44 protein-coding genes and 1 other RNA gene are annotated in these 47,074 nt (G+C 34.2%); 37 read left to right on the top strand and 8 right to left on the bottom strand.

Annotation, left to right across the window (positions count from 1 at the left end; all coding sequences use genetic code 11):
- The first annotated feature begins 425 nt into the window (after positions 1-425).
- The 14 genes from HMPREF2597_RS12045 (at position 426) to clpP (ending at position 16,595) form a co-directional block, all read left to right on the top strand.
- Positions 426-1,397, top strand: coding sequence for a COG3942 and LysM peptidoglycan-binding domain-containing protein (locus HMPREF2597_RS12045; RefSeq protein ID WP_002479338.1), 972 nt, complete (start codon positions 426-428; stop codon positions 1,395-1,397).
- A gap of 159 nt (positions 1,398-1,556) precedes the next feature.
- Positions 1,557-2,198, top strand: coding sequence for a YfbR-like 5'-deoxynucleotidase (locus HMPREF2597_RS12040; protein WP_002479337.1), 642 nt, complete (start codon positions 1,557-1,559; stop codon positions 2,196-2,198).
- A gap of 5 nt (positions 2,199-2,203) precedes the next feature.
- Positions 2,204-2,437 (top strand): CsbA family protein, encoded by a 234-nt coding sequence (locus tag HMPREF2597_RS12035; RefSeq protein WP_002459710.1) that lies wholly within the window; start codon positions 2,204-2,206, stop codon positions 2,435-2,437.
- Positions 2,438-2,675: 238 nt separating this feature from the next.
- Positions 2,676-4,661 carry an excinuclease ABC subunit UvrB gene (uvrB, locus tag HMPREF2597_RS12030; protein ID WP_002459709.1) on the top strand — a complete coding sequence of 662 codons (1,986 nt, stop codon included), beginning with the start codon at positions 2,676-2,678 and terminating at the stop codon, positions 4,659-4,661.
- Between the two features lie 7 nt (positions 4,662-4,668).
- The gene (uvrA, locus tag HMPREF2597_RS12025; RefSeq protein WP_002479335.1) at positions 4,669-7,503 is read left to right on the top strand and encodes an excinuclease ABC subunit UvrA; all 2,835 of its coding nucleotides are present in this window, start codon (positions 4,669-4,671) and stop codon (positions 7,501-7,503) included.
- Between the two features lie 367 nt (positions 7,504-7,870).
- Positions 7,871-8,806, top strand: a complete 936-nt coding sequence (gene hprK / locus HMPREF2597_RS12020) for an HPr(Ser) kinase/phosphatase (protein WP_002459707.1) — start codon at positions 7,871-7,873, stop codon at positions 8,804-8,806.
- Positions 8,807-8,809: 3 nt separating this feature from the next.
- Positions 8,810-9,658 carry a prolipoprotein diacylglyceryl transferase gene (gene lgt / locus HMPREF2597_RS12015; RefSeq protein ID WP_002479334.1) on the top strand — a complete coding sequence of 283 codons (849 nt, stop codon included), beginning with the start codon at positions 8,810-8,812 and terminating at the stop codon, positions 9,656-9,658.
- Positions 9,655-10,134 (top strand): acyltransferase, encoded by a 480-nt coding sequence (locus tag HMPREF2597_RS12010; protein ID WP_002479333.1) that lies wholly within the window; start codon positions 9,655-9,657, stop codon positions 10,132-10,134. Before lgt ends, HMPREF2597_RS12010 begins: the two co-directional genes overlap by 4 nt.
- 11 nt (positions 10,135-10,145) lie before the next feature.
- Positions 10,146-11,585, top strand: coding sequence for a tetratricopeptide repeat protein (locus HMPREF2597_RS12005; RefSeq protein ID WP_002479332.1), 1,440 nt, complete (start codon positions 10,146-10,148; stop codon positions 11,583-11,585).
- 64 nt (positions 11,586-11,649) lie between these two features.
- Positions 11,650-12,588, top strand: coding sequence for a thioredoxin-disulfide reductase (gene trxB / locus HMPREF2597_RS12000; RefSeq protein WP_070817315.1), 939 nt, complete (start codon positions 11,650-11,652; stop codon positions 12,586-12,588).
- Between the two features lie 155 nt (positions 12,589-12,743).
- Positions 12,744-13,655 (top strand): RNase adapter RapZ, encoded by a 912-nt coding sequence (gene rapZ / locus HMPREF2597_RS11995; protein WP_002459702.1) that lies wholly within the window; start codon positions 12,744-12,746, stop codon positions 13,653-13,655.
- Positions 13,652-14,659 (top strand): gluconeogenesis factor YvcK family protein, encoded by a 1,008-nt coding sequence (gene yvcK / locus HMPREF2597_RS11990; RefSeq protein ID WP_002459701.1) that lies wholly within the window; start codon positions 13,652-13,654, stop codon positions 14,657-14,659. Before rapZ ends, yvcK begins: the two co-directional genes overlap by 4 nt.
- A gap of 45 nt (positions 14,660-14,704) precedes the next feature.
- Positions 14,705-15,649, top strand: coding sequence for a DNA-binding protein WhiA (whiA, locus tag HMPREF2597_RS11985; protein WP_002479330.1), 945 nt, complete (start codon positions 14,705-14,707; stop codon positions 15,647-15,649).
- Between the two features lie 358 nt (positions 15,650-16,007).
- A complete protein-coding gene (gene clpP / locus HMPREF2597_RS11975; protein WP_002459699.1) occupies positions 16,008-16,595 on the top strand; it encodes an ATP-dependent Clp endopeptidase proteolytic subunit ClpP in 588 nt (195 codons plus the stop codon).
- Positions 16,596-16,898: 303 nt separating this feature from the next.
- On the opposite strand, the gene HMPREF2597_RS11970 is transcribed toward clpP, so the two are convergent.
- Entirely contained in the window at positions 16,899-17,798 is a 900-nt protein-coding gene (locus tag HMPREF2597_RS11970; protein ID WP_002479329.1) for a TIGR01777 family oxidoreductase, read from the bottom strand.
- Positions 17,799-18,396: 598 nt separating this feature from the next.
- Here HMPREF2597_RS11970 and HMPREF2597_RS11965 point away from each other — a divergent pair.
- The 13 genes from HMPREF2597_RS11965 (at position 18,397) to ssrA (ending at position 31,908) form a co-directional block, all read left to right on the top strand.
- Positions 18,397-19,026, top strand: coding sequence for a DUF4887 domain-containing protein (locus HMPREF2597_RS11965; RefSeq protein WP_002479328.1), 630 nt, complete (start codon positions 18,397-18,399; stop codon positions 19,024-19,026).
- A 352-nt stretch (positions 19,027-19,378) separates the two neighbouring features.
- Positions 19,379-20,398: a sugar-binding transcriptional regulator gene (locus HMPREF2597_RS11960; RefSeq protein ID WP_070817314.1), complete on the top strand. Its 1,020-nt coding sequence runs from the start codon at positions 19,379-19,381 to the stop codon at positions 20,396-20,398.
- 47 nt (positions 20,399-20,445) lie between these two features.
- Positions 20,446-21,456, top strand: coding sequence for a type I glyceraldehyde-3-phosphate dehydrogenase (gap, locus tag HMPREF2597_RS11955; protein WP_002459695.1), 1,011 nt, complete (start codon positions 20,446-20,448; stop codon positions 21,454-21,456).
- A 132-nt stretch (positions 21,457-21,588) separates the two neighbouring features.
- Positions 21,589-22,779: a phosphoglycerate kinase gene (gene pgk / locus HMPREF2597_RS11950; RefSeq protein ID WP_002459694.1), complete on the top strand. Its 1,191-nt coding sequence runs from the start codon at positions 21,589-21,591 to the stop codon at positions 22,777-22,779.
- A gap of 125 nt (positions 22,780-22,904) precedes the next feature.
- On the top strand, positions 22,905-23,666 hold the full coding sequence (gene tpiA / locus HMPREF2597_RS11945; RefSeq protein ID WP_002459693.1) for a triose-phosphate isomerase: 762 nt from the start codon (positions 22,905-22,907) through the stop codon (positions 23,664-23,666).
- Between the two features lie 2 nt (positions 23,667-23,668).
- Complete coding sequence (gene gpmI, locus HMPREF2597_RS11940; protein ID WP_002479326.1) at positions 23,669-25,189, top strand: 2,3-bisphosphoglycerate-independent phosphoglycerate mutase; 1,521 nt, start codon at positions 23,669-23,671, stop codon at positions 25,187-25,189.
- Between the two features lie 135 nt (positions 25,190-25,324).
- A complete protein-coding gene (gene eno / locus HMPREF2597_RS11935) occupies positions 25,325-26,638 on the top strand; it encodes a surface-displayed alpha-enolase (protein ID WP_070817313.1) in 1,314 nt (437 codons plus the stop codon).
- Positions 26,639-26,927: 289 nt separating this feature from the next.
- Entirely contained in the window at positions 26,928-27,389 is a 462-nt protein-coding gene (locus HMPREF2597_RS11930) for a hypothetical protein (RefSeq protein WP_002479325.1), read from the top strand.
- A gap of 69 nt (positions 27,390-27,458) precedes the next feature.
- A complete protein-coding gene (gene secG / locus HMPREF2597_RS11925; RefSeq protein WP_002459689.1) occupies positions 27,459-27,692 on the top strand; it encodes a preprotein translocase subunit SecG in 234 nt (77 codons plus the stop codon).
- Between the two features lie 146 nt (positions 27,693-27,838).
- Entirely contained in the window at positions 27,839-28,579 is a 741-nt protein-coding gene (locus HMPREF2597_RS11920; RefSeq protein WP_002479324.1) for an alpha/beta hydrolase, read from the top strand.
- Between the two features lie 40 nt (positions 28,580-28,619).
- Positions 28,620-30,995, top strand: coding sequence for a ribonuclease R (gene rnr, locus HMPREF2597_RS11915; RefSeq protein WP_070817312.1), 2,376 nt, complete (start codon positions 28,620-28,622; stop codon positions 30,993-30,995).
- Between the two features lie 21 nt (positions 30,996-31,016).
- Positions 31,017-31,481, top strand: coding sequence for an SsrA-binding protein SmpB (smpB, locus tag HMPREF2597_RS11910; RefSeq protein ID WP_002479322.1), 465 nt, complete (start codon positions 31,017-31,019; stop codon positions 31,479-31,481).
- A gap of 65 nt (positions 31,482-31,546) precedes the next feature.
- Positions 31,547-31,908: a transfer-messenger RNA gene (ssrA, locus tag HMPREF2597_RS11905) on the top strand.
- Between the two features lie 389 nt (positions 31,909-32,297).
- Here ssrA and HMPREF2597_RS11900 read toward each other — a convergent pair.
- Positions 32,298-32,807: a YagU family protein gene (locus tag HMPREF2597_RS11900; protein ID WP_002479321.1), complete on the bottom strand. Its 510-nt coding sequence runs from the start codon at positions 32,805-32,807 to the stop codon at positions 32,298-32,300.
- A 607-nt stretch (positions 32,808-33,414) separates the two neighbouring features.
- Between HMPREF2597_RS11900 and HMPREF2597_RS11895 the strand changes: the two genes are divergently transcribed.
- Both HMPREF2597_RS11895 and HMPREF2597_RS11890 read left to right on the top strand, forming a co-directional pair.
- The gene (locus HMPREF2597_RS11895) at positions 33,415-33,933 is read left to right on the top strand and encodes a MarR family winged helix-turn-helix transcriptional regulator (RefSeq protein ID WP_002479320.1); all 519 of its coding nucleotides are present in this window, start codon (positions 33,415-33,417) and stop codon (positions 33,931-33,933) included.
- On the top strand, positions 33,926-34,285 hold the full coding sequence (locus tag HMPREF2597_RS11890; protein ID WP_002479319.1) for a rhodanese-like domain-containing protein: 360 nt from the start codon (positions 33,926-33,928) through the stop codon (positions 34,283-34,285). The genes HMPREF2597_RS11895 and HMPREF2597_RS11890 overlap by 8 nt, the downstream gene beginning before the upstream one ends.
- 749 nt (positions 34,286-35,034) lie before the next feature.
- On the opposite strand, the gene HMPREF2597_RS11885 is transcribed toward HMPREF2597_RS11890, so the two are convergent.
- Positions 35,035-36,264, bottom strand: coding sequence for an MFS transporter (locus HMPREF2597_RS11885; protein WP_002479318.1), 1,230 nt, complete (start codon positions 36,262-36,264; stop codon positions 35,035-35,037).
- A gap of 769 nt (positions 36,265-37,033) precedes the next feature.
- Between HMPREF2597_RS11885 and HMPREF2597_RS11880 the strand changes: the two genes are divergently transcribed.
- From HMPREF2597_RS11880 to HMPREF2597_RS11860, 5 genes are all read left to right on the top strand, one after another.
- Positions 37,034-37,987 (top strand): cation diffusion facilitator family transporter, encoded by a 954-nt coding sequence (locus HMPREF2597_RS11880; protein WP_002459680.1) that lies wholly within the window; start codon positions 37,034-37,036, stop codon positions 37,985-37,987.
- A gap of 234 nt (positions 37,988-38,221) precedes the next feature.
- The gene (locus HMPREF2597_RS11875; RefSeq protein WP_002459679.1) at positions 38,222-38,407 is read left to right on the top strand and encodes a VraH family peptide resistance protein; all 186 of its coding nucleotides are present in this window, start codon (positions 38,222-38,224) and stop codon (positions 38,405-38,407) included.
- Between the two features lie 204 nt (positions 38,408-38,611).
- Positions 38,612-39,391 carry a tandem-type lipoprotein gene (locus HMPREF2597_RS11870; protein ID WP_080513647.1) on the top strand — a complete coding sequence of 260 codons (780 nt, stop codon included), beginning with the start codon at positions 38,612-38,614 and terminating at the stop codon, positions 39,389-39,391.
- Between the two features lie 398 nt (positions 39,392-39,789).
- The gene (locus HMPREF2597_RS11865; protein ID WP_002479316.1) at positions 39,790-41,592 is read left to right on the top strand and encodes a purple acid phosphatase family protein; all 1,803 of its coding nucleotides are present in this window, start codon (positions 39,790-39,792) and stop codon (positions 41,590-41,592) included.
- 94 nt (positions 41,593-41,686) lie between these two features.
- Positions 41,687-42,340 carry a hypothetical protein gene (locus tag HMPREF2597_RS11860; protein ID WP_002479315.1) on the top strand — a complete coding sequence of 218 codons (654 nt, stop codon included), beginning with the start codon at positions 41,687-41,689 and terminating at the stop codon, positions 42,338-42,340.
- Between the two features lie 146 nt (positions 42,341-42,486).
- Here the strand turns inward: HMPREF2597_RS11860 and HMPREF2597_RS11855 are convergent, their stop codons facing one another.
- Positions 42,487-43,050, bottom strand: a complete 564-nt coding sequence (locus HMPREF2597_RS11855) for an LOG family protein (RefSeq protein ID WP_002479314.1) — start codon at positions 43,048-43,050, stop codon at positions 42,487-42,489.
- A 271-nt stretch (positions 43,051-43,321) separates the two neighbouring features.
- Here HMPREF2597_RS11855 and HMPREF2597_RS11850 point away from each other — a divergent pair, with 271 nt between their 5' ends.
- A complete protein-coding gene (locus HMPREF2597_RS11850) occupies positions 43,322-43,729 on the top strand; it encodes a YjdF family protein (protein WP_002479313.1) in 408 nt (135 codons plus the stop codon).
- Between the two features lie 427 nt (positions 43,730-44,156).
- Positions 44,157-44,576, top strand: a complete 420-nt coding sequence (fosB, locus tag HMPREF2597_RS11845; RefSeq protein WP_002479312.1) for a FosB/FosD family fosfomycin resistance bacillithiol transferase — start codon at positions 44,157-44,159, stop codon at positions 44,574-44,576.
- 98 nt (positions 44,577-44,674) lie between these two features.
- Here fosB and HMPREF2597_RS11840 read toward each other — a convergent pair whose 3' ends face one another.
- The 4 genes from HMPREF2597_RS11840 to HMPREF2597_RS11825 all read right to left on the bottom strand — a co-directional run bounded on the left by HMPREF2597_RS11840 (position 44,675) and on the right by HMPREF2597_RS11825 (position 46,500).
- Positions 44,675-45,031: a DoxX family protein gene (locus HMPREF2597_RS11840; RefSeq protein ID WP_070817311.1), complete on the bottom strand. Its 357-nt coding sequence runs from the start codon at positions 45,029-45,031 to the stop codon at positions 44,675-44,677.
- A gap of 98 nt (positions 45,032-45,129) precedes the next feature.
- Positions 45,130-45,348, bottom strand: coding sequence for a hypothetical protein (locus HMPREF2597_RS11835; protein WP_002459672.1), 219 nt, complete (start codon positions 45,346-45,348; stop codon positions 45,130-45,132).
- A 36-nt stretch (positions 45,349-45,384) separates the two neighbouring features.
- The gene (locus HMPREF2597_RS11830) at positions 45,385-45,669 is read right to left on the bottom strand and encodes a hypothetical protein (protein WP_002479310.1); all 285 of its coding nucleotides are present in this window, start codon (positions 45,667-45,669) and stop codon (positions 45,385-45,387) included.
- A gap of 90 nt (positions 45,670-45,759) precedes the next feature.
- Positions 45,760-46,500: a poly-gamma-glutamate hydrolase family protein gene (locus HMPREF2597_RS11825; protein WP_002459670.1), complete on the bottom strand. Its 741-nt coding sequence runs from the start codon at positions 46,498-46,500 to the stop codon at positions 45,760-45,762.
- 206 nt (positions 46,501-46,706) lie between these two features.
- On the opposite strand from HMPREF2597_RS11825, the gene HMPREF2597_RS12990 reads away from it, so the two are divergent.
- The gene (locus HMPREF2597_RS12990) at positions 46,707-46,940 is read left to right on the top strand and encodes a hypothetical protein (RefSeq protein ID WP_002459669.1); all 234 of its coding nucleotides are present in this window, start codon (positions 46,707-46,709) and stop codon (positions 46,938-46,940) included.
- Positions 46,941-47,074 lie beyond the last annotated feature (134 nt).

The following is a 47,074-nucleotide window of genomic DNA, read 5'->3' as shown; positions in this document are numbered from 1 at the left end:
GACTGGATTGAAAATACGCTGATACCAAGTTTATTTCAATCCTAGTCAACCTTGCCAGAGCGGGACAGAATTCATTATGAATTCTGTCCCGCTCTCGTTTTAAATATAGGTAACGCAACATTATATTAAGATAGCGTAATGCTTTTTATTAGACACCTTGTATAGAAATAGTAAGGTTGGAACTTATTGTAAAAAATTTATTGCTTTTAGAATTGCTAAAACTCTAAGATTTGATTGTTTGTTTACGCATTACTAAACAAAATGGATGTAAAATGCAGTTATTTATATTACTTAACCCTAGTAAATGCATCAAAATATAGGGAAAATATAAACTTTATGTTACATAGTGATAACAATAGCCAATTCGCAACGACTTTATGCTAGTCTAAGATTAAATCAGACTACAAATGAAAAGGAATGACATCATGAAGAAAACAATAACAGCAACAGTTTCATCAGTAGCCGCATTTTTAGCTGTAAATGGTATTGCGGATGCTTCTCCGGCTAAACCAGTTAAAGCGCAAACAACGATTAATACTTTATATACATCACATACAGAAGCTGTAACAGCAAATAATTATTCTGAAAATGATATCGTGGTAGTGAAATCAGGCGATTCATTAAATTCAATTGCTTCTGCCCATCATATTACAGTGACAGATATTTATAACTTTAACCCAGGAGTTACTGAATTAATTCATCCGGGGGACTTAATCGCAGTTTCTAGCAAAGGTGCTGCATTACTTGGTACTAATATTAATGGTGCAACTTATACCGAAGTATCTTCGTCAAATCAACCACAAGATATTGCGCATTTAGTTACATCGACAACATCATATGATAAACAACATGATTTAACTTTTGATGAGTTAACACATGCAAATGCAACAACAAGCTCACAATCACATGTGACTTCTGGCACTGCAGGATCTCAAAGCTATCATAATAATACGCAAGCATCATCATACAACGGCCAACAAACATCAGCGCCAGCACATCATAATGCAGTAACACATCATCGCTACCATTATGGTTCATCACCAGCGCCTAACAAATATAAATCTGTAGCTAATCAAGGCAACCTATATGCATATGGCAACTGCACATACTATGTCTTTAATCGTCGTAGTGAATTAGGACGTTCAATTGGCAGTACTTGGGGCAATGCAAATAACTGGGCTTATTCAGCAAAAAGAGCTGGATTTACTGTTAATAATACTCCAGCAGTAGGTGCGATTTTCCAAACAGGTGCAGGCTATTACGGACACGTTGGCGTAGTTGAACGTGTGAACAGCAATGGTTCTATTTATGTATCTGAAATGAATTATAATGGACATTTCAATAATGTCACACATCGTTCAATTTATAATGTGAGCAGTTATAAATATATTCATTAATAACAACAGCTTAATTAAGGTGAGGCTTTGAATGCAAATGCATTGAGGAAGTCTCACCTTTATTTATTTTTTATGATAGAGTTACTTTCTTTAACATAGTTGCTTGGTATAATAAAGCTAAGTATCATCAGCGATAAAATAATAGAAAGGATGACAAGTATGGCAATTCACCAGTATTTTAAAAGATTATCAGACTTAGAAAAGTTAATAAGATTGCCGGGTAAATTTAAATATTTTGAACATAATGTTGCTGCGCATTCTTTTAAAGTCACTAAAATAGCACAATATTTAGCAACCGTTGAGGCACATCATGGTAACGAAGTTGATTGGAAAAGTTTGTATGAAAAGGCACTTAATCATGATTTTGCTGAAGTGTTTACTGGTGATATAAAAACGCCAGTGAAGTATGCAAGTAGAGAACTTAAAATGTTATTTTCCCAAGTAGAAGAAGAAATGGTAAATACATTTGTCAATGAAGAGATTCCTGAACCTTATCAAGATATTTATCGCCAGAGATTACAAGAGGGAAAAGATGATTCTTTAGAAGGGCAAATACTAGCAGTAGCTGATAAAATAGACTTACTATATGAAACGTTTGGAGAAATTCAAAAACGTAATCCTGAACCCTTATTTTTCGAAATATATGAAAATAGCCTAGAAACAATAATTCAATTTGATCATTTAGTTTCGGTGCAAGACTTTATTGAGAATGTAATTCCAGAAATGTTAACCGAAAACTTTATTCCTAGAACAGAATTACGCGAGACAACGATGTCAATCTTAAAACAAAGAAATGGGTGAACATCATGATTTGGTATGTCTGTGCTGCGTTATTTCCATGTTTATTAGTCGTCTTGTTTAGTGTTGTAACAAGAAATAAATGGATTGGAACGCTGGTCGCATTGATTTTAATTGCAACGTCCATATATAAAGGTTTTTTTCACAATGAATGGATCATATTTTTAGATGTCGTTTCATTATTAGCTGGTTATGTTATCATTGATAATCTTAAATTACATCAATCACATGATAATGACTAACGAACGTCGAATATGATGTTTAAAATTAAAAATATGATAAACGCTAGCAGTTCAAACTGACCATGAAGAAGGACAAACATAGTAGCAACACTGTGTTTGTTTTTTGTTTAAAAGAATAAAAGATTTAACGGGATGTTTAGCGAACAAACGTTTGTATTTTTGTTGAATTATCTGTTAGAATAGAAAATAAATCGAGCAAAGTATATGATGAGACAAACGATAGGAGGCGTATCTTAATATGGTTGAGCACGTACCATTTAAACTAAAATCTGAATTTGAGCCACAAGGTGACCAACCTCAAGCAATTCAAAAGATTGTTAAGGGCATTAATGAAGGTAAGCGACATCAAACATTATTGGGAGCAACTGGTACAGGTAAGACATTTACAATGAGTAATGTAATTAAAGAGGTTGGCAAACCTACTTTGATTATCGCCCATAACAAAACCTTGGCAGGTCAACTCTATAGTGAATTCAAAGAGTTTTTCCCAGAAAATAGAGTCGAATATTTTGTTAGTTATTATGATTACTATCAACCAGAAGCTTATGTGCCTTCCACAGATACATTTATCGAAAAGGATGCTTCAATTAATGATGAAATCGACCAGTTACGCCATTCAGCTACAAGTGCTTTATTTGAACGCGATGATGTTATTATTATCGCAAGTGTGAGTTGCATATACGGTTTAGGTAATCCTGAAGAATACAAGGATTTAGTTGTTAGTGTGCGCGTCGGTATGGAAATGGAGCGGACAGAACTTTTAAGAAAATTAGTCGATGTTCAGTATTCTAGAAATGATATAGATTTTCAACGCGGAACTTTTAGAGTGCGTGGCGATGTCGTAGAAATTTTCCCAGCTTCAAGAGAAGAAATGTGCATCAGGGTGGAATTTTTTGGCGATGAAATTGATCGTATTAGAGAAGTAAATTATTTAACGGGTGAAGTGTTGAGAGAAAGAGAACACTTCGCTATTTTCCCAGCCTCTCACTTTGTCACTCGAGATGAGAAGATGCAATTAGCGATTCAACGAATTGAAAAGGAACTTGAAGAACGACTTAAGGAATTACGAGCTGAAAATAAATTATTAGAAGCACAACGTTTAGAGCAACGGACAAATTATGATTTGGAAATGATGCGAGAAATGGGTTTTTGTTCGGGGATTGAAAACTATTCAGTACACCTAACATTAAGACCTTTGGGATCAACTCCTTATACATTATTAGATTATTTTGGTGATGATTGGCTAGTTATGATAGATGAGTCACACGTAACTTTACCGCAAATAAGAGGCATGTATAACGGTGATAGAGCACGTAAACAAGTGCTTGTGGATCATGGATTTAGATTGCCGAGTGCACTAGATAACCGACCGTTAATGTTTGAAGAGTTTGAGGATAAGACAAAGCAACTCGTATATGTATCAGCTACACCGGGACCTTATGAACTAGAACATACGGATGAAATGGTAGAACAAATTATTCGACCTACAGGCCTATTAGATCCTAAAATTGACGTCAGACCAACCGAAAATCAAATTGATGATTTATTAGGCGAAATACAAGAACGTGTTGAACGTAATGAACGCGTATTAGTGACAACATTAACGAAAAAAATGAGTGAAGATCTAACAACGTACATGAAAGAAGCGGGAATTAAAGTAAATTATCTTCATTCGGAAATTAAAACATTAGAACGTATTGAAATCATTAGGGATTTACGTATGGGTACGTATGATGTCATTGTTGGCATTAACTTATTACGAGAGGGTATTGATATACCAGAAGTATCGTTAGTCGTCATTTTAGATGCGGATAAAGAAGGTTTCCTACGTTCAAATCGGTCATTAATTCAAACGATTGGACGTGCGGCGCGTAATGATCGAGGTGAAGTCATCATGTATGCAGATAAGATGACCGATTCTATGAAGTACGCCATAGACGAAACTCAACGTCGTCGTGAAATACAAACCGCACACAATGAAAAATATGGTATTACACCGCAAACGATTCATAAACGGATACACGATGTTATCAGTGCTACTGTTGAGAATGATGAAACAAATGCACAAGAACAAACTACAGTTCCTAAGAAAATGACGAAAAAAGAACGACAAAAAACAATTGAAAATATCGAAAAAGAAATGAAAAAAGCAGCAAAAGAATTGGACTTCGAGAAAGCAACAGAGTTAAGAGATATGTTGTTTGAACTAAAATCAGAAGGGTGACAGTTACATGAAAGGACCAAGTATAGTAGTTAAAGGGGCGCGTGCGCATAATTTAAAGGATATCGATATTGAGTTGCCTAAAAATAAATTAATCGTTATGACTGGATTGTCGGGATCTGGAAAATCTTCATTAGCCTTCGATACCATTTATGCTGAAGGGCAACGTCGCTATGTTGAGTCATTAAGTGCATATGCTCGGCAATTTTTAGGACAGATGGATAAGCCTGATGTTGATACGATTGAAGGCTTATCTCCTGCAATATCTATCGATCAAAAGACGACAAGTAAAAATCCACGTTCCACAGTGGCTACAGTAACGGAAATATATGATTATATTCGTTTACTCTATGCTAGGGTAGGTAAAGCCTATTGTCCCAATCATGGTATAGAGATTGAGTCCCAAACTGTTCAGCAAATGGTTGATCGTATATTAGAACTTGAAGAACGTACTAAAATTCAAATTTTGGCACCTGTGATTTCTCATAGAAAAGGGAGCCATGAAAAGTTAATAGAAAGCATTGGTAAGAAAGGATATGTACGCTTAAGAGTGGATGGTGATATCGTCGATGTTAATGAAGTCCCACCACTAGATAAGAATAAAAATCATACGCTTGAAGTGGTTGTCGATCGTTTAGTTGTGAAGCCAGGTATTGAAACACGATTAGCTGATTCAATTGAAACGGGTTTAGAATTAGCAGAAGGAAACATTACAGTCAATGTTATTGATGGTGAAGATCTTAAATTTTCTGAGAATCATGCATGTCCTATTTGTGGCTTTTCAATCGGTGAATTGGAACCAAGAATGTTTAGTTTCAATAGTCCATTTGGTGCTTGTCCTACATGTGACGGTCTAGGTCAAAGGTTGACGGTTGACTTAGATTTAGTTATTCCAGATAAGAATAAGACGTTAAATGAAGGAGCCATTGAACCATGGGAACCTACGAGTTCAGATTTTTACCAAACATTACTTGCCCGAGTATGTGAGGTATACAAAATCAATATGGATAAACCATTTAAAAAGTTAACGGATAGACAGCAAAATATTTTATTAAATGGTTCTGGAGACAAAGAAATTGAGTTTTCTTTTTCTAGTAGAAATGGTGGCACACGTCATAGAAAAATGACTTTTGAGGGTGTCTTACCTAATATTAGTCGACGTTTTCATGAATCACCTTCTGAATATACACGTGAAATGATGAGTAAATATATGACTGAATTGCCATGTGAAACATGCCATGGTAAACGACTAAGTCAAGAAGCGCTATCTGTTTATGTGGGTCAATACAATATCGGTGAAGTTGTCGAATATTCGATTGGTAAAGCTTTAGATTACTTTAAGAATTTAGTGCTGTCTGAACAAGATAGAGCAATTGCTAATCAAATTTTAAAAGAAATTATTGCACGATTATCATTTTTAAATAATGTTGGTCTAGAATATTTAACATTAAACCGAGCATCAGGTTCTCTGTCAGGTGGAGAAGCACAGCGTATTCGTTTAGCAACGCAAATAGGTTCACGATTAACAGGTGTATTGTATGTTCTTGATGAACCATCTATTGGTTTACATCAGCGCGACAATGATCGTTTAATTCATACATTGAAAGAAATGAGAGACCTTGGCAATACACTTATTGTTGTCGAACATGATGACGACACGATGCGTGCTGCGGATTATCTTGTTGATGTTGGTCCTGGTGCAGGAAATCATGGTGGAGAAATTGTTTCGAGTGGTACCCCAGACAAGGTTATGAAAGATAAGAAATCACTTACTGGTCAATACTTAAGTGGTCAAAAACGCATTGACGTACCTGAACATCGAAGAGCGATTACTGAACGTAAATTAAGTATTAAAGGTGCTAGAAGCAACAATTTGAAAAATGTGGATGTAGACATTCCATTGTCAGTAATGAATGTTGTCACTGGCGTTTCGGGTTCCGGAAAAAGTTCATTAGTGAATGAAGTATTATACAAAGCGTTAGCTCAAGCGATAAACAATTCAAAAGTTAAGCCAGGTGACTATGACAAGATTACCGGTATGGAACAGTTAGATAAAATTATCGATATTGATCAATCGCCAATTGGTCGTACACCACGATCAAATCCTGCGACTTATACGGGTGTATTTGATGATATACGCAATGTCTTTGCACAAACGAATGAAGCTAAAATAAGAGGTTATCAAAAAGGACGCTTTAGCTTTAACGTTAAAGGCGGTCGTTGCGAAGCATGTAAAGGTGACGGCATTATCAAAATTGAAATGCATTTCTTACCGGATGTATACGTACCTTGTGAAGTCTGTGATGGACAACGCTACAATCGAGAAACGCTCGAAGTGACGTATAAAGGGAAGAATATTGCGCAAGTATTAGACATGACTGTTGAAGAAGCGACACATTTCTTTGAAAATATACCTAAAATTCATCGGAAATTGCAGACACTGGTTGATGTAGGTTTAGGTTATATTACACTTGGACAACAAGCTACAACGTTATCTGGTGGTGAAGCACAGCGTGTTAAACTTGCTTCAGAACTGCATAAACGATCAACGGGACGTTCGATTTATATATTAGATGAACCAACAACAGGATTGCATGTTGATGATATTCGACGTTTGCTTAAAGTTTTGAATCGATTAGTAGAAAACGGTGATACGGTAGTCATCATTGAACACAATTTAGATGTAATCAAGACAGCAGACCATATTATTGATTTAGGGCCTGAAGGTGGCGATGGTGGCGGTACAATTGTTGCCACTGGAACACCAGAGGAAATTTCAAATGTTGATGCATCCTATACAGGACAATATTTGAAAAATGTCTTAGCCCGTGATAAAGCAGAATAACAATTGAACTAGTTTGATATATATTTTGACTATAGGCTGAAGGTAGGCTTAAGAAAGACGTCAATAGTACAACGTATTGTATAGAAGCCAGTAAATGAGTTTTCTCATGAATTCATTTACTGGTTATTTTTCTAACAATCATCTTCAGCCATGTATTATATCCGATTAAAAGCTTTAGTTAAGTGTGACTTTGATTGATGTTATTTATTTTTGTTGCTGTGAAATATATCAGTGTAACGACAATAATATGATATTACGGTATCTTATTATAAATCTTCCATTTTGAATGAACTTTTATATAACTTGGTGTGATATTTTTGATATGATAAGAAGTGAACAATTTCAAGTTACGTTTTGAGGTGAACCCATGCTTACAACAAAAAAGTTAGTTGAGCTATTAAAGTTAGAATTGCTTGTTGGGGAAAAAGGACTAAATAAACAAATTAAGAATACGGATATTTCACGACCTGGGCTTGAGATGGCAGGTTATTTTTCGCACTATGCATCAGACCGAATTCAGTTATTAGGTACGACAGAATTATCATTTTATAATTTACTTCCAGATGACGAAAGACAAGGTCGTATGCGAAAATTATGTCGACCTGATACGCCTGCTATTATAGTGACAAGAGGTTTAGAGCCGCCTAAAGAATTGATTGAAGCTGCCACTGAAATGAATACACCATTAATTGTCTCTAGCGATGCGACTACAAGTTTAATGAGTAGACTTACAACTTTTTTAGAACATCAACTTGCGCGTTCTACATCGTTGCATGGCGTTTTAGTAGATGTTTATGGCGTAGGTGTATTGATTACCGGAGATTCAGGTATTGGGAAAAGTGAAACAGCACTTGAATTAGTCAAACGTGGACACCGTTTAGTAGCCGATGATAACGTTGAAATAAGAGAAATATCTAAAGACGAACTTATTGGTAAACCGCCAAAACTTATCGAACATTTACTTGAGATTCGTGGATTAGGTGTCATCAATGTGATGACTCTATTTGGTGCAGGTTCCATTTTGACAGAAAAGCAAATCCGACTAAATATTAATTTAGAAAATTGGAATAAAGAAAAACTCTACGATAGAGTAGGCTTACATGAAGAAAAATTACGCATACTAGATACTGAAATCACAAAGAAAACAATTCCAGTTCGACCAGGACGAAACGTGGCAGTTATTATTGAAGTTGCAGCCATGAATTATCGCTTAAATATCATGGGCATTAATACTGCCGAGGAATTTAACGAACGTTTGAACGCAGAAATTAGAAAAAATGGACATAATCATGAGGAGCACTAACGTATGAATTTAATGGTAAGTTATATAAATCCAGTGGCAATTGAATTAGGCCCTTTATCGATAAAATGGTATGGGATTATTATTGCTTTTGGCATTTTGCTGGGCTATTTTGTCGCCCAAAAGAGTTTAATCAATGTAGGATTACATAAAGACACACTTGTAGATATTATTTTTTACTGTGCATTATTAGGCTTTTTAGCAGCACGAATTTATTTCGTTATTTTTCAATGGCCGTATTATGCACAGAATCCAGCTGAGATACCTAAAATTTGGCACGGTGGTATAGCGATACACGGTGGGTTACTCGGTGGGTTTATCACTGGAATAATTATATGTAAGCTAAGAAACCTCCATCCATTTCAAATTGGTGATATTGTTGCGCCAAGTATTATCTTAGCGCAAGGTATTGGTCGTTGGGGTAACTTTATGAATCATGAAGCGCATGGTGGTCCTGTATCACGTGCATTTTTAGAACAACTACATCTTCCAGAGTTTATTATCAATAACATGTACATCGAAGGTACATATTATCATCCGACATTTTTATATGAATCCATTTGGGATGTTGCTGGTTTCGTCATACTCTTAACATTGCGTAAGCATTTACGAATTGGAGAAACATTCTTTAGTTACTTAATTTGGTATTCTATTGGTCGCTTTTTTGTTGAAGGCCTACGCACCGATAGCTTAATGTTGACAAGTCATATTCGTGTGGCACAACTTGTTTCAATCATTTTGATACTCGTCGGTTTAACTTTTATTGTCTACCGACGTTTAAAATATAAAGCGCCAGTTTATAAAGATGCAGGTCCACTTACCTGGCCAAGTCAGACGGCGAAGGTTAAGCGATGAGACGATTACAAAAACGTAGTAGTACAGGCATTAATCCATTATGGCATATGTATCGTTTTATTCGCTTTCCAAAAGTGTTGAAGCAAACCGTTATTATAGAATTTTGTCGTTTTATTCCTAGCATGCCATTGAAGCGATATGTCTATCGACGCTTTTTAAATATGTCTATCGGTCAAGCTACTGCAATTGCTTATAAAGTAACACCAGATTTATTTTATCCAGAACTTATAAGCATTGGTGATAACTGTGTGATTGGGTATAATACTACAATATTAACTCATGAAATTCTTGTTGATGAATATCGACAAGGTCAAGTGATAATAGGAGACCATACGATGATAGGTGCCAATGTGACGATTTTACCAGGCGTATATATTGGTAAGCATGTGATTATTGCTGCGGGTTCAATTGTATCGAAAGATATTCCAGATGGTTGTTTTGCTTGCGGTAATCCAATTCAAATACATAGGAAGTGAGGTGACCAACAGTGAATCAACAAGATGATAATGTCATACATGTGAAATTTAATAATCATTTTTATCTTAAAATAGCAGAGGAAAAATTTGAAAATGAAGATTGGGAACAGGCAGCTGAATATTACAGTCGAGTAATGGAACATGAGTCAGATAATATTGAAGTTATTACCAATTATACAACTGCATTAAAAGAGTTGGGACGATACAAAGAAGCAATTGCGATTAATTTTGATTTAGTTGCTAAAAATGAACATGTTCGCTCGGCATTTAACAATATTAGCAATGTTTATTTCAAATTGAAAGATCATTATAAGTGGTTTATTTTTGCCATGTCTAGTGCTGCTATGTCTAAGGACGTGGATATAAGAGCTATCTTTGAAGACGTACATCAGGTAGAATACGATGATGAAGAAAAATTTTACACGGAAGTAATGCTAGTTTCATTCCAATATGTATTTCAATATTTACTGACACAACAACGCTTTGAAGATGCTAAAAATTATATTTCTCATTTAGAACACCCACTGCGCAAACAACACATTGTTCAAAATTCTCTTGTACTATGTCATATCTATTTACGAGAATATCAGCAAGCGAAAAGAATATGTGAGCGTTTGTTAAAAGAAGATTCCTCTGACGTATACGCATTATGCCATTATACATTGGTGCTATATATTACTAATAATAAAGAAAAGTTTAATAAATATATGAAAGTAATGAAAAAGATTAGACCAATGAACGATGACGAGAGATTTAAACTTGGTATCATTCTTAGTTATTTAAAGCAATATGAAGCGTCTCAAAAGTTATTACTACCACTTTATCGTAAAAGTAAATTTCCCTCACCTCAAATGTACAATGCTTTAAGCTTTAACCATTATTACCTAGGAAATGAAATCGAAAGTGAAGCCATGTGGAAAAAGCTCCAGCATTTGGCAAAAAACGAAGTCGGTCCACCTCCATGGACGCTTGAGGATAGTAAAGAAAAATTTAATCAGAAAGTATTGCCATTATTACTTCATGATAATAATCATTATAGACTATACGGTATCTTTTTACTTAATCAATTAAATGGTAAAGAAATATTTATGACAGAAGAAATATGGGCCATTTTAGAAGAAATGACAGATTATGAAAAATTATATTTAACGTATCTGATACAAGGACTGAAACTAACAAAATTAGATTTTATCCATCGTGGCTTAGTTGAATTATATAAAAATAAACAACTGCAACAAGATATGGAACTGTCTATTAGTTGGATTGATACCGCAGAAGCACTTATTGCAAGTAAAGTGGATTATAATGAAATGGAACGCTATTTAGCTGCACATGTATATCTCTATTATCGCCACACAGCATTAAAAATGACAAAACGAGAAATCTTTGATTGGCTAGGTGTCACAAAATATAAGTTAGATTCAGCAGTAAAATACTTGTTGAGCATATAAATTTTATCGGTAATGATTATGGTTTATAATGCGCATGGTAAAGATAAACGAGGAGGCATATAAAATGACTGAAGTAAATTATGACGTTGCTATTATCGGAGCTGGACCAGCCGGTATGACAGCAGCGGTTTATGCATCACGTGCGAACTTAAGTACAGTTATGATTGAACGTGGTATGCCAGGTGGCCAAATGGCAAATACAGAAGAAGTTGAAAACTTTCCAGGCTTTGAAATGATTACAGGCCCAGATCTTTCTACTAAAATGTTTGAACATGCAAAGAAATTCGGTGCTGAATATCAATACGGGGATATTAAATCTATTGAAGATCAAGGTGACTATAAAGTCATTCATCTTGGTAATAAAGAGGTGACAGCACGTGCAGTTATTATTGCTACAGGTGCAGAATATAAAAAAATAGGCGTGCCTGGTGAACAAGAATTAGGTGGCCGTGGAGTAAGTTATTGTGCTGTATGTGATGGTGCCTTCTTTAAAAATAAAAATCTATTTGTTATTGGCGGCGGTGATTCAGCAGTTGAGGAAGGAACCTTCTTAACGAAATTTGCAGACAAAGTAACGATTGTACATCGACGAGATGAACTGCGTGCACAAAAAATCTTGCAAGATCGTGCATTTAAAAATGATAAAGTCAACTTTATTTGGAGTCACACGTTGAAATCAATTAACGATAAAGATGGAAAAGTTGGTTCAGTGACACTCGTATCAACTAAAGATGGTTCAGAACAAACATTAGATGCAGATGGTGTGTTTATCTATATAGGTATGAAACCATTAACTGCACCATTCCTTGATTTAGGTATTACTAATGAAACTGGCTATATTGTAACTAAGAACGACATGAGTACAGCGGTTCCTGGCATCTATGCTGCTGGAGATGTGCGCGATAAAGGTTTACGCCAAATTGTTACGGCAACAGGTGATGGTAGTATCGCCGCACAAAGTGCCATTGATTATATTGAAGAATTGAAAGACAAAGAAGCTTAAATTTAAGCATGTGCACAGTATGATATAAAGCCAGTACTATTTAGATTAAAATGGTACTGGCTTTTATTTACATACTTACATTTGTTTAAGCTATACGTTATGATTAAAGCATATAAAAATAAGTTGGAATAAAAAGTTATGGTGGTGATTCTGATATGACTCAATCAGAAAGGGAAATAAGTAAAAGTGAATTACTCGTTGTAACTGGTCTATCTGGGGCCGGTAAATCACTCGTTATTCAAAGCTTGGAGGATATTGGCTTTTTTTGTGTGGACAATTTGCCGCCAATATTATTGCCAAAATTTGTAGAGCTTATGGAACAAGGCAACCCTTCATTGCATAAAGTAGCCATAGCTATTGATTTACGTGGGAAAGAACTATTCACCTCACTCGTACAAGAAATTGATAACATAAAAAGTCGCAATGACGTTATTGTTGATGTTATGTTTTTAGAAGCGAGTACAGAAAAGCTTATTTCACGCTATAAAGAATCAAGACGTGCCCATCCGTTGAATGTAAAAGGAGAAGTATCGTTAATTGATGCGATTGAAGAAGAACGCCAACTGCTTTCAAGAATACGCACAATTGCTAATTATATAGTAGACACAACAACGATGAAACCGAAAGAATTAAGAACACGTGTTAATAAGTATTTTAAAGATGAAACATTTAAATCATTTAGTATCAATGTTACTAGCTTTGGATTTAAACATGGCATTCAAAAAGACGCCGACTTAGTATTTGATGTACGTTTTTTGCCAAATCCGTACTATGTTGAAGACTTAAGACCGATGACTGGTGAAGATGAACCTGTATATAATTATGTTATGAAATGGAAAGAAACTGAAATTTTCTTTGATAAACTAATGGATTTATTAAAATTTATGATTCCAGGTTATAAAAAAGAGGGTAAATCTCAATTAGTGATTGCAATCGGGTGTACAGGCGGTCAACATCGTTCTGTAGCACTTGCGCGACGCATCGGAGAAAAGCTCGATGAAATTTTTGACTATAATGTATATGTTCATCATAGAGATGCGCATATTGAAAGTGGCGTGAATAAATGAAAAAGCTAAAAATTGTGCTTATCGGTGGTGGCACAGGACTATCCGTATTAGCAAGAGGACTTAGAAACTATCCAATAGATATTACTGCAATTGTGACGGTGGCAGATGATGGTGGTAGTACAGGCGTAATACGTAATGAAATGGATATTCCGGCACCAGGAGATATTCGCAATGTCATCGCAGCATTAAGTGACGCTGAACCTATCATACAAGATTTATTTCAATATCGCTTTGAAGCTAATCAAATTGGTGGCCATTCGTTAGGCAATTTATTATTGGCAGCACTGACAAATATAGAAAATGATTTTGGTCACGCAGTAAAAGAACTGAGTAAAATATTAAACATCAAAGGTAAAGTTATCCCATCAACTAATACGAGCGTTAAATTAAATGCTGTTTTTAAAGATGGAGAGATTGTTTCTGGTGAGTCCAGCATACCAAAACGCAATAAACAAATTGAACGGGTCTATTTAGAGCCAAGCGATGTAAAACCAATGGATGAAGCAGTACAAGCCATAAAAGAGGCCGATTTAATCGTTCTAGGACCAGGTTCACTCTATACAAGCGTCATATCAAATTTATGTGTCAACGGCATCCAGAAAGCACTATTTGATACCGACGCACCAAAGTTATATGTAGCAAATGTAATGACGCAACCAGGTGAAACCAATGGTTATGATGTGTTAGACCATATTAATGCGATACATAAGCATGCAGGTAAAGATTTTATCAAATATGTGATATGTAACACGCAATTATATGATGAAGCAGTGCTAGCACATTATAAGAAACAGAATGCTGAACCTGTAGCAGCCCATTATGACATGTTAACAGCTAAAGGATTAAAGGTAATTACAGCTTCCAACTTAATCGAAGTGTCTAAAGATTACCGGGTAAGGCACAACAACGAAGTGTTAGCCAAATTAATATATGATATAGCACTAGATTTAACAAGTACAATACCGTTTAAACCAACACGGCATCAATCAAAATCTAACGATTAGATTGTTAGTAGTTGACAATGACGCGATTAGAAAGGTGAAGGTAACATGAGTTTTGCTTCTGAAATGAAAAATGAATTAACACGAATTGAAGTTGACGATTTAAATGCGAAAGCAGAACTTAGTGCATTGATTCGAATGAACGGTGCGCTTAGTCTTTCTAATCAGCAATTCGTCATTAATGTGCAAACTGAAAATGCAGCAACAGCACGTCGTATTTATTCATTAATTAAACGTGTGTTTGATGTTGAGGTAGAAATCTTAGTACGTAAAAAGATGAAATTAAAGAAAAATAATATATATATTTGTCGGACAAAAGTGCAGGCAAAAGAAATATTAGATGCTCTTGGAATATTGAAAAATGGGATCTTTACCTATGATATTGATAAAGAAATTATTCAAGATGATGAAATGAGACGTAGTTATTTACGCGGCGCATTCTTAGCGGGGGGATCGGTAAATAATCCCGAGACCTCTTCATACCATTTAGAAATATTTTCACAGTATGAAGATCATTCAGAAGGCTTAGTAAAATTAATGAACCACTATGAGCTAAATGCGAAACATTTAGAACGTAAAAAGGGAAGTATTGCTTATCTGAAGGAAGCAGAAAAAATATCAGATTTCTTAAGTCTTATTGGTGGTTACCAGGCTTTATTAAAATTTGAAGATGTACGAATCGTGCGCGACATGAGAAATTCAGTAAATCGTTTGGTAAATTGTGAAACGGCGAATTTAAATAAGACTGTAAGTGCTGCAATGAAGCAAGTTGAAAGCATTCGGCTTATCGACAAAGAGATTGGATTAGATAATCTACCAGACCGTTTAAGTGAAATAGCTAAGCTACGTGTTGAGCATCAAGAGATTTCATTAAAAGAATTAGGTGAAATGTTATCGACAGGAGCCATTTCTAAATCTGGTGTTAACCATCGATTACGCAAATTAAATGAATTAGCAGATAAAATCAGAAGCGGAGAAAAAATCGATTTATAATAGTTTCATACAGTATTTAATCATGATTTATATAACACATAGAAAACACCCGAATGGTTTAATCAATCTCAAACCATTCGGGTGTTTTAATATGTAGCCCCCTCGAGAGGAATCGAACCTCTATTGTAAGAACCGGAATCTTAAGTGTTATCCATTACACTACGAGGGGTAAATAAAATATAATCAAAACGCTGTACTCATTGCGTGTTTAACAGTACAATCTAGTTTAGTGAGCGAATCTAGTTTACAAAATGTAGAACCAAACGTCAATAAGATAAATTAATAAAGCGTCTTTTTTGACCATTTTTGACTTTTAAGGTAAACTAACATTACTAGTTATTATAAGGAGGCAATATGAATGAATTTAATTCCTACAGTAATTGAAACAACAAACCGTGGAGAACGTGCCTATGACATCTATTCACGTTTATTAAAAGACCGTATTATCATGTTAGGATCAGCAATTGATGATAACGTTGCGAATTCAATTGTATCACAATTATTGTTTTTACAAGCACAAGATTCTGAAAAAGATATTTATTTATATATCAATTCACCAGGTGGAAGTGTAACAGCTGGTTTTGCAATTTATGATACAATTCAACATATCAAACCAGACGTACAAACGATTTGTATTGGTATGGCAGCATCAATGGGGTCATTCTTATTAGCTGCTGGCGCTAAAGGTAAACGTTTTGCATTACCAAATGCTGAAGTAATGATTCACCAACCACTAGGTGGTGCTCAAGGTCAAGCAACTGAAATTGAAATCGCAGCAAACCATATTTTAAAAACACGTGAAAAATTAAATCGTATTTTAGCTGAACGTACTGGTCAATCTATTGAACAAATTCAAAAAGATACAGATCGTGATAATTTCTTAACTGCTGAAGAAGCGAAAGCGTATGGCTTAATTGATGAAGTCATGGAACCAGAAGACAAATAATATATACAATTCAACAGAGCAAAAATTGCTTGAGACATCAATGTCTCAGACAAGTAGAAGAAGGCGATTTCTATTGAAATTTAGTAGAGATCGCCTTCTTCATTATTAATATATTAAGTAAAAATAAGACCACACAAGCGAACCAACATGACGAAGTATTGAATATAGAAGAAGCACAAAAATGATTTATGTCAAACCATCTTTGTGCTAATATTTTATGATTTATGTCCCAGCTTGTTCAGCCTATATTGACATTAGGTGACTGAATTGAAAATGAATTTTGTTCTGCTTCCTTTTAAATATTTATTGAACTAAATCATCTAATGCTGATTTTAAATGAGGATAGCTAAATTGGAAACCTAGCGCTTCGAGTTTATTTGGTAACACCTTTTGTGTATCTAATACAACGGTTGACATTTCACCAAGTACAGTACGTAACACGAATGCTGGCACCCATGTTTCGTGTGGTCGATGCATGGCGCGTCCTAAAGTATAGCCAAATAAATTTTGACGTTCGGCGATAGGTGCTGCAAAATTAAATGGGCCTGCTGCATCTGGTTCATCAATAGTGAAAAGAATAGCACGTACTAGGTCATCAATATGAATCCATGAATACCATTGGAATCCAGAGCCTAATTTTCCACCAACGAAAAATTTATAAGGTAATTCCATCGTTTGTAGTGCACCACCATCATCAGATAAAATCATGCTGAATCTTCCTAAAATCACACGCGTTCCAAATTGTTCAAATTTCTTGGCAAAACGTTCCCATTGATATACAACATCAGATAGAAAATCAAAAGGTGACGTTTGATATAACTCAGTATAAGAACGATTGATATCAGGTGGATAATAACCCATTGCACTTGCATTAAATAACACTTCAGGTTTATCTGAGCGCTGTTCAAATAATGACACTAATGCTTGAGTAGATTGGATACGACTAGTCATAATGAGTTGTTTATAGCTATCAGTCCAGCGTTTATTTAAGGTAGCGCCTGCTAAATTTATAACAACATCAATATGACCAATTTCTTGCTCCCACCCGTCTTTGGACCAGTTAACATAGGTAATATGATTATTTTGACTGACTTTATCGCTACGCGTGAGAATGGTGATTTGTGCTGATTCACGTTGTAAAATACGATCCACAAGATGGTGTCCTACCATGCCGGTACCACCAGTGATTAAATAATGTTTCATGCAAGTCACCTCTATAATTTTTTTCTTTTAAGAACTATTATTAATAGTCATTATAATTGTTCAAACTTTATACAATAGTTAGTCATTAATATGTCATTTACTTTCTTTATAAATGGTTTTAAATCATTTTGAATAAGTTATAATAAAAGCGTACCTTCGATAATTAATTAGACATCTCTTAATTAGTATGAGTATACCCCATATTATACCCTCGAAGGTAAATTTTGACTCCCTTTAGTAGTGACCCATGCGATAAGCGTATGGGTCTATTTTACTATATAATTGTAAAACCACTAACAACAGATATGCTAACAATACCTATTAATATCATTCTTTATCATCCCACGCATAATATCAACTTTTATGTTTCAAAGTTACAATATGATAGCTGATTTTTTCAATTATTTAACTAAAATTAGAGGGATGTAAGGAAATCTTAATAATTAAATTAATGTTCCCAAGAACTGAAAATGTTATCATATAAATGATAATAAAAAAGTGAGTTGTGTATGAATATCTTTTAATGACATATTGATGTAAAATGTACCATCATAATAGTAAATTATTATACTCAAATATAGAGAAGTGAGGGAGCCTATTGTCTAAGGAAAATAAACAGTTCAATGATTATGAAGATTCAGATAAGAAACGTATGGGCACAGGCGCAAAAGTGATAAGTATCATAACAGTATTATTGCTTTTAGGTGGATTAGTTTTTGCAGTCTTTTCATTTGTAGACCATTCTAATCGTGCCAATGAAAGACTTAACAAGCAGTCAACTGAGGAAAAGAAAGAAGGTTCAAAGAAAAAAGACAATAAAACGAATGAGCAAAAGAAAAAGCAACCGACGCAAGAAACACAACAAACGCAGCAACAAATTCCACAAACGCAACAAACACCTCAGACAACGCAACAGCCACCAGCGACACAACAAAAGCCAAGAAAACCTTCCACTGAGGAACGGAATACACAAGAGAAAAATACTAAAGAGCCGTCTACCGAAGAAAATAATCAGCCTGACAAGACTAAAGAACCAGCTACGCAAGAAAAGTCTAAAGAAAGCAATTCGCGAAACGACAATAAGACGCCAACGAGAGAATCTTCAGGTCAACAACGCTCAAATAAACCATCAGCACAGCAACCTTCTTCAAATCAAAATGGACAACAAAATAAACAGCGTAACAGTCACCAATCGAACACATCACAATCAACATCTAAAGCGCAATAAAGATAAAATCATCAAGCTACTCATATAAGTGACTAGTTTGATGATTTTTTATCTATGAAGCATTTTAGGCACAAAATTTATAGCTTACATCTCGTACGTAGACGATTATCATTGGTGTATCAGGGTAAGAAAATACAAGTATTAAAAGGAAAGTCGTTTAATAGTCAGACTATTGATAATTTTTTGCAATTAAATTTAAAAAAGTCGGTCAAATGTCTTGCATTTTTAAACATCACATAGTACTATTGCAGTGTAGAAAGGTTAGATTTTGTCCCGCGTGGGACTATAAACGTCAAACCTAGTTATAATTTCTACTCATTACCTTTTTTATAAAAAGAGGAGGAAGGTAGTAGTGAAAGACTTGATGAAAGTTCAACAAAAGCTCATACCTGACCTTGTTGATAAAATGTATCGTCGGTTTTCTATCTTAACTACTATCTCTAAAAACCAACCTGTAGGTCGACGTAGTTTAAGTGAATACATGGACATGACAGAACGTGTATTGAGAGCTGAAACGGATATGTTAAAAAAGCAAGAACTGATACGAGTTAAGACAACAGGTATGGAAATTACTGAAGAAGGTAAAATGGTTGTTGAATATCTCAATGATTATTTTAATGTTTATTCAGATGATCATCAGATGGCACAGCAAATTAGAGAGATTTATAATTTGAAAGAAGTTCATGTTATACCGGGTAATTGTGACACTACCGAAACGGTAAAAGCAGAAATGGGTAGACAAGCTGGACAGTTACTTGAAGGTATACTTTATGAAGATGCAATTGTATCTGTTACTGGCGGATCCACAATGGCTCGTGTCAGTGAAGCGATGCATTTACTACCTTTCAATGTCTTCTTCGTTCCAGCGCGTGGGGGCCTAGGAGAAAATATGGTCTATCAAGCAAACACCATTTCAGCAAGCATGGCACAACAAACAGGTGGTTATTACACTTCATTGTATGTGCCAGATAATGTGAGCGAAACAACTTATAATACGTTGATGATGGAACCGTCTGTCATTCATACATTAGACAAAATTAAGCAAGCAAATATTACAATACACGGTATCGGTGATGCGCTGAAAATGGCGCATAGACGTCATTCCTCTAAAGAGGTTGTTGAAAAACTTCAACATCACCATGCCGTAGCCGAGGCATTTGGTTATTATTTTGATGCTTATGGTCAAGTAGTGCATAAAGTTAAAATAATTGGACTACAACTCGAAGACCTAGAATCAAAGGAATTTATATTTGCAGTAGCTGGTGGCAAATCGAAAGGGCAAGCTATTAAAGCTTATCTCAGTATTGCGCCAGACAACACAGTCCTTATCACAGATGAGGAAGCCGCAAAGGTAATATTAAATAAGGAATAAAAAGTTATTTGACTTTTTAAATATCATTTTAAAGGAGGCCATTATTTATGGCAGTTAAAGTAGCAATCAATGGATTTGGTAGAATCGGTCGTTTAGCATTTAGAAGAATTCAAGACGTAGAAGGCATCGAGGTAGTAGCAGTAAACGACTTAACAGATGATGATATGTTAGCGCATTTATTAAAATATGACACTATGCAAGGTCGCTTCACTAGCGAAGTTGAAGTTGTTGATGGTGGTTTCCGTGTAAATGGTAAAGAAGTTAAATCATTTGAAGAACCAGACGCAAGCAAATTACCATGGGGTGACCTAGGTGTTGACGTGGTATTAGAATGTACTGGATTCTATACAGATAAAGAAAAAGCAGAAGCACATATTCATGCAGGTGCTAAAAAAGTATTAATCTCTGCGCCAGCTAAAGGTGACGTTAAAACTATCGTTTACAACACTAACCATAGTGACTTAGACGGTTCAGAAACAGTTGTATCAGGTGCTTCATGTACAACTAACTCTTTAGCACCAGTAGCTAAAGTAATCAGCGATGAATTTGGTTTAGTAGAAGGTTTAATGACAACTATCCATGCATACACTGGTGACCAAATGACTCAAGATGGCCCACACAGAAAAGGTGACAAACGTCGTGCTCGTGCAGCTGCACAAAACATCGTACCTAACTCAACTGGTGCTGCTAAAGCAATCGGTAAAGTTATTCCTGAAATCGATGGTAAATTAGACGGTGGTGCGCAACGTGTACCTGTAGCTACAGGTTCATTAACTGAATTAACTGTAGTATTAGAAAAACAAGATGTAACAGTAGAACAAGTAAACGAAGCGATGAAAAAAGCTTCTAACGAATCATTCGGTTACAATGAAGATGAAATTGTTTCTTCTGACGTAGTTGGTATGACTTACGGTTCATTATTTGATGCAACACAAACTCGTGTAATGTCAGTTGGTGGCCGTCAATTAGTTAAAGTTGCAGCTTGGTATGACAATGAAATGTCTTATACTGCACAATTAGTACGTACTTTAGAATATTTAGCTCAATTATCTAAATAATTTGTAGCATAGTTATTTGACGAGTGCTCTGTACTGATAAATAATAAAGATAAGCTTATGAGTAAGCGGGGAGCACAAACGCTTCTCCGCTTATTTTTATATGAGTGTTCCTAGTAAAAGGAGGAAATTATAATGGCAAAGAAAATTGTTTCTGATTTAGATTTAAAAGGTAAAACAGTTCTAGAACGCGCAGACTTTAACGTTCCACTTAAAGATGGAAAAATTACAAACGACAACCGAATTGTTCAAGCTTTACCGACAATTAAATACATCATTGAGCAAGGTGGCAAATTAGTTTTATTCTCTCATTTAGGAAAAGTAAAACAAGAGAGTGATAAAGCTGGATTAACATTAAAACCCGTTGCTGAAGCTTTATCAGAAAAATTGGGGCAAGAAGTTATATTTGTACCTGAAACTCGCGGTGAAAAATTAGAATCAGCTATTAAAAATTTAAAAGAAGGCGACGTATTATTAGTAGAAAATACGCGTTTTGAAGACTTAGATGGCAAAAAAGAATCTAAGAACGATCCTGAATTAGGTAAATATTGGGCTTCATTAGGAGATGTATTCGTAAATGATGCATTCGGTACAGCACACCGTGAGCATGCTTCAAATGTAGGAATTTCTACTCACTTAGAAACAGCAGCAGGTTATTTAATGGAAAAAGAAATTAAATTCATTGGTGGCGTTGTAAATGACCCTCACAAACCTGTTGTAGCCATTCTTGGTGGTGCTAAAGTTTCAGATAAAATCGGTGTTATTAAAAACTTAGTCAACATTGCTGATAAAATTCTTATCGGTGGTGGTATGGCATATACATTTATTAAAGCGCAAGGTCACGAAATAGGAAAATCATTATTAGAAGAAGATAAAATTGATTTCGCCAAAGAATTATTGGCGTCTAATGGAGATCAAATTATTTTACCAGTTGATGCAAAGGTAGCTGCAGAATTCTCTAATGATGCAGCAATTACTGAAGTAGCTATTGATCAAATTCCAGCTGACCAGGAAGCATTAGATGTTGGACCAAAAACGGTTGAATTGTTCAACAAAGAATTACAAGGTGCACATACAGTAGTTTGGAATGGACCAATGGGTGTCTTCGAATTCAGTAATTTTGCTCAAGGTACCATTGGCGTTTGTAAATCAATTGCAGCATTAGACGATGCCATTACAATTATTGGTGGTGGAGATTCAGCTGCAGCTGCAATTTCATTAGGATTTGCTGATGACTTTACACATATCTCTACTGGTGGCGGTGCTTCATTAGAATATCTTGAAGGTAAAGAACTACCAGGTATCAAAGCAATTAATAATAAATAAAATTGTCGTCAGAAATTGATTTATTGGCTAACATATAAAGTGCGGTGGCTTATTCCATGTACTGAGTTATTAGTTTAAGTCATGCGCCTTTAACCTTTAGAATTTAAACAATAGGAGTGTTATTAATGAGAAAACCAATTATTGCTGGCAACTGGAAAATGAATAAAACAGTTCAAGAAGCAAAAGATTTTGTAAATAATTTGCCAACTTTACCAGATGAAAAAGAAGTAGAGTCAGTAATCTGTGCACCAACAATTCAACTTGATGCTTTGATTACGTTAGTAAAAGAAGGTAAAGCAACAGGCCTTAAAATCGGTGCTCAAAATACTTATTTTGAGGATAATGGTGCTTATACAGGTGAAACATCTCCTGTAGCATTAGCTGATTTAGGCGTTAAATACGTGGTTATCGGACACTCTGAACGTCGTGAATTATTCCATGAAACAGATGAAGATGTAAATAAAAAAGCACATGCAGTCTTTAACCATCACATGACACCAATTATTTGTGTAGGTGAAACGGATGAAGAACGTGAAAATGGCAAAGCAAACGATATTGTAAGTAATCAAGTTAAAAAAGCTGTTGCTGGCTTAACTGATGCACAACTTAAAGAAGTTGTAATTGCTTATGAACCAATTTGGGCAATTGGTACTGGTAAATCTGCAACATCTGATGATGCGAATGAAATGTGTGCACAAGTACGACGCACATTAGCTGAAGTTTCTAGCCAAGATGTAGCAGACGCAACACGCATTCAATACGGTGGTAGCGTTAAACCAAACAACGTAAAAGAATACATGGCACAACCAGATATTGATGGCGCTTTAGTCGGTGGCGCATCTCTTAAAGTGGAAGATTTCGTTCAATTGTTAGAAGGTGCAAAATAATAATGGCGAAACAACCTACTGCATTAATTATTTTAGATGGCTTTGCAAATCGTGAGGAAGAACACGGTAATGCTGTTAAGCAAGCCAACAAACCTAATTTCGATAGATATTATAATAAGTATCCTACAACGCAAATTGAAGCAAGTGGTCTAGATGTAGGTTTACCTCCAGGCCAAATGGGTAATTCCGAAGTCGGGCATATGAATATTGGTGCAGGAAGAATCGTGTATCAAAGTTTAACGCGTATTAATAAAGCGATTGAAGAAGGAGACTTCTTTGATAATGATGTCTTGAACAATGCGATTCAACATGTCAAAGATCATCAATCTACTTTACATGTTTTTGGCTTGCTCTCTGATGGCGGTGTGCATAGTCACTATAAACACCTATTTGCATTATTAGAGTTAGCAAAACAACGTGGCATAGACAAAGTTTATGTCCATGCGTTCTTAGATGGTCGTGACGTAGATCAAAAATCAGCATTAAAATATATTGCTGAAACCGAAGATAAATTTAAAGAACTAGGTATTGGACAGTTCGCCTCTGTTTCAGGTCGCTATTATGCTATGGATAGAGACAAACGTTGGGATCGTGAGCAAAAAGCATATAACGCAATACGTGCTTTTGAAGGACCCCAATTTGCTTCAGCCGAAGAAGGTGTAGAAGCTAACTATGCTAAAGATTTAACCGATGAATTTGTAGAACCATTTATTATTGAAGGTCAAAATGAAGGAGTCAATGATGGCGATGCGGTAATTTTCTTTAACTTCCGTCCAGACCGTGCAGCTCAATTATCAGAAATATTTACAAACAAAGCTTTTGGTGGCTTTAAAGTAGAACAAGTCAAAGATTTATTCTATGCCACATTCACGAAATATAATGATAACATTGATGCTGAAATTGTCTTTGAAAAGGTTGATTTAACTAATACAATTGGTCAAGTAGCTCAAGATAACCAATTAAAGCAATTGCGTATTGCCGAAACAGAAAAGTATCCACACGTCACTTATTTCATGAGTGGTGGTAGAAATGAAGAATTTGAAGGTGAACGTCGTCGTTTAATCGATTCTCCAAAAGTAGCAACATATGACTTGAAACCTGAAATGAGTGCTTATGAAGTTAAAGATGCTTTACTTGAAGAGTTGGATAAAGGCGATTTAGATTTAATTATCTTAAACTTTGCTAATCCCGATATGGTTGGACATAGTGGTATGTTAGCGCCAACAATCAAAGCAATTGAAGCGGTAGATGATTGTTTAGGTGAAGTCGTTGATAAAATCTTAGAAATGAACGGCTATGCCATTATTACAGCTGATCATGGTAACTCAGATGAAGTATTAACGGATGATGATCAACCGATGACGACACATACCACAAACCCAGTTCCAGTAATCGTCACTAAAGAAGGCGTAGAATTACGGAAAACTGGCCGTCTTGGTGATTTAGCGCCAACATTGTTAGATTTATTGAATGTAACGCAACCAGAAGAAATGACAGGCGAATCACTCATTAAACATGACTAAAAACATTGTTTAATGGTGAAATCATTGATGCGCAATGATGACATGCAGCTTGTCTGCTAATATATGAAATTATTTTATTAATTATTCAAATCAAGCTATAATAGCTTTAGATTAAAGTAAAAGGAGTTTTTGAACATGCCAATTATTACAGATGTTTATGCTCGCGAAGTCTTAGACTCACGTGGTAACCCAACAGTTGAAGTTGAAGTATTAACTGAAAGCGGCGCGTTTGGCCATGCATTAGTGCCATCAGGTGCTTCTACTGGTGAACACGAAGCCGTTGAATTACGTGATGGTGATAAATCACGTTATGGTGGTAAAGGTGTTACTAAAGCTGTTGAAAATGTTAACGAAATTATCGCACCAGAAATCATTGAAGGTGAATTTTCAGTATTAGATCAAGTATCTATCGATAAAATGATGATTCAATTAGATGGTACGCCAAACAAAGGTAAATTAGGTGCAAACGCAATTTTAGGTGTTTCTATCGCTGTTGCACGTGCAGCTGCTGAATTATTAGGTCAACCTTTATATAAATATTTAGGTGGATTTAATGGTAAACAATTACCAGTTCCAATGATGAACATCGTTAATGGTGGTTCTCACTCTGATGCACCAATCGCATTCCAAGAATTTATGATTTTACCAGTAGGTGCTGAATCATTTAAAGAAGCGTTACGTTGGGGCGCAGAAATCTTCCACAACTTAAAATCAATCTTAAGCGAACGTGGTTTAGAAACTGCTGTTGGTGATGAAGGTGGATTTGCACCTAAATTTGACGGTACTGAAGATGCTGTTGAAACAATTATTAAAGCCATCGAAAAAGCAGGTTACAAACCAGGCGAAGATGTATTCTTAGGATTTGACTGTGCATCATCAGAATTCTATGAAAATGGTGTATATGATTACACTAAATTCGAAGGTGAACATGGTGCTAAACGTAGCGCAGCTGAGCAAGTTGACTACTTAGAAGAATTAATTGGTAAATACCCTATCATTACGATTGAAGATGGTATGGATGAAAATGACTGGGAAGGTTGGAAACAATTAACTGACCGCATTGGTGATAAAGTACAATTAGTTGGTGACGACCTATTTGTTACAAACACTGAAATCCTTTCTAGAGGTATTGAAGAAGGAATTGGTAACTCTATCTTAATTAAAGTTAACCAAATCGGTACATTAACAGAAACATTTGATGCGATTGAAATGGCACAAAAAGCAGGCTACACTGCAGTTGTATCACACCGTTCTGGTGAAACAGAAGATACTACAATTGCTGACATCGCAGTAGCTACAAATGCTGGTCAAATTAAAACAGGTTCATTATCTAGAACTGACCGCATTGCTAAATACAACCAATTATTACGCATTGAAGACGAATTATATGAAACTGCAAAATTTGATGGTTTAAAATCATTCTACAATTTAGACGTTTCAAAAAAATAATTTTCAAAAAATGCAATAAAAGTTCACGCTAATAATTATGAGTCTGGAACATCATTTTTGTTCCAGGCTCATAACTATATATTGGTAGTAATGACTGGAATTGAAAATACGCTGATACCAAGCTTTTTCAATCCTGTTCAACCTTGCCGGGGCAGGACTACGAATTCATAATGAAGCTATCTCGCTTTCAATCCTGTTCTATTTTTTATATAAAAAGCTGGAACGGTAATGTTATCATAGTAGTGAAACTGATATAATAAGATTTGAATTGATTAAAAGGAGTTACATGATGGAAAAACAAACTCAAGTAAGAGAAAAGCGAACAGGCAACTTAATTGCAATCAGTTCACTTGTGTTCAGCTTCTTATTAGTGTTCCATAATTTTGTCGCATTGGATATGGCTACAGCTAAAGCGCTACTTGCTTTTGCAGGTCAGAAAACATCAGATGCTGTCGCACATAATTTATTAAATGGCTTTAGATATACGGGGATTATGTATATTTTAGCTTATTTAGCAGGTGTAATTGCATTTTGGAATAGACATATGTACTTATGGTGGTTTATGTTTGCCGTTTTCGTGTCAAATGCCATTTTTACCTTAATCAATATTTCACTAGTGATAAAAGGCATCACTACAGCACATTCATTCATGTATGCATTACCAATTCTTATAGTAATTATTGGTTCTTTAGCACTAGCATTGTATATGCTCGTTATCTCGATTAAACGTAAAAGTACATTTAATCGTTAGTAGATTTGATATAAACAAGCGTTCTGTGATATAATTCAGTTCGTATATAATGAATGGAGGACAATTTTCATGCATACATTTTTAATCGCACTATTAATCATTGATTGTATTGCATTAGTAACTGTTGTATTACTCCAAGAAGGTAAAAGTAATGGACTTTCAGGTGCTATTAGTGGTGGCGCAGAACAGTTATTTGGTAAGCAAAAACAACGTGGCATCGATTTATTTTTGCATAGATTAACAATTATTTTAGCAATCATATTCTTTATCATATTGATTGGCATAAGTTATTTCCAATTATAAGGTCCGACGATATAAATGTCGGGCTTTTTTAATTATAATAAGTGTATGTGACTGTTAAAGTACACAATAAATAGGAAAATAATGTCGCCTTTAAAGACATGTAATAATATAAAATAGTTATGTTTAGAAATAGGAGAGATGTTGTTATGCAAATTAAACTACCCCAACCATTCTTTTTTGAAGAAGGCCCCCGTGCTGTCTTACTGCTTCATGGTTTCACAGGAAATTCTTCAGATGTAAGACAACTAGGGCGTTATTTACAGAAAAAGGGAATCACCTCTTACGCGCCTCAATATGAAGGTCATGCGGCTCCGCCAGAAGAAATTTTAAAATCAAGCCCACATGTCTGGTTTAAAGATGCATTAGATGGTTATGATTTTCTTAAAGAAAAAGGCTATGACGATATTGTCGTTGCTGGATTATCTCTAGGCGGTGTTTTTGCACTAAAATTAAGCTTAAATCGAGATGTAAAGGGTATTGTAACGATGTGTGCTCCTATGGAAGGTAAGACTGAAGGAACAATATACGATGGTTTCCTTGAATATGCACGCAACTTCAAAAAATATGAAGGAAAAGATCAAGCAACGATTGATCAAGAAATGGAAAACTTTCACCCAACTGAGACATTAAAAGAGCTAAGTGCGACATTAAGTGAAGTTCGAGATGTTGTCGAAGAGGTGCTGGATCCCATTTTGGTTATACAAGCAGAACATGATGAGATGATTGATCCTCAATCAGCCAATTATATATATGACCATGTTGATTCAGAACAAAAAGACATTAAATGGTATGCCAATTCAGGTCACGTCATTACGATTGATAAAGAAAAAGAACAAGTTTTTGATGACATTAATGACTTTTTAAATACGTTAGAATGGTCAGAGTAAGGAATAAACAATAGAAATGAATATAGAAAGGAGGGGCATGATGAATTTAAAGCAATCCATTGAAGCAATCGTTAAGCAACCAGATTACGAACCGATGTCTGTGTCAGATTTCCAAGATGCTTTAGGTCTTAATAGTGCCGACTCATTTAGAGATTTAATAAAGGTGCTTGTTGAACTAGAACAATCGGGGTTAGTTGAACGTACAAAAACAGATAGATATCAGCGAAAACAAGGAAAGTCATTAGGCTCAAAATTGATTAAAGGAACATTGAGTCAAAACAAAAAAGGATTTGGCTTTCTTCGACCTGAAAATGATGATATGGAAGATATTTTTATTCCACCGACAAAAATAAACAGAGCCTTAGATGGTGATACAGTGATTGTTGAAGTAAAACAATCTAAAGGTGACCATAAAGGGAAAATTGAAGGTGAAGTGAAATCCATTGAAAAGCATTCGGTCACACAAGTTGTGGGAACATATAGTGAAGCTAGACATTTTGGTTTTGTCATTCCTGATGACAAACGAATTATGCAAGATATTTTTATACCAAAAGGGCAAAGTCTAGGTGCTATAGATGGTCATAAAGTACTCGTACAAATTACTAAGTATGCGGATGGACATGATAATCCAGAGGGACAAGTATCCGCTATACTTGGTCATAAAAATGATCCAGGCGTTGATATCTTGTCTATTATTTATCAACATGGCATAGAAATTGAATTTCCAGATGCAGTCTTGAAAGAAGCAGAAGCTGTTCCAGATGAGATTTCTCCATCTGAAATTGAAGGTCGTACAGATTTACGTGATGAATTAACGATTACGATTGATGGTGCAGATGCAAAAGATCTTGACGATGCCATTAGTGTTAAAGCATTAAAAAATGGAAACACCGAACTTACCGTTAGCATTGCAGATGTCAGCTACTACGTTACTGAAGATTCTCAGCTAGATAAGGAAGCTTACGATCGTGGGACAAGTGTCTATTTAGTTGACCGCGTCATACCTATGATTCCACACCGTTTAAGTAACGGTATTTGTTCATTAAATCCAGACGTTGACCGATTGACATTAAGCTGCCGTATGGAAATTAATGCACGTGGTGAAGTCGTTAATCATGACATCTTTGATAGTGTGATACATTCAGACTATCGCATGACATATGATGCTGTAAATCAGATTATTACTGAAAAAGACCCAGAAGTCCGTCAACAATATGAAGCCCTCACACCTATGCTCGATTTAGCGCAAGACTTATCACAACGCTTGATTCAAATGCGTCGTCGTCGAGGAGAAATCGACTTTGACATCAGCGAAGCGAAAGTATTAGTGAATAGTGAAGGCATTCCAACAGATGTCGTCACACGACAACGCGGTGATGGTGAACGGCTAATAGAATCGTTTATGTTGGCAGCCAATGAAACCGTAGCAGAGCATTTTAGTAACTTAGACGTACCATTTATCTATCGTGTACACGAACAGCCAAAATCCGAAAGACTAAGACAGTTTTTTGACTTTATAACGAACTTTGGCATAATGATAAAAGGTACAGGTGAAGATATTCATCCAGCTACACTACAATCTATCCAAGCAGAAGTAGAAGGACGACCAGAACAAATGGTCATCTCAACAATGATGTTACGTTCAATGCAACAAGCGCATTACGACGATGTAAACCTTGGACACTTTGGCTTATCGGCAGAATATTATACACACTTTACTTCACCAATACGTCGGTATCCAGATTTAACCGTCCATCGCTTGATTCGCAAATATTTAATTGAGCATAGCATGGACAGTAAGACACAACACTATTGGGCAGAAAAATTACCAGAAATTGCTGAACACACATCTCAACGTGAGCGTCGTGCGATAGATGCAGAACGTGATACCGATGAGCTTAAAAAAGCAGAGTATATGATTCAACATATTGGTGATCAATTCGAAGGTATTATTAGTTCTGTAGCCAACTTTGGCATGTTTGTCGAATTACCAAATACAATTGAAGGCATGGTCCATATTTCCAATATGACAGACGATTATTATTATTTTGAAGAACGTCAAATGGCATTGATTGGTGAGCGCTTAGCAAAAGTATTTAGAATTGGAGATACCGTCAAAGTTAAAGTGTCCCACGTAGATGTAGACGAACGCATGATAGACTTCCAAATTGTCGGTATGCCAATATCTCAAAGTAGTAGTCAACGTCCAGCGAGAGGTAAAACCATTCAAGCTAAAACACGCGGCAAAGCTTTAGATAAATCAAAAAACGATGGGCAACGTCGCAAAAAATCTAAGAAGTTAAAACAGCGCAAAGGTAAAAATGCACGCAAAAAAGAAAAAAATGGTCAAACAAATCACAAACCATTTTACAAAGATAAAAGTGTGAAGAAAAAGTCACGAAGAAAGAAAAAATAAGCAACAAAGAGGTGATAACCAGTGGCTAAAAAGAAATCACCAGGGACATTAGCTGAAAATCGTAAAGCACGACACGACTACAACATTGAAGATACCATAGAAGCAGGCATCGTCTTACAAGGAACCGAAATAAAATCGATACGTCGTGGCAGTGCTAACTTAAAAGATAGCTATGCCCAAGTAAAACATGGAGAAATCTATTTAAACAATATGCACATCGCACCATATGAAGAAGGAAATCGCTTTAATCATGATCCATTACGCTCTAGAAAACTCTTATTACACAAACGAGAAATTATCAAACTAGGCGAGCGTACAAGAGAAGTAGGATACTCAATCATTCCGCTTAAACTGTATTTAAAACACGGTCATTGTAAAGTACTGCTTGGCGTAGCAAGAGGTAAGAAAAAATACGATAAGCGTCAAGCGTTGAAAGAAAAAGCGATGAAACGCGATGTAGATCGTGCGATGAAAGCCCGTTATTAAGCAACGTCATTGCTTAATCGGGCTGATTTTGATATGATAATTAATGCTTGTTTATTATTCATTACGGGGACGTTCTTGGATTCGACAGGGGTCCCCCGAGCTTATTAAGCGTGTCGGAGGGTTGTCTTCGTCATCAACACATTCAGTTTATAATAACTGGCAAATCAAACAATAATTTCGCAGTAGCTGCCTAAGCGCACTCTGCATCGCCTAACCGCATTTCCTATGTGCTGTTAACGCGATTCAACCTGAATAGGATATGCTAAACACTGCCGTTTGAAGTCTGTTTAGAAGAATACCAATCAAGCTAGCATAACGTTGGTTGTCTATGACCTTTCATTGTGCGAAACTGAAATATAGACTACACACGTAGAAAGATTTGTATCAGGACCTCTGGACGCGGGTTCGAATCCCGCCGTCTCCATTATATAGCCTGCAACCACTGTGGTTGTGGGCTTTTTATTTTTGGGTGCACAAAAAGTGCAAGTATATTAAAGCACTATCCAATTTTTATTAATGACTTTAGTCTGTTGAGCACGTAAAGCGTGCGAAATAAAAAATATATTCAAAATCAAGAAATGCTAGATAAAGCACTAGGTAAATTGAGTGTGAGAGAATATGCCCCCCCTTTTTAAGGCTTATTAAAGTTAGTCCAAAGCCTCTTTATAGACTAGCTAAAGTGACAATCACATTTTGGATTGGAAATGAAATGAAAAAGCCAGCGCCTATAGACGCTAGCCGGTATAGCGGGCTTATAGCCGCAGAACAAACCACCCGTTTGACGGGTGGTTTTGATTTTTAATAGTATGACTTAAATTAAGCATTTATTGTTTTTAACTTAAAAAAATATCGTCTGACCATTTCTATAACCATCATCCAAACTACATGACCAAATAGTTCAGAAATATGTTCTGTGAATGGTTGTTCAAAAGGACTTGGGACAACTTGCATGATAGGCATAATAACCAAGTGAAAAGCAATCCAAATTACAATTCCAAATAATGCACCATATCCCAAAGTAATCTTAGAATATTTATTAGCTAAAATAATATAAATAATTGCTATTACAATTGAAAAACTATAATGAACAATAAAGCTTACAAATGGCAATGCGTGTTCAGAAAAACTATATGTAAGGTGTGTGACATTTGAAGGTATTCCCAATATCTGTAAGAGTTCTTGAGGCGGATTTGTTGCATCTCTAGCTGGTGTTCTTGGTGGGAACATAACTTCCCAACCTAATTTAACTATTCCTGACAATAAACCGGCTAAAATACCTACCCAAAGAACTTTTAACCAGTTTTGTTTCTTATTAGTATTGTCCATTTTTAACTTCTCCTTTCTATATCATTTTTATTATAGCATTATTAGAACTTTTTGAATATTTAATATACTATTTAAAGTTAATAGTCAAAATTAGTATTTTTGTGATGCTTTACTAAAAAATTAGGTAGATTAAGCATAGAAATCTAATTAATGTGTATGTTTGAATGATTATCTATTCTTTATGAATAACAATGTCTAATTTTTGAAAATAGTTATTTAAACAATTCATTCTGTTAGATATAAAGAGTAGAAAAATGGAATTTCCTTTGTTTTTAGGGGACATGAAATACTAAGTCATACATTCAGTGACGTATTTTTCTCTCACGCTTCGAAAATTGTGAAATTAGATAAATAGAATAAAGCAGACATTAATTGAGACTACGAGTATTAACCAACACTACATTTAGTAATATGGTTTAAAGAATCTGCGAAAAGAGGACTGCGTATAGACGATGAAATAGTAATAAAAAGTTTGTGGTTAAGAAAAGTGAATTTGAACCTAATCTAGACACGAACTAATTGAATGTATTTATACTTTTCAAAAATAAAAAGATGTGTTACGCTTTAAGTGGTTAGGCGACTAACTATATTAGAAAGGGTTGTTCACGTGAACGAATTTTATTTGATAGATAGTCCGACTTATAAAAAATTAGAAGGACTGAAAAAAGAATATGAAAACTTAGATATTATTTCTGTCATGTTATATCTTGAAATTAATAAAGCTTACAAAATTATGAAAAGTAAATATGACAAGTTTATAGAAGAATATGATTTGTCAGAAGCTAAGTTTTCAATTTTAATGTTGCTTTCTTATGAAGAAAATATGACTTTATCGCCATCAGATTTATCTAAGAAAATAGGTAATAAAAAATCAACAATTACAGGATTAGTTAAAGGGTTAGAAAAACAAGGCTTAATTAGAAGGGTTAATTTATCAAATGATAAACGTTCCAGTTATGTACAAATGACTGAAATTGGTTATTTAAAGTTGAAAGAGTTTTTACCTAATAATTATGACTTTGTGTCAAATATATTTAGTGATTTTGATGAACAAGAAAAAGAAACATTTTTTCATTTGATGAATAAATTAAGAAATAAAATAGAAGAGGATGGAGAAAATGAATAAAATTGAATTTTTAGAAACATTTTTAAGCTTATATATTAATCATCATGTTGTGCTTGAAGATATGGAAAAAGGTACAAATAAATATACAGTTTTAGACGTAAGAAATGCACCTAAAGAAGTGAAAAAAGATAAAATTAAAGGTGCTTTAGAGATACCAGCTAAAGACTTAAATAATCGTTTAAACGAGTTATCTCAAGATAATATTTATGTTGTTTATGATTGGACTGGAGGAACGATTTTAGGTAAGCAAGCGTTGTTAGAATTATATCGAAATGGTTTTGAGGCTTATGAATTAGCTGGAGCATTAGAAGGATGGAAAGGTATGAGCTTACCATTAGAAGATGTAGAATAGTTAAGTTTTTATCAGTTATACTTTTAATTTATGCTATTTTTAAAGTTAAATTACCTTCATAAAAGAATAATTGAAATTTTAAGTGAATACATTAAAAAATCGTAAAGATGACCTTATACATGAGGTTATTTTATAAGGTGAAAAGTTATTGTATTTATTGATTCAATCAGTAATTGACGATGAAATAGCAACGAAAGAGATTGTGGTTAAGAATGGTGAAACTTGACTAGAAACTGGTAGGTTAAAACTCGTATACCATGAACATGTGGAATTTGTAGATGTACCTATCAATTCTAGTAGTAGATTAAAGGCTAATGATATATTAGGCCGTTATCTTAGATTAGCAATATTCAAATGCTGTAGTTCACATTTATTACAAATATTAGTTTTATAGAGAAAAGTAATAAGAGTCTGGGACATAATTATATTTTAGGCTCTGAGTTCCATATATTGGCAGTAGTTGACTGGATTGAAAATACGCTGGATACCAAGCTTTTTTCAATCCTAGTCAACCTTGCCGGAGCGGGACTACGAATTCATTATGAATTCTGTCCCGCTCCCTTATTATTTAATATTGTTAAAACCAACCATTATATGTTTTGCAACTGTTTTTTACAATCAGCTATTGAATCAGAATTATGAGATATTTTTTTGAGAAACAAAGTACTGGCAATACCCAAGTGAATATGATTTTTTATAAAGAATATAGATATTGGCGACGAACTAAGATTCTAATTTTCACAGCATATTTAATGATTTTTAAAAATATGTTTATATTCAATTTTTTCTATTTGGGGCAGTGATCTATATGGTTTAGATAGGTAAAATATAAGGCTGCCGATTATAAATATCAGACCTGTAAGAACAAGCGTATAATCAAGACCTAAATATTTAATTAATACACCACTAGATAAGCTGCCTAAAGGTAAAGTCATTGCAGATATGCTAGTTATTATAGTAGTAATGCGTGCTAATAATTTTTCAGGAGTTACCTTTTGTTGGATTGATACTAGAGAAACGTTACCTATACTAATAGTGATAAATGAGATTGGAAATAACATCATAAAAATAATATTAGGAACATAGTTAATAAATATTAAAAGTAAACCCGAGGATAAATATAAAAATATCAAGATTTTACCATAACCAATATTTACATTATTTATATAAGGCGCAAGTAATGAACCAACAATTAAACCTAATGAAAGTAAGCTCATTAATAAGCCAAAATAAAATGAACCACCAAGATAATTTGCTTTTAAAGGGACCCAAGTATAAAGAATTCCTAATCCAAAATTAAGAATGGAACTTGATACAGCTATTAAAAGTAATAAAGAATGATATACCTCTTGAAAGCCTTCTTTTAAATTATTTAAATATTTACCTTTATATATAGATTCTGTTTGTGTTACAGGCCATTTTATTAACATAAAAAATAAAGCAGCGATTAAAAATATTAACGAATTACCAAAATATAATGGAATGAAAGAGAGTGTAGCAACAATAATACCACTTAAAGCATTCATGATAACATCTGTACCTTGATAAGCCACACTCATAGCAGAATTTGCTTTAACTAACGCATCATTACTTACCAAAATAGGAATTGCTTTTGACTGTGCTGGATAACCTATTTGCGCACAAAACATAGCGAGTGTCACTAAAATAATTAAAAGATAAACATTTAAGATGCCAACAAAATACAAAAAAGTTATAGTTAATAAAATTAAAAATTGAAGAATAGGTGTTATGATGAGCGTCTTTCTTAAAGCAATGGCATCTACTATAGGCCCAAACAAAAAAGAAATACATATAGGAATCATTAATAATGTATTTGTTAATCCAACTAATACTGAATGATGTGTCCATTGTAAAACTGTCCATGTTGTTGCTACATAATAAAGGCTATCTCCAGCATTAATTAAAATTCTTGCTAAAAGTAGATTGAAAAAAGATTTGTTTTTATGTAAATGTTTCATATTTATCATCCTTAATTATAGTACTTTAATTAAATTATAAGTTTTTTAGTATAAAAATAAAGTATTATTAACAAATTCATCAGTATACAATTAATTAAATTATGGTATAGAAAAAATATTGAATAAACATATATTATGCTATCTAGATGTCCATTGCCTGATTTACAAATAATTTTAACGTTGAATGATAATTTATGTTGTAAGACGCAAGTTCAATAATTCTAATGGCAATGCTCAAATAATTCGATAGATTTAGAGTACGAGTACTTAAGGACGTTGAGAAACTACAAAATGTTTAGTATATTATAGATGTAAATTACATATTTTATAGAAGCTAAATGCCGGTTATATCATACTTAATGAGTATTGTTTTTTATTTATGTTTAGCCTGTGTCGTTTCCATTCCATCGATGATTTTAGGGATTAAGAAGCATAATGAAAGAAAAAAGAATAATTAGAGATAGATAAGTGATATGTTATATTTTCGATGTATTTATATAAATTCAGTCATGTTGAAATAATTATTTCATGAAATTGCCAACTGAAATATCACGTATATCTTAAATACTTCTTTTCCATAGTTAAGAACAGAACATGCTGTTTCTTTTGCATAAAAGAACTTTGAAAATGTGAACGCTTATGCGTATATTTTTCTATTTTACTAAATATAAAAACATTACTAATTCATGTTACATTTTTTTACAAACATGTAATAATAAAAATAGGGTATTTACAAGAAATATATTTAGTAAAATAGGGGTTATTTAAAATGGCAAATAATACAAAATATTTTCATCATGTTGAACATAGAAAGTTTCAAAATCATTCTAAATTTACATTATGGTTATCATTAGTTATAACGCTCATCTTTACGATTGTTGAATTTGCGGGTGGTATCTATGCGAATTCTTTGGCGTTACTTTCGGATTCATTTCATATGCTGAGTGATGTCTTAGCTTTAGGGTTATCTATGGTTGCGATTTATTTTGCGAGTAAACCGCCCACAAAAAATTATACTTATGGTTTCTTAAGACTTGAAATTATTGTTGCTTTCCTTAATGGACTGGCTTTAATTGTTATTTCTTTAGGGATTATGTATGAGGGTGTCATGCGTATCATTCATCCAGAACCAGTCGAGAGTGGTGTCATGGTTGTTATTGCTACACTTGGGCTTCTCGTTAATATCATTTTAACGTTGATTTTAGTTAGATCTTTAAAAAAAGAAGACAATATCAATATTCAGAGTGCGCTATGGCACTTCATGGGGGATTTGTTAAATTCTCTTGGTGTTATTGTGGCTGTAGTATTAATTCATTTTACAGGTTGGGAAATCATCGATCCAATCATTAGTATCATTATTTCACTTATCATATTTAATGGTGGCTATAAGATTATAAAAAATGCGTGGAAAGTGCTTATGGAGCGCGTTCCAGAAGGATATAGTTCAGACGAAATTATCGATCATATGAAACGTATTGAAGGTGTTATTGATGTACATGAATTTCATTTGTGGAGCATCACAACGAACCAAAGCTCTCTTAGTGCACATGTGGTTTTAAGTGATAAATATATTAAATCTCCATATGCGACCATTAATAAAGTCTCAGATTTACTTAAAAATAAATATCATTTAGAACATGTCACACTTCAAATTGAAAATATTGAACTCAATCATTTGAATGAAGATTACTTTAAGCAATATCAGGGTGATTCTCAAGACTAATATGGCACGATATTTTATTATTTTCTAAATAGCTGATGCATATGTCGTTTAAAAAACAATAGTTTAATACTACTACTGTTTCCTATGATATGTTAATAACATGTCAGGTTGACTATCATGAATCAACAGATAAATAGTGAAGAAAGAATTTTGCACGAATCTAATTTATATCATAGAAATTATATGATAGTCTATACATAAATAAGCAGTAAATTTAATATAGGTGGTCTTATAATGAGTATAAAAGAAATGTGGGATTATTTAGTAAATAAAAAGTGGACATCTAAAGATATTGGTATACTTATTTTTTATGTTATTGTCGCAAGTATCTTTGCCACACCAGTACTAGGAATTCCTCTCGGTGTGTTGGCCTTTCTAATTATTAATGAAGATGTTTTGGATGATAATAAAAAGCAATAAAATATTTATATTGGATTAAGAGTTACAGCACTCATGTGTTGTAGCTCTTTTTTTAATTTTCTTTATAAATTAAAAAAAGATGTCAGTGACGTCTTCTGATTTTATAATATAAATATTTAGTTGTTCGCATCTCTATATTTTGATAATATAAAATAAAAAAATAAATATAATAGACATCGATGGAAGTATAAGGGATGTGAAGACATGTTGCATTCAAAGAAGTTGCTGATATGCTTGCTCGTTTTAACGCTTTTTATTGGAGGGTGTGGCATGAACAACAAAGATAATAATAGGGAAGTTCAAATTAAACGTAGTTTTAATAAAATGTTAAGCATTTATCCGACTAAAAACCTTGAAGACTTTTATGATAAAGAGGGCTTCCGAGACCAAGAATTTGATAAAAACGATAAAGGAACGTGGATTATTAGCTCTGAAATGAATATTCAAATAAAAGGAGACAATTTGAAGTCAAGAGGTATGATTTTATATATAAATAGGAATACTAGAAAAACAAATGGATATTTTGAAATAGATGAAATAAGTGAAGACAAAAAAGGAAGACCACAGAGTAAAGAAAAGAGATATCCAGTAAAAATGGAGCACAACAAAATCATTCCAACAAAACCAATAAATGATAAAAAGTTAAAAGAAGAAATAGAAAACTTTAAATTTTTTGTACAATATGGCAATTTTAAAGATATCAATGACTACGGAGATGGTGATTTTTCATACAATCCCAATGTGCCAAGTTATTCAGCAAAATATCAATTAACTAATGATGATGATAATGTGCGACAGTTAAGAAAAAGATATCATATTCCAACCAATAAAGCACCTAAGTTATTGTTGAAAGGTGATGGCGATTTCAAGGGTTCATCTGTTGGTTATAAAGATATAGAATTTACCTTTGTAGAAAAAAGAGGAGAAAATATTTATTTTACTGATAGTATAGATTTTAATCCAACTGAACATGACGAAAGATGATAATAAAATATTTATATTTGATAAATAAGCTAGAACATCATTATGTTTTAAGCTGTGAACTAAATATTGAAGTAGTTGACTGGATTGAAAATACGCTGGATACCAAGCTTTTTTCAATCCTAGTCAACCTTGCCGGAGCGGGACTACGAATTCATTATGAATGCTGTCTCGCTCCTTTTTATTATGAACTGTATCCATAAAACAGCTAATACTTTATTAATAGCTGAAAGGCCTAACAATAATTAATATTTATTAGATTATTCTGCATATTAATAGTATATAATTTAATTAATTTTTTAATATAATAATCATACTAGGTTTACATTCTTTTAAAGTCGTCTTGATATCTTAAATATGTAAGGCGATGTTATTCAATTTAATTTAGGGAGGAATTACAGTTGTATTTGCAAACAAAAAAATCAAAATGGATAAGTGGTATGGCTAGTATGGTTATGGTCTTAAGTATGACTATGTATTGTCCAGGAAATGCTGAAGCAAGTGGTGCGGGACAAGGTCCTGATCAAGCTACAAATCAAAATGAAATTAAAGTGACACAGACTAAACCACATGTTGCACCAATACCTACAAAAAACAGTCCGAACCGAATTATGACAAATTTTAATGGCAATACTCAGAAAGAAATGGGCTTTAGTTGGTATACAACGGATCGGTTCAAAGATGCTAAAGTTTGGGTTTCTGAATCTGGACGTTTTGATGATGCACAAATATTTAATGCTAAACCTAAGAAGGTGAACTCAAAATATCTTGAGCGTGATGATAGTGGTCATTTTATTTTTAAAGATGTACAAAAAGATGATGAAGGTAACGTAATCAAAGATAAAAATGGCAAGGAAAAAGTAAACGGGTATTATACTGATGCAAACGCACATGGCCCAGAATGGACAAGTGGTAATGAACATGGTGAAGCTACGTTAACATCACAAACAGAATATACATATAAAGCAAAAGCAACGGGCTTAAAACCAAATACAAAATATTACTATAAAGTGGGCAGTTTGCAAGGTGGTCAAAGTACTGTTGGGCAATTTCAAACATCAGGTAACAAAGGGGATGCCTTTAAGTTTGTTCAATACACAGACACACAAAATGCGTTTTGGAATGAGCATGTTAGAAATGAGGCACAATTTGGAGCTGACACATTAAATCAAGCAATTCAAACGGCAGGCAATCCTAATTTTGCATTGCATACGGGGGACTTCGTAGAGACAAGCGAAATTGAAGATGAGTGGACAGATTTATATGATCAATCAAGACCATCATTTATGTCTTTACCTGTAGCTGCTACAGCTGGGAATCATGATGAACATGCGTTTAATGAAGATGATCCAAAACTATTAGGACAATTTAATCAACACGTCAATGTGCCAAAAGCAAATAATGCAGTTAATGGTGGTTCTTATTATTCATTTGACTATAATGGTGCACATATGGTTGTAGCAAATACAAATGACAATAAGAAATCAAAAGATAATCCAGATGAAAAAGCAATTGGTAAACAACAAATGGCATGGATTAAAAATGATATTAAACAAGCCCGCAAAAAAGGTGCTAATTGGATTATTTTAAACTTGCATAAACCAATGTATTCTAAATCTTATCACGCTTTATCAGATGAAGACATTCAAAAAGTTCGCAACGAACTGACAAAAGAAATTGACGATTTAGACGTTGATTTGGTATTGCAAGGTCATGATCACGTGCTTGCACGCACGCATTCACTTAGACATACCTCAACTAAAAACAGTTTTGTTAATGCTAGAAAAGAAGATGCCAAGCAAATATTAGGCGATGATCATGTTGAATATTATGACAATCCTAAAGGATCAGTGTACGTCTTACCAAATACAGGTGGTACAAAGGCCTATGACGATATTTATGATCGTTCATTAAAACACATGAAAAAAGTAAGACCAGAACTTAAAGGATTAACGCAACGTCAACTGGATCATTATAACAGTTTGTTTGCTGTAGGAAAGCAACCACAAAAGACATCTGCATTTAAAAATAAACATGCAAACAATAGAGATTCTTCAGCACAAAACTTTTCAGTGTATGAAGTTTCAGGCAATAAGTTAAAAGTTAAAATATATCAATTATACGGTGATATTAGTAAAGGGGAACCAAGAGATATTAAATTAATAGATGAGTTTGGAATTAAGAAAGATAAAAACAAACGATAAAGAGCTATTCTTATGAACTAAATCATAAGTTAAGATAATGGACGATGTGACTGTATTTTGAACAGGGTTAGCAAGAATGGAGTGTTAAACTTTGATGACAGGCAAAAGATACATGGCAGTATTACTAACAGTTTGCATGGTATTGACGGCATGTGATAGTCATGGCGATAAGCAAACAGAAGCTTCTGGCACACCACATGTTGAGCATCATGATAAAGAGCGACAACAGTTAAAAAAGGATGTGCTTAAGTGGGCGAATAAACAAGGTGAACAGCATAAGCGGGCCGTTACCAATCGCTATTTTGGTAGTGGAGAGATATCGACTGGTGATTGGTACGCCTTAACCGCAGATGGTCAGCTACAAGTGAGTAATCAAAACAAACCCGGACCCAAGGCATTTAAACTCCATACGCTTGCAGGGTTTGTAACGTATAAATCAGCACATAAGCAAACTGGAATAGATTCTCGTGCCCAAAACTTATCTAATGTAGAGGGTTATGCAAATGTTGCAGATATGTCATATCCCATAACCAAATATTTAATCGCAGATAATGGTAAAGTATATAAATATCAATTTCAGAAACAAGATGATACGAGGTTATCTAGTGGCTTTGCGCCGAAAGATCATAATGACAAAGATCCCAATCTTAGTCCGAATATACAATTTAAAGAAGTAAACAATGCCACAATGAAACAACTTTTGAAGCAGCTAAAAAATAAATATCCACAGTTATTTCGTGAATCATAGCATTAATAAAAGTACGAAGTAATTTAGAAATAGCAAAATCTATGGTGGTCCTAGCACAAATAAATAGAATTCATTTCAACACCACTAAGATGATTATAGCCGTATGATATTTCAAGGTATCTTGATTTTCATACGGCTTAATTATTTCATTTATAAGTTCTAATTTCTGGCGCTTGATAACATTGAATAAATTGTTCCATTTCATTAATATTATCTGAGAATAGCATATGTTGGCAATCTGTTTGACTCAAGAAGCCTTCAGTAACCATATGATCGTAAAAGTGTTGAATATGGTCGTAGTAATTATTAATGTTATAAAAAATACAAGGGTTTTGGTTTTGTCCAATCCTTGACCATGACACAACTTCGGAAATCTCTTCAAGTGTTCCCGGACCTCCAGGAAGTGCAATGCATACATCACCAAGAGATAAGATTTTTTCTTTACGTTCAGACATTGAATTAACAATGATTAATTCATCTAAGCCATTATGGGCTAATTCTCTTTGTTGCAGAAATGTGGGCATGACACCAATTGTTTTACCACCATGTTGTATGACGCTATTTGCAATCGCTCCCATTAAACCTGCATTGCCACCGCCAAAGATAAGCGTATGGTTTTGTTCAGCAATCCATTGACCTAGCTGAATTGCGCCTTCTTTATAAATACCGTTGTGGCCTTCACTCGCACCACAATAGACAATAATATTCACATGTTTCACTCCTAAGAAGTTTCGTTTTTTGACAATAATACATTATAAGTATAGTAAAATGTTTAAGCAATATAAAGCGATATTTTGGATTAAGTGATGCATGAATCATTATTCTGCTCTTTATTAACACCCTAAGTTACGTTATATTGTAACCAGAAATGTAAAAACACAATTGGGTTGGTAGTCCCAATGCAAAGTTTAGCTTTGTCAGTAACCTTCCTCCTCAGGTCGTCCATCATTTCTAATTGCTAAAAATTAGAGGAGGGGTAGCATGGAGCTATCTATATTACATGATGGTCAGTTTTTTATAGGTTTGGTTGAATACCGTAAAGGTCAAAAGGTGAAATTTGTAAAATACACGTTCGGTGTAGAGCCAGATGACGAAGTAGTATTGCAATTTATTACCAATCATTTATTAGCTTGTTTAGATGATGCGGAGGTTGAAATAAATAGCAAACCGCCAAAGAAACACCTTAATCCTAAACGATTACAACGTCGTGTGGCTAAAGAACAAAAACAGCCTAAAGATTTAACAAAAGCACAAATGGCATTAAAAGAAGAACAACAACGGAAGAAAAAGCGCCGTAAACAACGTTACAAAGCAGATAAAGAAGCTGAAAAAGCCTATAAAAGAAGAGTCAAAAGAATTAAAGCAAAAGAAAAACATAAAGGCCATTAATGTGTATTGGGAGCGGGACAGCATTCATTATCAATTCGTAGTCCCGCCTCGCCAAGGTTGACTGGGACTGAAAAAGCTTGGTATAAACGTATTTTTAATCCAGTCAACTATTGCCAATATATCGTTCATAGCCTAAAACGTTATGATGTCTCAGACGCATCACCCTTAGCGTTATATTTTAATGTTAAGGGTGAAATTTTATATAAAAGAACAAAACTAAGCTAGTTGAAAATTTTGAAATAGTGGTGACATACTTATCCCAATAAAATAGGGAATGAAAGTAATAAAATGTGTCTTTAATTAAGGAATGAGCTATACAAAGGAGAAAATCGTATGTATTCAGAGCAAGAAACATATGACTTTATTTTATCGGTAGCTCTAAGACGCTTATGACAGATTAATATAGAAAAAATAAAGGAGAGATATAATGATACAAGCCATTAACCATATTTGTTTTTCTGTAGCTGATTTAGCGACATCTATAGACTTTTATGAACGTATTCTTCAAGGTGATTTATTAGTACAAGGACGAACTACAGCTTATTTTAATATTGGAGGATTGTGGATTGCTTTGAATGAAGAACAAAATATACCAAGAAACGAGATTCAATATTCCTATACACATATTGCCTTTTCTATTGAAAATAAAGATTTTGATGCTTGGTATGATTGGCTTGAAAAGCATGAAGTACCTATTTTAAATGGACGACTAAGACATCTTAAAGATAAAAAATCAATTTACTTTACAGATCCAGATGGTCATAAATTAGAACTTCATACTGGCACGTTACAAGATCGTCTAGCTTATTATAAAGATGACAAACAACATATGACTTTTTATGTATAAAGTAAGCAGAATAGTGTTATATAAAAATAGTAAAGAAGTTAAAACAAAAAGCACGCCACACAGCATATTATGATGCAGTGAGGCGCAAGTTATAAATATTAATATGGTTGAAATAATTTTTTCCATTGATAGCTAACGGCTATAGCTATACTCATAACTAATAATAAAAGAGGGAGTTCTGAAGCCATATAGCCTTGCGGTAAGTGAACCGTGAACAGTGCACCAAGCATAATGACTATGAAGCCAATAGCGATGTAATTAGTTAATAGACCGACAATCATCATGATACCACCAACAAGTTCAAAGAGGCCTAATAAAATGCAGACAAATGCAGGGAAGCCCATATTAGACATCATTGTCATAGGCTCGTGAAAACCACCGATTGCTTTTTGAGCACCGTGAATAGTGAATGTAATGCCTAACATGATACGAATTAGAAGAAGGCCAAATTTCAAAAAATCATCCTTTCAATAGTATATTTAGTATAATAAATATACTATAACAATAAAAATATTACGAGGCAAGTTTATGCGCCTCGCAAAACATATGATTACTATTTATCAAAGATTTTTATTTCTGTAGTTTCTGATTGTATATCAATCACCAACGTATCATCGAAAAGATATGTAGTGGGCGTTTCACCTTTTAAGTCAATTTCTGCTAATATTTGAAAACTACTATCATCAATTGGCTCTATAACTGAAAGGCTTTGTTCAAATTCTTGAACAGCGATGTTGCGTTTAGATTGAATATGAATATCCCATGCTGGCATGTTATCACCTTTTTCATTATCGTATAGTTCTATATATTAACTAAAACTTTGTTCAAATTCTACAAAAGTTTTAGTCGTTACACTTATATGATTGATGCGATCCCCTGACACATCACCATTAATATAACCATTATTAATGAGCACCTTACAATTTTCAACAAAATCATGATAATCTCTATCACAAAAATAGGTGTCTTGTGCTGATACAGAATCTTTAAAGTCGTTTGCTTTATCCTCAGGTTGACCAGCATTTGAGCGTTCCATGTAAAGTTTGTAAAACTTTGCAATGGTATATTTTTGTTCTTGCGTTAATTCATCCATAAATATGCCTCCTAAAAAACATCATATACCTATAAATACCCTCTATATAGTCAGGAAATGTTTTGAACGGCATATTGTAATAAAAATGTCTTATTTTGCTTTTTCTATCCCTTTATGAACAGCTTTCGCAAATTTATAAAAAGTATGCGTGTAATTATCACTGTTATTACGTGTTGTTTTATCTAGTTTCAAGTCTTTAAAAAAGAGTTGACGTTGTTTCGTAGTTAACTCCAATTGCACACCTGAATCAGTGCCATTTTGATTAACAAAATTATCTTCCGACATTGCTTCAATTCCTTTAGGGCTAGACTTAATAGTAAAGCCAGCTTTGCGCAGTTCAGTGCGAATCGCTTTGGCCATATATTTGTCTTTTCCACCGATGTAAATAAGTGGATCTTCACCATTAAAGCCATGAACCGATATCGTTTCTTTTGTAGCTGCTAGCATATTCATTAATTGAGGTTCATCATAATTGGTTGAAGTAATATGTAAACGTTGATTATCTGCAGGTAATAATCCTTGAAAACTATAAAAATCATACTTCCCTATATTAGCAATGCGGCGAGCAATTTCAGTCGATCCAGGTTCAATCCCACCACCATGTATGGCAGTGATTAAAATATTATCGTTTTTCACATGCTTAGTGCTAATTTTCCAGTCTTTGTTTTGTGTCGTGTGATGCTTTAAATCATTAAAATCTTTATAGGTATCAGAGGTTTGGTTAACGGCATTTTGACGCGTAAAATAAATCGCACTAAAAAGGGCGATAATTGTTATAATAAGGCCAATAACCAAGGCATAATAATATTTTTTATTCCAGTGTCGTTGCATAAAAACTCCTTTTAGTAAAAAATAATATAAAACTTAAACTTTAGAAAGTATAATTGAAAACAATTTAAATATAAAGCATTTGCGGCTTTAAAGCATTATAAATGCTAAAAAAATTAAATAAATTTAAAGATTAACGCATATAATACATAAAATTCATCCAAACTTTACAAAAAAAGGATAGAAAATAAGTGAAGGACGTGATGATTATGAATAAAGATCTATTAAGAAAATACTTCCAAAACGAAGATTTTCACCCCATTACTATTGTCGTAGGAGCCAAAAGAATCACCCTAGAAAACGACATAAACATCGACTACCAAAACGAAGTCATCATCTATCCCATGCCCCAAACCACACGAATCATACCATTCACATCCATTACCTACATCGACCTAAAAGACACAAAAAACACCCACATCAACCTATACAAACTAGAATAGGGGCCCCAACAAAAAGGAATGCGCCAAGCATTTCAACAAACAATGCAAGTTGGGGTGGGCCCAACAGAGACAGTTTGGCACATCATTATATTTTAGGCTATGAACGATATATATTGGCAGTAGTTGACTGGATT

Origin of the sequence: Staphylococcus sp. HMSC063A07 (genome assembly GCF_001836955.1) — a bacterium.
GTDB classification, from domain to species: Bacteria; Bacillota; Bacilli; order Staphylococcales; family Staphylococcaceae; genus Staphylococcus; species Staphylococcus lugdunensis.
The sequence above is the reverse complement of the archived record's forward strand: the minus strand, read 5'-3'. Positions and strand labels throughout refer to the sequence as shown.

Excerpts from the sequence above, each read along its gene's own strand:
- HMPREF2597_RS12045 (WP_002479338.1), top strand. The coding sequence starts at position 426 with ATGAAGAAAACAATAACAGCAACAGTTTCATCAGTAGCCGCATTTTTA.
- HMPREF2597_RS12040 (WP_002479337.1), top strand. The coding sequence starts at position 1,557 with ATGGCAATTCACCAGTATTTTAAAAGATTATCAGACTTAGAAAAGTTA.
- HMPREF2597_RS12035 (WP_002459710.1), top strand. The coding sequence starts at position 2,204 with ATGATTTGGTATGTCTGTGCTGCGTTATTTCCATGTTTATTAGTCGTC.
- uvrB (WP_002459709.1), top strand. The coding sequence starts at position 2,676 with ATGGTTGAGCACGTACCATTTAAACTAAAATCTGAATTTGAGCCACAA.
- uvrA (WP_002479335.1), top strand. The coding sequence starts at position 4,669 with ATGAAAGGACCAAGTATAGTAGTTAAAGGGGCGCGTGCGCATAATTTA.
- hprK (WP_002459707.1), top strand. The coding sequence starts at position 7,871 with ATGCTTACAACAAAAAAGTTAGTTGAGCTATTAAAGTTAGAATTGCTT.
- lgt (WP_002479334.1), top strand. The coding sequence starts at position 8,810 with ATGAATTTAATGGTAAGTTATATAAATCCAGTGGCAATTGAATTAGGC.
- HMPREF2597_RS12010 (WP_002479333.1), top strand. The coding sequence starts at position 9,655 with ATGAGACGATTACAAAAACGTAGTAGTACAGGCATTAATCCATTATGG.
- trxB (WP_070817315.1), top strand. The coding sequence starts at position 11,650 with ATGACTGAAGTAAATTATGACGTTGCTATTATCGGAGCTGGACCAGCC.
- rapZ (WP_002459702.1), top strand. The coding sequence starts at position 12,744 with ATGACTCAATCAGAAAGGGAAATAAGTAAAAGTGAATTACTCGTTGTA.
- yvcK (WP_002459701.1), top strand. The coding sequence starts at position 13,652 with ATGAAAAAGCTAAAAATTGTGCTTATCGGTGGTGGCACAGGACTATCC.
- whiA (WP_002479330.1), top strand. The coding sequence starts at position 14,705 with ATGAGTTTTGCTTCTGAAATGAAAAATGAATTAACACGAATTGAAGTT.
- clpP (WP_002459699.1), top strand. The coding sequence starts at position 16,008 with ATGAATTTAATTCCTACAGTAATTGAAACAACAAACCGTGGAGAACGT.
- HMPREF2597_RS11970 (WP_002479329.1), bottom strand. The coding sequence starts at position 17,798 with ATGAAACATTATTTAATCACTGGTGGTACCGGCATGGTAGGACACCAT.
- gap (WP_002459695.1), top strand. The coding sequence starts at position 20,446 with ATGGCAGTTAAAGTAGCAATCAATGGATTTGGTAGAATCGGTCGTTTA.
- pgk (WP_002459694.1), top strand. The coding sequence starts at position 21,589 with ATGGCAAAGAAAATTGTTTCTGATTTAGATTTAAAAGGTAAAACAGTT.
- tpiA (WP_002459693.1), top strand. The coding sequence starts at position 22,905 with ATGAGAAAACCAATTATTGCTGGCAACTGGAAAATGAATAAAACAGTT.
- gpmI (WP_002479326.1), top strand. The coding sequence starts at position 23,669 with ATGGCGAAACAACCTACTGCATTAATTATTTTAGATGGCTTTGCAAAT.
- eno (WP_070817313.1), top strand. The coding sequence starts at position 25,325 with ATGCCAATTATTACAGATGTTTATGCTCGCGAAGTCTTAGACTCACGT.
- HMPREF2597_RS11930 (WP_002479325.1), top strand. The coding sequence starts at position 26,928 with ATGGAAAAACAAACTCAAGTAAGAGAAAAGCGAACAGGCAACTTAATT.
- secG (WP_002459689.1), top strand. The coding sequence starts at position 27,459 with ATGCATACATTTTTAATCGCACTATTAATCATTGATTGTATTGCATTA.
- HMPREF2597_RS11920 (WP_002479324.1), top strand. The coding sequence starts at position 27,839 with ATGCAAATTAAACTACCCCAACCATTCTTTTTTGAAGAAGGCCCCCGT.
- rnr (WP_070817312.1), top strand. The coding sequence starts at position 28,620 with ATGAATTTAAAGCAATCCATTGAAGCAATCGTTAAGCAACCAGATTAC.
- HMPREF2597_RS11900 (WP_002479321.1), bottom strand. The coding sequence starts at position 32,807 with ATGGACAATACTAATAAGAAACAAAACTGGTTAAAAGTTCTTTGGGTA.
- HMPREF2597_RS11890 (WP_002479319.1), top strand. The coding sequence starts at position 33,926 with ATGAATAAAATTGAATTTTTAGAAACATTTTTAAGCTTATATATTAAT.
- HMPREF2597_RS11885 (WP_002479318.1), bottom strand. The coding sequence starts at position 36,264 with ATGAAACATTTACATAAAAACAAATCTTTTTTCAATCTACTTTTAGCA.
- HMPREF2597_RS11880 (WP_002459680.1), top strand. The coding sequence starts at position 37,034 with ATGGCAAATAATACAAAATATTTTCATCATGTTGAACATAGAAAGTTT.
- HMPREF2597_RS11875 (WP_002459679.1), top strand. The coding sequence starts at position 38,222 with ATGAGTATAAAAGAAATGTGGGATTATTTAGTAAATAAAAAGTGGACA.
- HMPREF2597_RS11870 (WP_080513647.1), top strand. The coding sequence starts at position 38,612 with ATGTTGCATTCAAAGAAGTTGCTGATATGCTTGCTCGTTTTAACGCTT.
- HMPREF2597_RS11860 (WP_002479315.1), top strand. The coding sequence starts at position 41,687 with ATGACAGGCAAAAGATACATGGCAGTATTACTAACAGTTTGCATGGTA.
- HMPREF2597_RS11850 (WP_002479313.1), top strand. The coding sequence starts at position 43,322 with ATGGAGCTATCTATATTACATGATGGTCAGTTTTTTATAGGTTTGGTT.
- fosB (WP_002479312.1), top strand. The coding sequence starts at position 44,157 with ATGATACAAGCCATTAACCATATTTGTTTTTCTGTAGCTGATTTAGCG.
- HMPREF2597_RS11835 (WP_002459672.1), bottom strand. The coding sequence starts at position 45,348 with ATGCCAGCATGGGATATTCATATTCAATCTAAACGCAACATCGCTGTT.
- HMPREF2597_RS11830 (WP_002479310.1), bottom strand. The coding sequence starts at position 45,669 with ATGGATGAATTAACGCAAGAACAAAAATATACCATTGCAAAGTTTTAC.
- HMPREF2597_RS11825 (WP_002459670.1), bottom strand. The coding sequence starts at position 46,500 with ATGCAACGACACTGGAATAAAAAATATTATTATGCCTTGGTTATTGGC.
- HMPREF2597_RS12990 (WP_002459669.1), top strand. The coding sequence starts at position 46,707 with ATGAATAAAGATCTATTAAGAAAATACTTCCAAAACGAAGATTTTCAC.